Origin of the sequence: Enterobacter sp. 5-4, assembly GCF_000612205.1 — a bacterium.
GTDB lineage: Bacteria > Pseudomonadota > Gammaproteobacteria > Enterobacterales > Enterobacteriaceae > Enterobacter > Enterobacter roggenkampii.
Genome location: NZ_JFHW01000007.1, coordinates 55,477 through 113,147 on the forward strand (window position 1 = coordinate 55,477; position 57,671 = coordinate 113,147).

General features: G+C 57.1%; 50 protein-coding genes and 1 pseudogene (2 of these 51 only partly in view). 30 read left to right on the forward strand and 21 right to left on the reverse strand.

All coding sequences use genetic code 11. The features are described from left to right. From AA74_RS1000000123650 to AA74_RS0102885, 8 genes and pseudogenes are all read left to right on the forward strand, one after another. Positions 1–1,472 (forward strand): annotated as a pseudogene (locus tag AA74_RS1000000123650) (NtaA/DmoA family FMN-dependent monooxygenase) (it extends 792 nt beyond the left edge of the window). Between the two features lie 9 nt (positions 1,473–1,481). Then, positions 1,482–1,991, forward strand: coding sequence for a GNAT family N-acetyltransferase (locus AA74_RS0102855; protein WP_008501765.1), 510 nt, complete (start codon positions 1,482–1,484; stop codon positions 1,989–1,991). A 9-nt stretch (positions 1,992–2,000) separates the two neighbouring features. Next, positions 2,001–2,927: an amino acid ABC transporter permease gene (locus AA74_RS0102860; protein WP_025910906.1), complete on the forward strand. Its 927-nt coding sequence runs from the start codon at positions 2,001–2,003 to the stop codon at positions 2,925–2,927. After that, positions 2,911–3,684: an amino acid ABC transporter ATP-binding protein gene (locus AA74_RS0102865; protein ID WP_025910909.1), complete on the forward strand. Its 774-nt coding sequence runs from the start codon at positions 2,911–2,913 to the stop codon at positions 3,682–3,684. Before AA74_RS0102860 ends, AA74_RS0102865 begins: the two co-directional genes overlap by 17 nt. Before the next feature lie 9 nt (positions 3,685–3,693). Next, positions 3,694–4,581 (forward strand): ABC transporter substrate-binding protein, encoded by an 888-nt coding sequence (locus AA74_RS0102870; protein ID WP_025910911.1) that lies wholly within the window; start codon positions 3,694–3,696, stop codon positions 4,579–4,581. 41 nt (positions 4,582–4,622) lie between these two features. Further along, the gene (locus AA74_RS0102875) at positions 4,623–5,240 is read left to right on the forward strand and encodes a glutathione S-transferase family protein (protein ID WP_025910912.1); all 618 of its coding nucleotides are present in this window, start codon (positions 4,623–4,625) and stop codon (positions 5,238–5,240) included. Between the two features lie 37 nt (positions 5,241–5,277). After that, positions 5,278–5,508, forward strand: a complete 231-nt coding sequence (gene pptA, locus AA74_RS0102880; protein ID WP_008501760.1) for a tautomerase PptA — start codon at positions 5,278–5,280, stop codon at positions 5,506–5,508. 184 nt (positions 5,509–5,692) lie between these two features. Further along, positions 5,693–6,694, forward strand: a complete 1,002-nt coding sequence (locus tag AA74_RS0102885; protein ID WP_025910915.1) for a Kdo(2)-lipid IV(A) acyltransferase — start codon at positions 5,693–5,695, stop codon at positions 6,692–6,694. 44 nt (positions 6,695–6,738) lie between these two features. On the opposite strand, the gene AA74_RS0102890 is transcribed toward AA74_RS0102885, so the two are convergent. Then, a complete protein-coding gene (locus AA74_RS0102890) occupies positions 6,739–8,424 on the reverse strand; it encodes an NAD-dependent malic enzyme (RefSeq protein WP_023292315.1) in 1,686 nt (561 codons plus the stop codon). A 415-nt stretch (positions 8,425–8,839) separates the two neighbouring features. Here AA74_RS0102890 and AA74_RS0102895 point away from each other — a divergent pair, with 415 nt between their 5' ends. Together AA74_RS0102895 and AA74_RS0102900 are read left to right on the forward strand one after the other, a co-directional pair. After that, on the forward strand, positions 8,840–10,171 hold the full coding sequence (locus AA74_RS0102895) for a 2-hydroxycarboxylate transporter family protein (protein ID WP_023344225.1): 1,332 nt from the start codon (positions 8,840–8,842) through the stop codon (positions 10,169–10,171). A gap of 121 nt (positions 10,172–10,292) precedes the next feature. Continuing rightward, entirely contained in the window at positions 10,293–10,934 is a 642-nt protein-coding gene (locus AA74_RS0102900; RefSeq protein WP_025910919.1) for a helix-turn-helix domain-containing protein, read from the forward strand. Here the strand turns inward: AA74_RS0102900 and AA74_RS0102905 are convergent. After that, a complete protein-coding gene (locus AA74_RS0102905; RefSeq protein ID WP_008501755.1) occupies positions 10,927–11,226 on the reverse strand; it encodes a helix-turn-helix transcriptional regulator in 300 nt (99 codons plus the stop codon). The two genes, AA74_RS0102900 and AA74_RS0102905, sit on opposite strands and share 8 nt — an antisense overlap. Positions 11,227–11,386: 160 nt before the next feature. On the opposite strand from AA74_RS0102905, the gene fusA reads away from it, so the two are divergent. After that, entirely contained in the window at positions 11,387–13,486 is a 2,100-nt protein-coding gene (fusA, locus tag AA74_RS0102910; protein WP_025910922.1) for an elongation factor G, read from the forward strand. A 35-nt stretch (positions 13,487–13,521) separates the two neighbouring features. Here the strand turns inward: fusA and AA74_RS0102915 are convergent, their stop codons facing one another. Continuing rightward, positions 13,522–14,094: a flavin reductase family protein gene (locus AA74_RS0102915; RefSeq protein ID WP_008501752.1), complete on the reverse strand. Its 573-nt coding sequence runs from the start codon at positions 14,092–14,094 to the stop codon at positions 13,522–13,524. 108 nt (positions 14,095–14,202) lie between these two features. On the opposite strand from AA74_RS0102915, the gene nhoA reads away from it, so the two are divergent. Then, a complete protein-coding gene (gene nhoA, locus AA74_RS0102920; protein WP_025910924.1) occupies positions 14,203–15,048 on the forward strand; it encodes an N-hydroxyarylamine O-acetyltransferase in 846 nt (281 codons plus the stop codon). A 38-nt stretch (positions 15,049–15,086) separates the two neighbouring features. On the opposite strand, the gene AA74_RS0102925 is transcribed toward nhoA, so the two are convergent. Further along, a complete protein-coding gene (locus AA74_RS0102925; protein WP_025910926.1) occupies positions 15,087–16,016 on the reverse strand; it encodes a LysR family transcriptional regulator in 930 nt (309 codons plus the stop codon). A 153-nt stretch (positions 16,017–16,169) separates the two neighbouring features. Between AA74_RS0102925 and AA74_RS0102930 the strand changes: the two genes are divergently transcribed. From AA74_RS0102930 to AA74_RS0102985, 12 genes are all read left to right on the forward strand, one after another. Beyond that, entirely contained in the window at positions 16,170–17,258 is a 1,089-nt protein-coding gene (locus AA74_RS0102930) for a 4-oxalomesaconate tautomerase (protein ID WP_032667216.1), read from the forward strand. A 45-nt stretch (positions 17,259–17,303) separates the two neighbouring features. Continuing rightward, the gene (locus tag AA74_RS0102935) at positions 17,304–18,578 is read left to right on the forward strand and encodes an MFS transporter (protein WP_256378539.1); all 1,275 of its coding nucleotides are present in this window, start codon (positions 17,304–17,306) and stop codon (positions 18,576–18,578) included. A 71-nt stretch (positions 18,579–18,649) separates the two neighbouring features. Then, positions 18,650–19,513, forward strand: coding sequence for a fumarylacetoacetate hydrolase family protein (locus tag AA74_RS0102940; RefSeq protein WP_025910932.1), 864 nt, complete (start codon positions 18,650–18,652; stop codon positions 19,511–19,513). Between the two features lie 18 nt (positions 19,514–19,531). Beyond that, positions 19,532–20,599 carry a [citrate (pro-3S)-lyase] ligase gene (gene citC, locus AA74_RS0102945; protein ID WP_025910933.1) on the forward strand — a complete coding sequence of 356 codons (1,068 nt, stop codon included), beginning with the start codon at positions 19,532–19,534 and terminating at the stop codon, positions 20,597–20,599. 24 nt (positions 20,600–20,623) lie between these two features. Next, a complete protein-coding gene (citD, locus tag AA74_RS0102950; RefSeq protein WP_025910934.1) occupies positions 20,624–20,914 on the forward strand; it encodes a citrate lyase acyl carrier protein in 291 nt (96 codons plus the stop codon). Beyond that, on the forward strand, positions 20,914–21,789 hold the full coding sequence (gene citE, locus AA74_RS0102955; RefSeq protein WP_023616934.1) for a citrate (pro-3S)-lyase subunit beta: 876 nt from the start codon (positions 20,914–20,916) through the stop codon (positions 21,787–21,789). Before citD ends, citE begins: the two co-directional genes overlap by 1 nt. A gap of 31 nt (positions 21,790–21,820) precedes the next feature. Next, positions 21,821–23,341 carry a citrate lyase subunit alpha gene (gene citF / locus AA74_RS0102960; RefSeq protein ID WP_025910940.1) on the forward strand — a complete coding sequence of 507 codons (1,521 nt, stop codon included), beginning with the start codon at positions 21,821–21,823 and terminating at the stop codon, positions 23,339–23,341. 5 nt (positions 23,342–23,346) lie between these two features. Continuing rightward, positions 23,347–23,886 carry a citrate lyase holo-[acyl-carrier protein] synthase gene (gene citX, locus AA74_RS0102965; RefSeq protein ID WP_025910942.1) on the forward strand — a complete coding sequence of 180 codons (540 nt, stop codon included), beginning with the start codon at positions 23,347–23,349 and terminating at the stop codon, positions 23,884–23,886. Beyond that, positions 23,861–24,736: a triphosphoribosyl-dephospho-CoA synthase CitG gene (gene citG / locus AA74_RS0102970; RefSeq protein WP_025910943.1), complete on the forward strand. Its 876-nt coding sequence runs from the start codon at positions 23,861–23,863 to the stop codon at positions 24,734–24,736. The genes citX and citG overlap by 26 nt, the downstream gene beginning before the upstream one ends. A gap of 17 nt (positions 24,737–24,753) precedes the next feature. Further along, a complete protein-coding gene (locus tag AA74_RS0102975) occupies positions 24,754–25,302 on the forward strand; it encodes an alpha/beta hydrolase (RefSeq protein ID WP_025910944.1) in 549 nt (182 codons plus the stop codon). Between the two features lie 17 nt (positions 25,303–25,319). After that, positions 25,320–27,914: a bifunctional aconitate hydratase 2/2-methylisocitrate dehydratase gene (gene acnB, locus AA74_RS0102980; protein ID WP_025910945.1), complete on the forward strand. Its 2,595-nt coding sequence runs from the start codon at positions 25,320–25,322 to the stop codon at positions 27,912–27,914. A gap of 97 nt (positions 27,915–28,011) precedes the next feature. Continuing rightward, positions 28,012–29,451, forward strand: a complete 1,440-nt coding sequence (locus tag AA74_RS0102985; RefSeq protein ID WP_025910946.1) for an anion permease — start codon at positions 28,012–28,014, stop codon at positions 29,449–29,451. Positions 29,452–29,532: 81 nt separating this feature from the next. On the opposite strand, the gene narI is transcribed toward AA74_RS0102985, so the two are convergent. The 6 genes from narI to AA74_RS0103015 form a co-directional block, all read right to left on the reverse strand. Further along, positions 29,533–30,213: a respiratory nitrate reductase subunit gamma gene (gene narI, locus AA74_RS0102990; RefSeq protein WP_014883923.1), complete on the reverse strand. Its 681-nt coding sequence runs from the start codon at positions 30,211–30,213 to the stop codon at positions 29,533–29,535. Beyond that, on the reverse strand, positions 30,210–30,905 hold the full coding sequence (gene narW, locus AA74_RS0102995; RefSeq protein WP_025910954.1) for a nitrate reductase molybdenum cofactor assembly chaperone: 696 nt from the start codon (positions 30,903–30,905) through the stop codon (positions 30,210–30,212). Before narW ends, narI begins: the two co-directional genes overlap by 4 nt. After that, positions 30,905–32,449, reverse strand: coding sequence for a nitrate reductase subunit beta (gene narH, locus AA74_RS0103000; RefSeq protein WP_008501747.1), 1,545 nt, complete (start codon positions 32,447–32,449; stop codon positions 30,905–30,907). Before narH ends, narW begins: the two co-directional genes overlap by 1 nt. Continuing rightward, the gene (locus tag AA74_RS0103005) at positions 32,446–36,186 is read right to left on the reverse strand and encodes a nitrate reductase subunit alpha (RefSeq protein ID WP_025910956.1); all 3,741 of its coding nucleotides are present in this window, start codon (positions 36,184–36,186) and stop codon (positions 32,446–32,448) included. Before AA74_RS0103005 ends, narH begins: the two co-directional genes overlap by 4 nt. 27 nt (positions 36,187–36,213) lie before the next feature. Continuing rightward, positions 36,214–37,602: a NarK family nitrate/nitrite MFS transporter gene (locus tag AA74_RS0103010; RefSeq protein WP_025910957.1), complete on the reverse strand. Its 1,389-nt coding sequence runs from the start codon at positions 37,600–37,602 to the stop codon at positions 36,214–36,216. Positions 37,603–37,809: 207 nt separating this feature from the next. Further along, a complete protein-coding gene (locus tag AA74_RS0103015; RefSeq protein ID WP_021240211.1) occupies positions 37,810–38,385 on the reverse strand; it encodes a TetR family transcriptional regulator in 576 nt (191 codons plus the stop codon). A 117-nt stretch (positions 38,386–38,502) separates the two neighbouring features. Here AA74_RS0103015 and AA74_RS0103020 point away from each other — a divergent pair, with 117 nt between their 5' ends. After that, positions 38,503–39,990: an MFS transporter gene (locus AA74_RS0103020; protein WP_025910960.1), complete on the forward strand. Its 1,488-nt coding sequence runs from the start codon at positions 38,503–38,505 to the stop codon at positions 39,988–39,990. Positions 39,991–40,056: 66 nt separating this feature from the next. Here the strand turns inward: AA74_RS0103020 and AA74_RS0103025 are convergent, their stop codons facing one another. From AA74_RS0103025 to AA74_RS0103055, 7 genes are read right to left on the reverse strand one after another with little or no spacing between them, the layout of a single operon-like run. Next, positions 40,057–41,283 carry a Zn-dependent hydrolase gene (locus tag AA74_RS0103025; protein ID WP_025910962.1) on the reverse strand — a complete coding sequence of 409 codons (1,227 nt, stop codon included), beginning with the start codon at positions 41,281–41,283 and terminating at the stop codon, positions 40,057–40,059. After that, positions 41,280–41,762: an L-2-amino-thiazoline-4-carboxylic acid hydrolase gene (locus AA74_RS0103030; RefSeq protein ID WP_025910964.1), complete on the reverse strand. Its 483-nt coding sequence runs from the start codon at positions 41,760–41,762 to the stop codon at positions 41,280–41,282. Before AA74_RS0103030 ends, AA74_RS0103025 begins: the two co-directional genes overlap by 4 nt. A 17-nt stretch (positions 41,763–41,779) precedes the next feature. Then, entirely contained in the window at positions 41,780–42,937 is a 1,158-nt protein-coding gene (locus AA74_RS0103035) for a branched-chain amino acid ABC transporter substrate-binding protein (protein WP_023344215.1), read from the reverse strand. 28 nt (positions 42,938–42,965) lie between these two features. After that, complete coding sequence (locus AA74_RS0103040; protein WP_025910970.1) at positions 42,966–43,685, reverse strand: ABC transporter ATP-binding protein; 720 nt, start codon at positions 43,683–43,685, stop codon at positions 42,966–42,968. Next, complete coding sequence (locus AA74_RS0103045) at positions 43,678–44,445, reverse strand: ABC transporter ATP-binding protein (protein ID WP_025910972.1); 768 nt, start codon at positions 44,443–44,445, stop codon at positions 43,678–43,680. The genes AA74_RS0103040 and AA74_RS0103045 overlap by 8 nt, the downstream gene beginning before the upstream one ends. Next, the gene (locus AA74_RS0103050) at positions 44,442–45,548 is read right to left on the reverse strand and encodes a branched-chain amino acid ABC transporter permease (protein ID WP_023292331.1); all 1,107 of its coding nucleotides are present in this window, start codon (positions 45,546–45,548) and stop codon (positions 44,442–44,444) included. The genes AA74_RS0103045 and AA74_RS0103050 overlap by 4 nt, the downstream gene beginning before the upstream one ends. Positions 45,549–45,556: 8 nt before the next feature. Further along, positions 45,557–46,507, reverse strand: a complete 951-nt coding sequence (locus AA74_RS0103055; RefSeq protein WP_025910974.1) for a branched-chain amino acid ABC transporter permease — start codon at positions 46,505–46,507, stop codon at positions 45,557–45,559. A 170-nt stretch (positions 46,508–46,677) separates the two neighbouring features. Here AA74_RS0103055 and AA74_RS0103060 point away from each other — a divergent pair, with 170 nt between their 5' ends. Next, the gene (locus AA74_RS0103060; protein ID WP_008501734.1) at positions 46,678–47,622 is read left to right on the forward strand and encodes a LysR substrate-binding domain-containing protein; all 945 of its coding nucleotides are present in this window, start codon (positions 46,678–46,680) and stop codon (positions 47,620–47,622) included. 52 nt (positions 47,623–47,674) lie between these two features. Here AA74_RS0103060 and AA74_RS0103065 read toward each other — a convergent pair whose 3' ends face one another. Together AA74_RS0103065 and yddG are read right to left on the reverse strand one after the other, a co-directional pair. Continuing rightward, the gene (locus AA74_RS0103065) at positions 47,675–48,784 is read right to left on the reverse strand and encodes a porin OmpC (protein ID WP_025910978.1); all 1,110 of its coding nucleotides are present in this window, start codon (positions 48,782–48,784) and stop codon (positions 47,675–47,677) included. Positions 48,785–49,413: 629 nt separating this feature from the next. Further along, the gene (gene yddG / locus AA74_RS0103070; protein ID WP_025910980.1) at positions 49,414–50,292 is read right to left on the reverse strand and encodes an aromatic amino acid DMT transporter YddG; all 879 of its coding nucleotides are present in this window, start codon (positions 50,290–50,292) and stop codon (positions 49,414–49,416) included. A 220-nt stretch (positions 50,293–50,512) separates the two neighbouring features. On the opposite strand from yddG, the gene fdnG reads away from it, so the two are divergent. The 3 genes from fdnG to fdnI are packed head-to-tail and all read left to right on the forward strand — an operon-like array spanning position 50,513 to position 55,105. After that, positions 50,513–53,560 carry a formate dehydrogenase-N subunit alpha gene (gene fdnG, locus AA74_RS0103080; RefSeq protein WP_154827327.1) on the forward strand — a complete coding sequence of 1,016 codons (3,048 nt, stop codon included), beginning with the start codon at positions 50,513–50,515 and terminating at the stop codon, positions 53,558–53,560. An 11-nt stretch (positions 53,561–53,571) separates the two neighbouring features. Next, the gene (gene fdxH, locus AA74_RS0103085) at positions 53,572–54,456 is read left to right on the forward strand and encodes a formate dehydrogenase subunit beta (protein ID WP_023292337.1); all 885 of its coding nucleotides are present in this window, start codon (positions 53,572–53,574) and stop codon (positions 54,454–54,456) included. Next, entirely contained in the window at positions 54,449–55,105 is a 657-nt protein-coding gene (gene fdnI, locus AA74_RS0103090) for a formate dehydrogenase-N subunit gamma (RefSeq protein WP_025910984.1), read from the forward strand. Before fdxH ends, fdnI begins: the two co-directional genes overlap by 8 nt. A 58-nt stretch (positions 55,106–55,163) precedes the next feature. Here the strand turns inward: fdnI and ppk2 are convergent, their stop codons facing one another. After that, positions 55,164–55,982: a polyphosphate kinase 2 gene (gene ppk2, locus AA74_RS0103095; RefSeq protein WP_008501727.1), complete on the reverse strand. Its 819-nt coding sequence runs from the start codon at positions 55,980–55,982 to the stop codon at positions 55,164–55,166. Between the two features lie 165 nt (positions 55,983–56,147). Here ppk2 and araJ point away from each other — a divergent pair, with 165 nt between their 5' ends. Beyond that, positions 56,148–57,323: an MFS transporter AraJ gene (araJ, locus tag AA74_RS0103100; protein WP_023292340.1), complete on the forward strand. Its 1,176-nt coding sequence runs from the start codon at positions 56,148–56,150 to the stop codon at positions 57,321–57,323. Between the two features lie 6 nt (positions 57,324–57,329). On the opposite strand, the gene AA74_RS0103105 is transcribed toward araJ, so the two are convergent. Beyond that, positions 57,330–57,671: the 3' portion of an alkylhydroperoxidase domain protein gene (locus AA74_RS0103105; protein ID WP_025910985.1), read on the reverse strand. 750 nt of this gene lie beyond the right edge of the window; the window shows 342 of its 1,092 coding nt (coding positions 751–1,092); the start codon falls outside the window, past its right edge; the stop codon is at positions 57,330–57,332.

Genomic DNA, 57,671 nt, shown 5'->3' on the forward strand with positions numbered 1-57,671 from the left:
CTCCATATTTTCCAGGGCGTTAGCGTGATTGTGGGGAAAGATGCCGATGACGTGGAAAACCAGTACCAGACCACGGCGGCGCTGGTGTCGATTAATGACGCCCTCAATTACCTCGGGCGTTATTTCGAACATCACGATTTCAGCCAGTATCCGCTCGACGAGCCGTTCCCGGATATCGGCGACTTAGGCAAAAACAGCTTCCGCAGCACCACGGATGAAATCAAGCGTAACGCCCGCGAACGCAGCTTAACCCTGCGTCAGGTGGCGCTTGAAGCCGCTTCGCCGCGCCCGCGCTTTTCCGGCACCCCGGAGGAGGTGGCTGACGGTCTTCAGGCCTGGTTTGAAGGTTATGCCGCAGACGGCTTCATCATTCAGGGCGGTACGCCGGACACCTTCCCGCGCTTTGTTGACCAGGTGGTACCGATTCTGCAGTCTCGCGGCCTGTTCCGTACCGACTACCCGGGCACCACGCTGCGCGAAAGCCTTGGCTTAGATCAACCGAAAAACCAGTACACACAACAATAAAAGAGAACCCCGCTATGCAGAAATCATCGCTTGTTCTGGCGCTCGCGCTGGCCTTTACCCCTGCCGTCTGGGCAGAGAACGTCAATATTAACGGCACCGGCGTGAGCATCGAGGCCAATAAAACGCCGATTAACACCGCGAAAAATAGCGAGGCGGTGGCGCAGCTGCCGAAAGACTATCGCTTTGCCGTGCCGGGGAAATTTACCGTGGCGGTGGCGGGACTCAATCAGCCGCCGCTGACGGTCTTCTCCGACGACAACAAAACGCTGCTGGGAAGCGAAGTTGACGTCGCCCGTCTGGTGGCCGACAGCCTTGGGCTGGAGCTGAACGTGGTGCCCACCTCCTGGGAAGACTGGCCGCTGGGCGTCGCGTCCGGGAAATACGATGCCGCCATCAGCAACATCACCGTCACTAAGGAGCGCAAACAGAAGTTTGATTTCGCCACCTACCGTAAGGATTCCCTCGGTTTCTACGTGAAATCGACCAGCCCGATCAAATCGCTTCAGAAAGCGGAGGACATCGCCGGGCTGAAGATTATCGTGGGCTCCGGCACCAACCAGGAGGCCATCCTGCTGGCGTGGAATGCCGAAAACCTGAAGAAGGGACTGAAGCCCTTTACCCCGATCTACACCAAAGACGATGCGGCCCAAACCCTGGCGCTGCAGTCCGGGCGCGCGGATGCCTACTTTGGCCCGAACGTGATTGGCGCCTGGAAAGCGGCGCTGAACGGGAAAACCAAACTGGTGGGCAGCGTCGACGGCGGCTGGCCAAAGGCGGCGCACATTGCGGTGACGCTGAAAAAAGGCAGCGGGCTGGTTGAGCCGGTGCAGACCGCGCTGAACGGCGTCATCAAAAACGGCGATTACGACAAAGTGCTGAACCGCTGGGGTGAAGGTGTTGAGCGCATTCCGCAGTCCGAAGTGAACCCGGCTGGCCTGGGCGATTAAGGAGGCGTAATGAGCGAACGATTTCGTGATGTTTCACCGGAAGATGCCGAACTTCAGCCCATTATCGAGGGGCTGTTCGGTGAATATGCGGCCCGCTACGGGGACTACTTTTCTAAAGACGCGGAAGTGGAGCTCACCGAGTGGTATTTAGCGCCGCAGGGGCTGTTTATCGTCCTGGAGCGCGACGGGAAGATTATCGCCACCGGCGCGTACAAACCGTTCGACGAACGCACCGCGGAAATCAAACGCATCTGGACGGACAAAACCCTGCGTCAGCAGGGGCTTGCCGGGCGCGTGGTGCAGGAGCTGGAGCGCAGGGCGGTGCTGGCAGGGTACAGTCAGATCTACCTGACAACCGGCTTTCGTCAGCCGGAAGCGGTCAGGCTCTATCTCAGCCAGGGCTATCAGCCGCAGTTCGATCTGAACCGCGATCCGGAAGAGTATAGCCAGCCGCCGTTTGACGGTCGGCTGCGTTTCACCAAAACGCTGGTACGTGAAGCGTTCAGCAAAACCGCATGAGGAACGACGATGAGCAACGTTGAAACCATTAAGGTGGTCCCGGCGCGTTATCCGCTGCGGGCCGTCGGCGCCGCGGTGGCGCTGTTTGTCCTGGCGGTCGTGATTCAGTCAGTCGCCTTTAACCCGCGCTGGGAGTGGGCGGTGTTCGCCCGCTGGTTCTTCGACCCGGTGATCCTCGAAGGTGTCGGGCAGACCCTGCTGCTGACGCTGATCGGCACCGCGCTGAGCGTGGTGTTTGGCGGCATGCTGGCGCTGGCGAGACTCTCGTCATCCTGGCTGCTGAGCAGCCTGGCGTGGGCGTATATCTGGCTGTTTCGGTCGCTGCCGCTGATCGTCGTGCTGATCATCCTGTACAACTTTTCCTATCTCTACGACACGCTCTCGCTCGGCGTGCCGTTCACCGGCATCACCTGGGGCAGCTTTGAAACCATCAACGTGCTGGGGCAATTTTCTACCGCCGTGTTGGGGCTAACGCTGGTGCAGAGCGCCTATACCGCCGAGATCATTCGCGGTGGTTTCCTCGGGGTCGATCACGGGCAGTATGAGGCCGCCGCCGCGCTCGGCCTGCCGGCCTGGCGCCGCACGGTGCGCATCATTTTGCCTCAGGCGCTGCGCACCATCCTGCCGTCGGGGTTCAATGAAATCATCAGCCTCGCCAAGGGCACGGCGATGGTCTACGTCCTGGCGATGCCGGAGCTGTTCTATACCATTCAGATGATTTACAACCGCACGCAGGAGGTGATCCCGCTGCTGATGGTCGGTGCCGCCTGGTATCTGGCGATCACCACCGTCCTGTCCGCTATCCAGTACGGTGTTGAACGCGCACTCGCCCGCAGCGAACGCCGCTCTGCGGTTAATCAGAACCGTGCCGCCCGTCGCACCCGTTCCGTCACCACCACGCCAGCACAGGAGCCTATCCATGCAAGCCTCTCCTGAAGGACATATCTCAATCACCGGCGTCAGCAAGTATTTTGGTCGCCATAAGGCGCTCGACAACGTGTCGCTTGAGATCCCGCCGGGATCCGTGACGGTCATTCTTGGGCCCTCAGGCTCGGGCAAATCGACGCTGTTGCGCACCATAAACCACCTGGAGCGCGTCGACGAAGGTTTTATTCAGATCGACGGGGATTACATTGGCTACCGCCGTCAGGGCGACAAGCTCTACGAGCTTAAGGAGAAAGAGATCCTCAAACAGCGCGTCAACGTGGGCTATGTGTTCCAGAACTTTAATCTCTTTCCCCATCTCACGGTGCTGGAAAACCTGATTGAGGCGCCCATCGCGCATAAAAAGCTCAGCAAAAAAGAGGCGGTGGAAAGCGCGTACAGCCTGCTGGACGTGGTCGGGCTGCGGGATAAAGCCGACGCCTGGTCCCGCCATCTCTCCGGCGGCCAGCAGCAGCGCATTGCCATTGCCCGCGCGCTGGCGTTACGTCCCCGCGTGATGCTGTTTGATGAACCCACCTCGGCGCTGGATCCGGAGCTGGTAGGGGAAGTGCTGGACGTGATCAAAAAACTGGCCCGGTCAGGCACTACGCTGGTGGTAGTGACCCACGAGATCGGCTTTGCCCGCGAGGTGGCGGATCAGGTGGTGTTTATGGTCGACGGAAAAATCGTGGAGCAGGGCAGCAGCGACGCGGTGTTGAACCGTCCGTCGCACGCGCGAACGCGCCAGTTCCTGTCAAAAGTGCTGTAAGGAGCGCAGATGAAATATGGCCTTCTGGCAGGACTGCTTTTTACGACGGCGTGCCACGCCAGCATCGATCTGAAAGCCAACGAGCAGCCGCTGCAGGTGACGGTGGATCGGCAGGCCGTGGCGAAGATCCCCGCCGGCTATAAATTCGTTGAGCCAGGTACGCTGACGGTCGCCGTCTCGATGCTGAACTCCCCGCCGCTGGCGCTGCTGGCCAGCGATAACCGCACGCGGATCGGCAGCGACCCGGATATCGCCCGCCTGCTGGCGGGCAGCCTGGGGCTGAAGCTAAAGCTGGTGCCGACGGCGTGGGAAGACTGGCCGCTGGGGATCGCCTCCGGGCGCTACGACGTGGCGCTGGTGAACATTGCGGTGACCGAACAGCGTAAAGAGAAGTTTGATTTTGCGACCTACCGCGTCGATTCGCTGGCATTTTCGGTGAAATCCACCAGCGAGATTCAGTCAATCAAAAGCGCGGAAGATCTGGCCGGGAAAAAGGTGATTGTCGGCTCGGGTACCAATCAGGAGCGCATCCTGCTGGGCTGGAACGAAGAGAATAAAAAGGCGGGGCGGGCGCCTGCGCTGCCGGTCTATCTTCACGACGATGCCTCGGGCAATCTCTATATCCAGTCCGGCAGGGCGGATGTGTTCTTCGGCCCCCAGTCGGTTTCATCCTGGAAAGCGGCGCTCACCGGCAAAACCCGCGTGGTCGGTTTAGGGCCGAAGAAAGCTTATGTCGCCACCACGACCAAAAAAGGCAATCAACTGGTTTATGCCCTGCAGGCCGCGCTGAACGGTGCGATTGAGCGCGGAGAGTACCAGAAGGTGCTGGCGCGCTGGGGCGAGCAGGGCGAAGCGGTGACGCAATCGGAGGTCAACCCGCCTGGGATAACCTACTAATGGTGCTCTACACTTAGGATTTTCACTCCTGAGGGGGCAACATGATTAAACTTTATGGCGTACCCGGCTGGGGCTCGGCAATCAGTGAGGTGATGCTGACCCTGGCTGATATCCCTTATCAATTCATCAACGTGGACGGGTTTGACCAGCCCGGTCCGCAGCGTGAATTGCTGCACAAGCTCAATCCGCTGTGCCAGGTGCCGACGCTGGAGCTGGAAAATGGCGCCATCATGACCGAAACAGCGGCGATTGCCCTGATGGTGCTCGACCGGTGTCCCGATCTTGCTCCACCCGTGGGGCAGGCTGAACGTCAGCAGTTTCAGCGTTTGCTCATTTGGTTCGTAGCCAACGTCTATCCCACGTTTACCTATGCAGACTATCCCGAACGCTGGGTGCCGGATGCGCCGGAACAGCTGCAGAAAAACTGCATCGAATACCGGAAATCCCTCTATTTGTGGTTCGAAAGCCAGCTTAAGGCTGCCCCGTTTGCGCTGGGGGAAAGGCTGACGCTGCTGGATGTGTATATTGCGGTGGCGCGCACCTGGGGGCCCCGTCACGCCTGGTTTGCCGAAAATACCCCTAAATTCACGGCGATTGCGGACACCGTATGCCAGCGACCGGAACTGCACAAGGTGTTAAAGGCAAACAAAATTATCTGATAACGTGGAACCCACATTCACAACCGGAAGCCTGCACATGCCACACGTAGATATTAAATGTTTTCCCCGTGATTTAAACGACGAACAGAAAGCTGCCCTGGCGGCGGATATTGCCGACGTGATTATTCGCCATTTCAACAGCAAAGACAGTTCCGTGTCGGTGGCGCTGAAGCAGATCGCGCCTGAAGACTGGAAGGCGCAGGTCTGGGATACCGAAATTGGACCGAAGCTGGAGGAGCTTATTAAGAAGCCCGGGTATTCGATGTAAGATCTTCTGCCGGGGAGCGGATAAATCCTTCCCGGCTCGACTTCCCGTTTTTCGCAAAAATCGATAAAAATGCGTTTTGTCTTATCCGCTACAATTAACGTTTCTGACTGGCATATTATTCATCCTTAGGAAAGATCTCCAACAGAATCAATTAAGGACAGACACGTTAAAGGATAATTTTCTGATGACAAAATTACCCCGTTTTTCATTCGCCTTTCTTCATCCCCGTTACTGGCTAAGCTGGGCCGGCATTGCGGCTCTGTGGCTCATCATGCTGCTCCCTTATCCGCTTCTGTTCAGAATCGGTCATGGCCTGGGTCGACTGGCGATGCGCTTACTGCCTCGCCGCGTCGAGATTGCCCGCCGCAACCTGGAACTTTGTTTTCCGGAGATGAAAAAGGATGAACGCGAGTCATTGCTACAGCGTAATTTTGAATCGGTAGGAATGGGGGTAATCGAAACCGGAATGGCATGGTTCTGGCCTGCGTGGCGGGTAAAGAAATGCTTTACCGTGCAGGGTTATGAACACATGGAAAAGGCGAGGGCGCAGGGAAAAGGCGTGGTGCTGGTAGGGATACATTTTCTGACCCTTGAGCTGGGCGCGCGGATATTTGGCATGCTTAACCCCGGTATCGGGGTCTATCGTCCTAATAACAATGCTCTGCTGGACTGGCTTCAGACGCGCGGGCGCCTGCGCGCCAACAAAACCATGCTCGATCGCCATGATTTAAAGGGCATGATCCGCGCGCTGAAGCAGAATGAAATTTTGTGGTACGCCCCGGATCACGACTATGGCAAAACCAACAGCGTGTTTGTGCCGTTCTTTGCGGTGCCGGATGCCGCGACGACGGCGGGCAGCTATATGCTGGTCAAAAGCGCTAACCCTGCCGTTATCCCCTTTGTGCCGCGCCGCAGGGCGGATGGCACCGGTTACGAGCTGATTATTCTGGAGGATATCAGCGAGGCGCTGCAGGGCGGCGATAAAGAAGCCGTGGCGACGCAGATGAACAGGGCAATTGAGCAGGCCGTACGCATGGCCTCAGAGCAGTATATGTGGCTGCACCGTCGCTTCAAAACCCGTCCTGAAGGGGTACCTGACCGGTATGCCCGTCTGAAGCAGGCGGCAACTCGGGGTGATAGTCTCTCCGCCAGCGATTTTTCTGACCGCTCAGGTGTACAGCACTGACACCACAGCGATGCCCTCACCCTGCGGTGAGGGCATGACCGGCGCTACAGTGCGGATCGGCGGTACGGTGCATAGTCCGCCTGCCACCAGGTTTTCTCGATACGCGCCATCAGGGTTTCATCATCTAACGCTGGCGCCACGCCTTGTTCAATGGCGGCCCGGGCGACGGCAACGGCAATCTGGCGTGAGACCGTTTCAATCTGATCTACCGGCGGCAGCAATCCTCCTCTTTCCGTGGTCACGAGCGGAGACTGCGCGGCCAGGCTGCGGCTTGCTGCCATCAGCATCTCTTCCGTCACCCGGCGAGCGTTACAGGCCAGCACACCCAGCCCCAGGCCCGGGAAGATATAGGCGTTGTTGCACTGGGCAATCTCATAGTGCGCATTCTCCCAGAATACCGGCGCGAACGGGCTGCCGGTGGCCACCAGCGCGGCTCCCTGGGTCCAGGCGATAAGGTCCTGCGGCTGGGCTTCCGCCCGTGACGTCGGGTTCGAGAGCGGCATGATGATTGGGCGCGGACAGTGGCGATGCATCTCTTTGACGATCTCTTCGCTGAACAGCCCCGGCTGGCCTGAAACGCCGATCATCACCGTGGGATGCGCGTTCTTCACCACGTCCAGCAGGGAAATATTTTGCGAGTCTACCTGCCAGCGACTAACGGCGTCGCGCGCGGTAAGCAGGTTTTTCTGGAAATCGAGCAGGTTGGTCATGTCGTCGGTCAGCAGGCCGAAGCGATCGACCATAAAGATCCGGCTGCGGGCTTCCGACTCGCTCAGGCCGTCATCGACCATCAGCGCCACAATTTTTTCAGCAATCCCGCATCCGGCAGAGCCGCTGCCCAGGAACACCACGCGCTGGTCGCGAATGCGCGTCCCCGCCGCGTGCGCCGCCGCGATCAGCGTTCCTGCGGTGACGGCTGCCGTGCCCTGGATATCATCATTGAAGCAGCACAGCTGGTCGCGGTAGCGCTGCAGAAGTCGGGTGGCGTTTTTCTGCGCAAAGTCTTCAAACTGCAGGAGAACGTTGGGCCAGCGCGCCTTAACCGTGCTGATAAACATATCCATAAACTCAGCGTACTGGTCGTCGCTGATGCGCGGGTGACGCCAGCCCATGTACATCGGGTCGTCGAGGTGTTGCTGATTATTGGTGCCGACATCCAGCATAATCGGCAGGGTGGAGGCCGGATGGATCCCTCCGCAGGCGGTATACAGCGACAGCTTGCCAATCGGTATGCCCATACCGCCGATACCCTGGTCGCCGAGGCCTAAAATGCGTTCTCCGTCCGTTACCACAATCACCCGAACGTCGTTGCGCGAGAAACTTTGCAGCATCTCATCAATGCGGTGGCGGTTAGGCCATGAAATAAACAAGCCGCGCGCGCGGCGATAAATCGTGGAGAAATGCTCGCAGGCTTCACCCACCGTCGGGGTATAGATAATCGGTAACGTCTCTTTCAGATGCGAACGCAAGAGGTTGTAAAAGAGGGTTTCATTGGTGTCCTGAATATTGCGCAAATAAACATGGCGGGAAATGTCGCTTTTAAAATGGCAGAACTGCACCCAGGCACGCTCCGTTTGCTCCTCAATGGTTTCAACGTTATGCGGCAATAATCCATGCAGATTAAAATTATCTCGCTCTTCCTTAATAAAGGCGAGGCCTTTATTTAATAACGGGTTTTCCAGCAGTACGGCGCCATTATAAGGCGTGTACAGAACGTCTTTACGAGACATGGTTAACTCCTGAATATTTAAACGATACAGAAATAAGATGAGCAAAAACAGTGACTTTAAGGATGATAAAGACACGGAGTTTTCTGTGTTTTGTTGGGGAGCTAATTTAGCGCTTAGCTAACGGAGCAGGAGTGATAAGGGTCACATTATTTCTGGTTTTATTAATTTCAAAAGAATTGCATTGAATGCCATGAATAACTTTAGTTACATAATAATGAATTAAATTATTTAAAAGGAAAGGGCTGTTGTGTTCACATTTCTCTTCGAAAGCCCATGTTAATTTCACGCTGAGCCTGTTTTTGAGAAAAGGCCACCAAAGTCATTATTTTCTATTTAAGAACATTTATTCGAATCAGGAATAGTTTTCCGCTTATTCCTTTCTCTGTATATCCGAACACAAATTTCAGGTGATTATATGAAAGATAATCCTGTACCGACTTCCGCGCTGTCGACCTCGCGTTTTGCTTTTGGGCTTAACACGACCGAGGTGGGCGCGGTTCCGCTGATGCTGTTCGTCGGGATTGCCGCGATTGTGGCGACGTCCGCCTGGGCAGGGCTGCTGCCGAAAAATATGATAGGCGGACTGGCGGTCATCATGACCCTTGGTTTTGCGTTTGCCAAAGTGGGCCGTCAAATCCCCGTGCTGAAGGACATCGGCGGCCCGGCGATCCTGTGTCTGATGGTGCCTTCCGTGCTGGTCTATTTTGGCGCATTCGGGAAACAAACCCTTGATACGGTGCATCTGCTGATGAAGGAGGCGAATCTGCTCTATTTCGTCATCGCCTGCCTGGTGGTCGGCAGCATCCTGGGGATGAACCGGGTGCTGCTGATCCAGGGCATGATGCGCATGTTTGTTCCGCTGGTGGCGGGAACACTGATGGCCGTGCTGAGCGGGCTTATTGTGGGAACGCTGTTTGGGTATACGCCTTACCACACCTTCTTCTTTATCATTGTCCCTATCATTGGCGGCGGAATTGGCGAGGGGATTTTGCCCCTGTCTCTGGCCTATTCGGCAATCCTGGGGCAGACGCCGGACGTCTACGTGGCGCAGCTGGCTCCCGCTGCGGTCGTCGGAAATATCTTCGCCATTATTTGTGCCGGCTCGCTGGCGCGTCTCGGGACGAAACGTCCTTCGCTTTCGGGAAATGGCATGCTCACGCGGAGTAAAGACGACGCCAGCCTGTTCGCCGGGGCGCCTGGCGCTCAGCAGACGGATTTTCATCTGATGGGCGGCGGATTGCTGATGGTGTGCGCGTTTTTCATCGTCGGAGGCTTGTTTGAAAAACTGGTCCATATTCCCGGCCCGGTGCTGATGATCCTGATTGCCGTCCTGTGTAAATACTTCAGGGTGATCCCGGCCTCAATGGAGCAGGGGGCGCACAGCTGCTATAAATTCGTTTCGGCTGCGCTGGTCTGGCCGCTGATGATCGGCCTCGGGATGCTATACGTGCCGCTCGAAAGCGTGGTGTCGGTCTTCTCGGTGGGCTATGTAGTGGTATGCGGATCGGTGGTGATTGCGATGGCGCTGAGCGGCTACGTGATTGCGTCGCGTCTGAATATGTACCCGGTGGAAGCGGCGATTGTGACCTGCTGCCACAGTGGGCTGGGCGGTACGGGAGATGTGGCCATTCTATCCGCCTCCAACCGCATGTCGCTTATGCCGTTCGCGCAGATCGCGACGCGTATTGGCGGTGCCTCAACGGTGATTTTCGCCACGCTGCTGATGGGCTGGATTATGGCTCACTGATTCGAATCGTCAGGATACTGAATCGCAACGACATTTACAGCGTGTCGCTGCGGTTCAGTCCTTTATAAAACTCACCGCGCTGTATAGAATTACCGCAGCCACAGCGACGGGATACCACACGATGACCGGAAGAGTTGATTATCAGATTGAAAAATATCTCCTGACCGAAGCTGCCGAACCGGAGCGCCTGACGCGCCAGTGGGCAGAGGTTCTGGAGGAGTGTCGTGAGCAAAAGGCCGGTGCAGAGGAGCGGCTGCGCCTCGCGTTGCTTAATGTGGATTACGTCACCAGCTTCGAGCTGCCCTTCAGGCTGCTTCTCACCCGTGCGCCCCAGTTGATTGATGCCGTCAGGAAAGAGCTTCAGCTCAGTCAGAAAAATGTTCTTTTTAACGGCAAGCGCTTTGGCTGCGTCTACAGCCTTAAACGGGATCTGGACGGCATACCTGACGAGTTTACCTATCACCTGAAGACGCGGATCCAGCGCAGTGACGCCACGGGCGCGACGGAAGCGTCTTACCGGCAAATTGCCCAGCAGGTGAAAGCGCCAAAGGAACGCCTCAAACTGGCGCTGGACAACGGGCTGTCTGTAACCGCGCTTGACGGGCTTTTCTGGTTTGGCATTCAGCGCATCGCGGCTGATGTACAACGGTTACGCAAAACAGGGATGCGGATCGTGACGTCCAACGCCGAGGTGTTCGATACGCTTACCAAAACAACCCGGCAGGTCCCGGTCTATCGCCTGGAAGAGACTCAAATTACTTAACCTGCAGCAGGATCGCCATCAGCCCCGGAAAACGGGTATCCAGATCGTCTCGTCGCAATGAAATCATGTTTTCGCGTCCCTGCGGACGCTGCCAGATGACCCCGCTGTCGCGCAATACGCGCCAGTGATGGGTCATCGTGGACTTCACCACGTCCTCCGGGCGCAGCGCGTTACAGCTCAGTTCGCTGCCGTCGGCGAGCCGGCGAATAATCGATAGCCGGAGCGGGTTGCCGAGGGCAAACAGCACATTTTCCAGCAGTATTTGTTCAGTTTCAGGGTGGTTAGGGATCATCGTTTTCCTGCGTATGGCGTCAGATTGAGCTATATCAACAATAGGTCAACCCTTAAAAAATAGTTCGATAATACTCGTACAATAGGACTATTATAGCAAACGAACGAATGCTCGACCATCCTGGTCGTCACAAACACGTCATACTGACTAAGGAAATATCATGCCCCGACCCATCCCTCTCGAACGTTATCGCAACATCGGTATCTCCGCGCATATCGATGCCGGTAAAACTACCACCACCGAGCGCATCCTGTTTTATACCGGGATGAGCCACAAACTGGGTGAAGTACACGATGGCGCGGCAACCACTGACTGGATGGCGCAGGAGCAAGAGCGCGGGATCACCATTACGTCCGCGGCGGTTAGCTGCTTCTGGCCAGGCATGGACAGAGGCTATGAGCCGCACCGGATCAACATCATCGACACCCCGGGGCACGTGGACTTCACCATTGAGGTGGAGCGTTCCATGCGCGTACTCGACGGTGCCGTGATGGTGTATGACTCCGTGGGCGGCGTGCAGCCGCAGTCGGAAACCGTCTGGCGTCAGGCCAATAAATATCACGTTCCGCGTCTGGCCTTCGTCAACAAAATGGACCGTCCGGGTGCCGATTTCTTCCGCGTCGTGCGGATGATGCAGGAACGCCTGAAGGCCAATCCGGTGCCGATTGTCATCCCGGTGGGGGCCGAAGATCACTTCACCGGCGTGGTGGATCTGATCAAAATGCGCACCATTCTGTGGGACGATGCGACGCAGGGTATGGTGTTTACCTATGCCCCCGTGCCTGATGATTTAGCCAGTACCGCCCAGGAATGGCGGGAAAAAATGGTCTCTGCGGCGGCGGAAGCCAGCGATGAACTGATGGACAAGTACCTGGAAACCGGCGACCTGACGGAAGCGGAAATTATTAAAGGGCTGCGTATTCGCACTATCTCGGGCGAGATCCAGCCGATGCTCTGCGGCAGCGCGTTTAAAAACAAAGGGGTGCAGCGCATGCTCGATGCGGTGATCGAGCTGATGCCGTCGCCGCTGGACGTGCCGGCCATTGATGGCGTGGATGAAAAAGGGCAGCACGCGGAGCGTCACCCGAGCGATGATGAACCGTTCTCGGCGCTGGCGTTCAAGCTGATGAGCGATCCGTACGTCGGGCAGCTGACCTTTATCCGCGTCTACTCTGGCGTGCTGCGTAAAGGCGACGCGGTGTATAACCCGGTAAAAGGGAAGAAAGAGCGCATCGGGCGAATCGTACTGATGCATGCCAACGATCGCCACGAGGTGGATGAACTGCGCGCCGGGGATATCGCGGCCTGCGTGGGGCTGAAAGACGTGACCACCGGCGACACGCTCACCGATCCGAACGCCGTCATTACGCTTGAGCGCATGGAGTTCCCGGACCCGGTGATCTCGCTGGCGATTGAGCCGAAAACCAAAGGCGATCAGGAGAAAATGGGCATCGCGCTGCAGCGTCTGGCGGCGGAAGATCCGTCTTTCCGCCTGCACACTGACGAAGAGTCCGGTCAGACCATTATCTCCGGGATGGGTGAGCTACACCTTGAGATTATCGTCGACCGCATGAAGCGTGAGTTTGGCGTCGAGGCAAATATCGGTCGTCCGCAGGTGACCTACCGTGAAACCCTGCGTAAAACGGTGAAGGACATCGAAGGCAAATTTGTCCGACAGTCCGGCGGTAAAGGGCAGTACGGCCATGTGGTCCTGAGTCTGGAGCCGCTGGAGCCCGGAAGTGGTTTTAAATTTGAAGATGCCACCAAGGGCGGCGTGGTGCCGCGCGAGTTTATTCCGTCCGTTGAGAAAGGGCTGCGGGAAGCGATGAACAGCGGCGTGCTGGCGGGCTATCCGGTCGTCGATGTCAAAGCGACGCTGACGTTTGGCTCGTATCACGACGTCGACTCCTCGGAGATGGCGTTCCGCATGGCGGCGATCCTCGGCTTTAAAGAGGGCGCCCGCAGGGCGGATCCGGCGATCCTTGAGCCGATCATGCACGTGGAGGTGGAAACACCGGAAGAGTACGCCGGTAACATCATGGGCGATCTCTCTTCCCGCCGCGGCATGGTGCAGGGGATGGCAGAGCAGTACGGCAGCCAGATTATTCGCGCTGACGTGCCGCTGGCGGAGATGTTTGGTTATGCTACGACATTGCGCTCGATGTCCCAGGGACGCGCGACGTATACGATGGAGTTCCACCATTTTGCGGAAGCCCCGCGGAATGTTGCGGATGAGATTATTGCACGGCGTGCGAAGTAGTACGGTCACCCTCTCCCAATAGGGGGAGGGTTTTCTCAATCCAGCGCCTTCACCATCTTCCCGCTCGCCACAAACGTCCCGGCTCCAAGATGATGCAGGGTATTGAGCTTATCCCCGTCAAACTGCCAGCGTCCGGCAATAAAGGCCCGCTCATCCGCTGCCGCTGAAACCACTTCACCAAACAGCGTGTCGTATTTCTCTGCCGCGGAGGTCACGGGTAATAACCGGCATTCCATCCACGCCAGGCATTTCTCTTCAATGACCGGCAGGCCGAGCTCCGGGCCATTCACGACCGGGATCCCGTAACAGTTGAATTTGTCCTCGTCGCGCCCGCTGACGCTGCCCACCGCGTAAGTCCAGTTGGCCGCCGCCACGCCGGGAATGACGATGCCAAATTTCCCGCTGCGTTCGATCAGCTCGCGTGACCAGGTACTTTTATCCACGACTATCGCGATGCGCGGCGGTTCAAACTCAACGGGCATGGACCATGCGGCGGCCATAACGTTACGTCTGTCGAGCGTTTCATCACGACTGGTAATCAGTACGGTAGGACCGTGGTTCAGCAGACGGCTGGCATGACGTAATTCAACAGGGCGAAAGTGGCTCATAGGATCTCCTCATCTGTAACGATGAGTATGACGAAAAAGCACGTAAATCAAAGTGAGCGCGTAGAATTAGTTTATAAACACAGCATCACTATCAAAGGAAACTGATATATGTCCCCCTTTCTGACCGCCTATTTCGCCCGCATCGGCTGGAAGCAACCGGCTTCTGCTGATATAGACACCCTGCGCGCACTGCATTTACATCACAACTGCGCGATCCCGTTTGAGAATATCGATGTCGTCCTGCCGCGCGAAATTCATCTCGAAGACCAGTGTCTGGTCGACAAATTGCTGACCGCCCGTCGTGGGGGATACTGCTTTGAGCAAAACGGCCTGTTTGAGCGGGTATTGCGTGACGTCGGGTTTACCGTGCGCAGCGTATTGGGGCGCGTGGTATTAGCGAGCCCGCCGCAAATGCCGCCGCGCACGCACCGCCTGCTGCTGGTGGAGCTTAACGGTGAGCGCTGGATTGCGGACGTGGGGTTTGGCGGCCAGACGCTGACGGCGCCGATTCGTTTACTCGCTAACGAGGTGCAGGAAACGCCGCACGGTCTGTATCGTCTGCTGAGCGAGGGCAACGACTGGGTGCTGCAGTTCCGCCACCACGAGCACTGGCAGTCGATGTACCACTTTGACCTGACGACGCAGTATTTCAGCGATTACGTGATGGGGAATTTCTGGTCGGCGCACTGGCCGCAGTCGCATTTCCGCCATCATCTGCTGATGTGCCGCCATCTGCCGGACGGCGGCAAGCTGACGCTGACCAACTTCAACTTTACCTACTGGCAGAACGGTCATGTGGAGGAGCAGATCCATCTTTCCGATGCGGCAGCGCTTTACCAGCTGGTGCAGGAACGCTTTGGGCTGGGCGTTGACGATGCAAAACACGGTTTTTCACTTGCAGAATTGACGGCGGTGATGGCGGGCTTTGATACACATCCTCAGGCGGGAAAATAATGCGCAAAGGGGCCTTAGCCCCTTTGTCATGTCATGGCTTACAGCTGAGTAAACTTGCCAATCCACGGGCTGTTGTTTTCCGCTGACCATAGCTGTACAAGCAGCTCTCTGAATTTTTCCGCCGCCGGGCTGAGAGGGTTTTCCCGGCGTTGTACTAGCCCTAGCGTTCGCCGGATGACGGGTTCAATCAGCGGGCGACTGACAAGGACATGATGTTCATCGGTCGGCATCGCCAGACTCGGCACAACAGACACCCCGAGACCCGCCTCTACCATCCCCAGTGACGTTGACAGGTGACGCACTTCGTAAAACCAGTTCGGCTTCCAGTCCATCTTTTCAAAAGCCTGATCGATAAGCGAACGGTTCCCGCTGGAACGCCTGACTCCAATCAGCTTCATGCCTGCCAGATCGTCCCAGGTCACCAGCGGTTTTTTCGCCAGTTCATTGTCGCGGCGGCATGCCAGAACAAAGGGTTCGTTTACCAGCGGGGCAAAATCGATATTCGGATGTGTGATGTTTATCATATTTATGCCGAAATCTGCGTCGCCATTTAAAACCGCTTCGAGACAATCGCTGGCACTGTGCTCAAGGATGCGGATCCGGATGTTTGGATAGTCATTGTTATAATCTCGTATCACTGAAGGCAGAAAATAGAAGGCGGCAGTAGGGATACAGGAAACCGTAATAACCCCGGCCTGATGCGTCGCCATCTCTTTAATACTCAGGACTGAGCTTTCATAAAAATCGATTAAATTCTTTGCCTTAGGTAAAAATTCTCTTCCCACCGTCGTGAGCTTGACGCTGCGCGTTGAACGCTCAAATAGCGTGGTACCCAGACTTTCTTCCAGTTTTTGAATTCTTCGTGTTAACGCCGGTTGTGAAATATGAAGAAATTGCGACGCTTTTGTAAAACATCCGATTTCTGCAATTTTTACAAACGCTTGTATTCCCTGTAATTCATGTTGCATGTCTGCATCCCATTTTTGCTTTTCTTAAACCACGATAACGCAAGGGCTATTAATGTGCAAAACGTATTAATCCCGCTTTTTTTGACATTAGAGTTATCAACTGGAGTGTGAAAACCTTATTGCGTTCCTGATAAAACGAAATGAGAAAAACACATGTTAAAGATCCCTTGCGTATTAATGCGTGGCGGTACGTCAAAAGGCCCCGTTATTTTGGCCAGCGACCTGCCTGAGGAAACCGAAGCGCGCGACGCGGTGTTACTCAGCTTGATGGGCGCAGGTCATGAACTTGAAATTGATGGCATTGGCGGTGGAAGCCCGCAAACCAGTAAGGTGGCCATCGTCAGTCCTTCCGACAGCCCGGACGCTGATGTGGATTATTTATTCGCACAGGTGATGGTGAATGAACGTCGCGTCGATACCACGCCAAACTGCGGCAATATGCTCTGCGCGGTGGGGCCCTTTGCGATAGAAAAAGGGCTGGTGAAGGCACAAAGCCCGGTGACAACGGTGCGTATCCGCAATCTGAACACCGGAACACTGGTCGACGCCGAGGTGCAAACGCCGGATTATCGCGTTGTGTATGAAGGCGATACCCAGATTGACGGAGTTCCGGGTACTGCCGCGCCCATTGGTTTAACCTTCCTGAATTCAGCGGGTTCCAAAACAGGAAAATTGCTTCCGACCGACAGCGTTACAAACGTATTCGACGGTATTGACGTTACCTGTATTGATATGGCGATGCCGATGGTATTGATTGAGGCCTCGGCACTGGGGAAAACAGGAGGGGAGTCACCCGCGGAACTGGATGCCGATGCGGCGTTTAAAGCAAGGCTGGAGAGCCTGCGTCGTCAGGCGGGTGAGGCGATGGGCTTAGGGGATGTGTCAAACAAAGTGATCCCTAAACCGGTTCTCCTCAGCCGGGCGCGCAACGGCGGAACGCTTCAGGTGCGGTATTTCATGCCACACACCTGCCATAAATCCCTGGCCATTACCGGCTCGATTGGTATTTCGACCGCGACGCTTATAGAAGGCTCCGTCGCCGCTAAAATTGTCGCTGGTCGTCCAAAAGAGCGCTTTACCAATATTATTGATATTGAACACCCAAGTGGAAAAATATCCGTGTCATTGTTGAGGGACGGGAACAATATCGAAAATACCCGAGCTGCGGTAATTCGTACTTCCCGTAAGCTATTTGAAGGTGTCGTCTGCGTACCTGAAAAAATGCTCTCTGAAGTTGATTAGGTAAAAGCCAAACTAAGAAACATACCTGTCTTAAACAATTACATTCTGTACCTTAACTATAATACTGAGGTTATTATGGCGTTCACGCATGCTAACAATACCCTGAAAGCGCCCGATCCTGTAAAAGCCAGCGCGCATATTCGCGTAATTCTGGCACTCGCATTATCCGGGCTTGCAGAACTTGCTTCTCTGTTTTTTATTCAGCCACTGCTTCCAACGCTGGCCGTGGAATATAATGTTCCGGTCAGTCAGGTGAGTATTATCTTATCCGCAGAAACGGCCTTGCTGGCAATTGGGTTGCTGTTTACCGGGACGTTATCCGATCATTATGGCAGGAAGCGGTTAATTATCGTCTCCCTCCTGCTGGGCGGCATTCTGACGCTGCTCTGCCCGCTGGTGGAATCCTGGGCGATGCTGGTGGCGCTGCGTGCGGTGATTGGTCTGGCGCTGAGCGGCATCGCGGCGGCAGCAACCGCCTACATCAGTGAGGAGGTCGCACCGGTGGCAGCTGGCATCGTGACGGGCTATTTTGTCTTCGGTAACTCGATGGGCGGCATGTCCGGCCGTATTGTTGCCAGCCAGCTGATCGACCACGTTTCCATTAATGTCATCTTTTACGGCTTTGCCGTCAGCCTGATTGCGGTTGCTATTCTGGTGAAATTCCTGCTGCCAGATTCCAAAAATTTTACCCCTACCCAGAACCTGAACGTGATGCGAATGGTGAAAGGGGCAGCATCGCATTTCAAAAATAAAAATCTGGCGCTGGCGTTTGTCATCAGCTTTATTATCTTCGGCGCATTTACCTCACTGTATAACTATCTGGCCTTCTTCCTGAAAGGTGAACCGTTCCATATTTCACCGGCAAATGCAGGCCTGCTCTCCTTTAGCTTCGCCCTGAGTTTCTTTACGGCACCGCAGGCAGGCCGCTTATCGGCAAAATATGGCGCAATGAAAGTCCTGCGCGTGTTGTTCCTGATCATGGCGTTCGGCATGCTGCTGACGCTCACGTCGAACGTTGTCACCTTTATTGTTGGCGCAGTGATTTTTACCGGCTGTTTCTTCGGCTGCCATTCTATCGGCTTAAGCTGGGTCAGTAAAAATGCCACTCATGCAAGAGGTCAGGCCGTCGCGCTCTATTTATTCTTCTACTACATGGGCGGTTCGGTGATTGGTTTTATCAACGGTTTTGTCTTCCATTCAATGGGCTGGCAGGGAATGACCGGATTTATTCTGGCATTACTTGGCGTTGGCGTAGTCGTGGCTACGTATCTGGCATCTGGTAATAAGCAGGTTCTGGTTCCAGCGCAGTCAGCTAAGTAAGTAGCATGACAATGTGTTCACGCTTCGGTGCGTGAACACAGAATGAGCACGTATATTAATCAGGTATTATTATGAAACTAGCAAGTTATATTCATCAGGGCCGTAAAAGCTACGGAATGTATACTGAGTCGGGCTTTATCGACCTGGGTAATAAAATTGGCCATCAATATGCAACCCTGAAAGATCTCCTTCAATGGGATGCGATTGATGTCGCCAGACAATATCTCGATTGCCCGGTGGATATTAGGCCTGAAGACGTGACCTTTTTGCCCGTTATAGAAGCGCCCGGGAAAATTTTCTGCGTTGGCATGAATTACGCTGAAAAAAGAAAAGAGTTTGCCGAGACCAATAATGCCCCCACGCTGTTTATCCGTTTTCCTGATTCGCAAACCGGGCATGCGCGGCCGGTGATAAAACCGGTTCTCTCCAGCGAGTTCGATTATGAAGGCGAGCTGGCCGTTATTATCGGTAAACCCGGTAGCCAAATTGACGTCAGTAACGCGCTCAGCCACGTCGCGGGATACAGCTGCTACATGGACGGCTCCGTGCGCGACTGGCAGCACGCCTGGTTCACCGCCGGTAAAAACTGGACGCAAACCGGCGCCTTCGGCCCCTACATGACCACGGCGGACGAGATCCCCGATCCTCACGCCCTGACCATTCACACCTGGCTGAACGGCATGCTGGTTCAGAATGACTCCACAGGCAGCATGATCCACAAAGTGGCGGATCTTATCGCCTACATCAGCACGTTTACCTCTCTCAGCGCCGGCGACGTCATTATTACCGGTTCGCCAGGCGGCGTCGGCAAAAAGCGCAATCCACCTCTGTTTCTGCACGACGGCGATCGCGTTGAAGTGGAGATCGAAAACATTGGCCGGCTGGTCAATACCATTGTGGAAGCCCAGCCGCAGCCACAAGCGTTAGCTGTCTAAACGCTCAGGAGAGAGAAGATGTACACCGCCAGAACACCCGAGTTTGAGGTTATTAACGCCGGTAACGCCCAGTCCCGGGAAGAGGTTGTCCGCTTCCTGGCCCGCAACGGTTTAGGTATTGATGACGATATTGCGCAATTTATTGTTGCCCGCTATCAGCGCCATCTTGTCGCCTGCACCGGCATTGCGGGTAACACGTTGAAGTGCATCGCAGTGGATTCCGGGTGGCGGGGCACGTCGTTAATCCTGACGTTAATCCATGAGGCCGAACTTCAGGCGGCACAGAACGGTGAACATCAACTCTTTCTCTTTACCTGTCCGGATAACGTGAAGTCATTTCGCGGATGCGGGTTTTATCCGCTGGTGACGGTCGAGAACCGTGCGTCATTAATGGAGAATACGCCGGTGGGTATTCATCGTTATTGCAGCCAGCTGCGCCGCCATCATTTCGCGCCGGGGAAAAATATTGGCGCGATTGTGATGAACGCCAATCCGTTCACCCTCGGCCACCAATATCTTATCGAGCATGCGGCGAGCCTGTGCGACGCGTTACATGTTTTCGTGGTCCAGGAAGATGTCTCGGCATTTTCGTTTAAAGAACGGTTCGCGATGGTCAGGGACGGATCGCAGCACCTGCCGAATGTCACCGTTCATCCGGGGTCGGCGTATATTATTTCGCGCGGGACATTCCCGAGCTATTTCCTGAAAGATAAGCAGGTCATCGATAAAACCTACGCGGCAATTGACCTCATGCTGTTCAGAAATTACATCGCCCCCGCGTTGAATATTAACCATCGTTTCGTGGGTACCGAGCCGTTCTGTCCGTTAACCGCCGAATATAACCGGGCGATGCACCGCTGGCTGGAAGAAGAGACGAGCACAGCGGCCCGTATTAGCGTACACGAAATAGAAAGAAGAACGGACGGTAATAATGTGCCGGTATCGGCTTCAGCCGTTCGCCGTTTATTAAAAGAAAACAACATCGCTGCCGCCAGCCGCATGGTGCCTGCCACCACGCGCGCGTTTCTGAATAACGGAATACAGCATCAGCCCTGTTTATCCGAGCCGCTGACGGCAGCGGTTTAAGTGCATTATCACAGGAAAATGAATATGAAAATTGTGCAAGCCGCGATGGCGGGAACGCTGGAGTCCAGCGACCTCATGGTTAAGGTCAGCCCCGATGAGAGCGGGCTGGACGTGGTCATCCAGAGCGAAGTGTATAAGCAATTCGGCGACCGAATTGCAGAGGTGGTCCATGAAACCCTGGCTGCGTTCAACATCGAACAGGGGCAGATCATTATTGATGATAAAGGCGCGCTGGACTGCGTGATCCGCGCCCGCGTGCAGGCTGCACTGCTCAGAGGGACAGCCCGGGAAGACATTGCATGGGAAACGTTATAATGAAAAAGTTACGTCGCAGTATGTTATTTATTCCCGGTTCAAGTGCTGCCATGTTGTCGACGGCATTTATCTATAAACCAGACTCCATTATGTTTGACCTGGAAGATGCCGTTGCGCTGAAAGAAAAAGACAGCGCGCGTCTTCTGGTATTTCACGCGCTGCAACACCCGATGTACAACGATATTGAAACCGTTGTCAGAATTAACCCGCTTAATACCCCTTTTGGTTTAAAGGATCTGGAAGCCGCCGTCAGGGCAGGGGTGGATGTTATTCGTCTGCCGAAAACCGACACACCGGAAGATATTTATCAGCTCGAACGTGAAATCGTCCGCATTGAAGAAAGCTGCGGGCGTCCTGTTGGCTCAACGAAATTAATGGCGGCAATCGAATCCGCCGTCGGCGTCATTAATGCCGTTGCCATTGCGAAATCCTCCGACCGTTTAATGGGGATTGCGCTCGCCGCCTTTGACTACGTGATGGATATGCAAACCGAGCGGGGCGACGGAACAGAGCTGTTTTATGCGCGGTGCGCGGTATTACATGCCGCGCGCGGGGCAGGGATCGACGCTTTCGACGTGGTCTACGCCGATGTCAATGACGAGGCCGGTTTCCTGAAAGAAGTGGATCTCATCCGCCGGATGGGCTTCAACGGAAAATCGCTGATTAATCCGCGACAAATTGAAATTCTTCACAACGCCTACGCGCCCACGCAGGAAGAAGTGGATTACGCCCAGCGCGTGATTGCTGCCGCAGAAGAGGGCGAACGCAACGGACTCGGGGTGATCTCGCTGAACGGCAAAATGATCGACGCGCCGATTATCAACCATGCCCGGGTTGTTATCGAACGCAAAAATGCCTCTGGCATTCGTCAGTAATCACCTTTTTTCGCAAGCGACAGGATGAATAATGAAAAATCTCACAGAAACCCTGCACCACATTCCCGGCACGCGTCGTGAATACGTCGCCTTCAGCGGCGCTAACGCGACGACGCCGTATCTTTCTGATACACAGCAAAAATATCAGCGCAAACTTTTTGCCAGCGTGGACGAGGTGCTGGACCGTTGCGATTTGCATGACGGCATGACCGTCTCCTTCCATCACGCGTTCCGCGAAGGCGACAAGGTGATCAACTATGTGATGGATAAGCTGGCTCAGCGCGGTCTGAAAGGGATCACGCTCGCGTCCAGCTCGTTAATGTCGTGCAATGCCCCGCTTATTGAACATATTCGCAGTGGCGTGATTGGCAAAATCTACACCTCCGGCATGCGTGGCGAGCTGGCGGATGCGATTTCACACGGGCTGATGGATGAGCCGGTACAGATCCACTCCCACGGCGGGCGGGTGAACCTGATTCAGAAGGGTGAAATTGCCATTGATGTCGCCTTTCTGGCGGTGTCCTGCAGCGATGAATATGGCAATGCCAGCGGCAACGGCGGCACATCGCAGTGCGGCTCGCTCGGTTACGCTATGGTCGACGCGCAATATGCCAAAAAGGTGGTCTTGCTCACCGAAACCCTGAAGCCGTTCCCCAACCTGCCGGCCAGTATCGTTCAGGACCGGGTTGACTATGTGGTGCAGATTGAGAGCGTCGGCGACCCGGCAAAAATCAGCGTCGGCGCCGCCAGGGTGACCAGTAATCCACGTGAACTAATGATTGCCCGCTCTGCTGCCGACGTTATCGAACACTCTGGCTACTTCCGCAACGGCTTTTCCATTCAGACCGGTTCAGGTGCGGCATCCACCGCCTGTACGCGGTTTATGGAAGCCCGGATGCGCAAACACAATATTGTCGCCCGGTTCGCGCTCGGCGGGATCACTGGCAGCATTGTCGATCTGCATCAAAAGGGGCTCATTGAAAAGATCCTCGATACGCAAAGCTTTGACGGTGCTGCGGCCACTTCCATGACCGTCAATCCTGGCCATGTGGAAATCTCCACCAACGTCTATGCGAACCCGGCTGCAAAAGCCGCCTGCTGCGACAGGGTGGACGTGGTTATCCTCAGCGCGCTGGAGGTGGACACCCGGTTCAACGTCAACGTGCTGACCGGTTCCGACGGGGTGATGCGCGGCGCGTCGGGCGGGCATTGCGACGTCGCCGCGGCGGCAAATCTCACCATCGTGGTTGCCCCGCTGATCCGCAGCCGAATTCCTACCGTTGTCAGGCAGGTCACCACCCTGGTGACGCCGGGCGAAAGCATTGACGTTCTGGTTACCGATCACGGTATTGCCGTTAACCCGGCGCGCCCGGAGGTCCGCGAACGCTTGATTCACGCCGGGCTGCCCGTCGTCGACATTGAGGTGCTGTATCAGAAGGCGTTGCTCATCTCGGGTGAGCCTAAGCCGGTGGCGTTTACCGACCGGATCGTTGGCGTGGTGCGCTACCGCGACGGCAGCGTGATTGATGTGGTTCACCAGGTGAAGGAGTGATCCCCATGACGGATAACGCATCGAACGCCCCTGTTTCGCTGGAACAGGTTCTGACATCAAAAGAGCAGCGCGCACGCCGACAGCAGGCGTGGCTGTTTCAGTCGGATCATACCGTGGTATCCGTCACGCTGGTCTGGCCGGGGGCGGTGAAGGATACCGGTCTGGCCCGACGAGTGATGGCCGTTGCGAATGAGGCGCTCGGAGAGCTATTCCGCACGCATCAGTGGACGGTCTGTCGCCAGCAGACTCTGCAGCCGGTCACCGGGCCGGAAGCGCTCTGGTCGGTGGCGGCCCCGGCCTGGATGATCAAGCACGTCACCGCGCATCTCGAAGATAACCATCCGCTGGGGCGCTTATGGGATATCGACGTGCTGTGTCCGAAAACGGGACTGCTGAAAAGAAGTGCCATCCAGCAACCGATGCGCAGATGCTTTATCTGTCATGAACCTGCTCACGTTTGTTCCCGCATGCGACGTCATTCGCTGGCCGAGCTCACGCGCGTAATCGAGGCGTTAACCGATGACTACTTCGCTTGCCAGATGTAATGCGCCAGACGTTCAGCACCCCTTCGCGGAGCTGGCGGCCGAGGCCCTGTACCGTGAAATTCGCTTGACCCCGAAACCGGGTCTGGTAGATCGCGTCAACAGCGGGGCGCATCGCGATATGAATTACGCGCTGTTTATGGCCAGTATCGCGGCCATTGCCCCGTGGTTCACCGCGTTCTTTAACGTCGGCAGGGAGACGGCCCGTCTTGCCGGGCCGCAAACGCTGCGGGCAATAAGGCCGGTCGGTCTGGCCTGCGAACAGGCGATGTTCAACGCCACCGGCGGGGTGAACACCCATAAAGGCGGCATCTTCTCTCTGGGGCTGTTGTGTGCCGCGGCAGGGCGTCTGACGCAAAGGCAGGAAAGCCTCACGCAGCGCAGCCTGTGCGATGAGAGCAGGGCGATTTGCGCTGGCATCGTTGATCGGGAGCTGAAAAATCGCGGCGTGGCGAAAACGAAGGGCGAGCAGCAGTTCCAGGCATACGGTTTAACCGGTGCCCGAGGGGAAGCTGAAAGCGGTTTTGCCACCGTCCGCCACGCCGGACTACCTCACTTTGAAATGGCACTGCGCCAGGGAGCCTCTGAGGATGACGCGTTACTGAGAATGTTGCTCGGGCTGATGGCGGCGAATCCGGATACCAATCTTGTTTCACGGGGGGGAATAAAAGGGCTGAATTATGCCAGACGCTATTCCAGACGAATTTTAGCGGTGAAACATCTGACGCCGGAGAAACGCGTTAATGCCTTAACCAATATGGACGTTCAGTTTATTCGCCGGAATTTAAGCCCGGGCGGGAGCGCAGATCTTATCGCCGTCGGATGGTTATTGTCGCAGTTTCCGTGCGAATAATCGAAAAGGAAAACGTCATGATTGAACAACGCCTCAAGCAGCTCAGTAGCGTCTATACCGTGGTTCTTGTGCCGGGTCTGAGAGACAGCGATGAACATCACTGGCAAAGCTGCTGGGGCCGACGTTTTCCTTTCTGGAAGCGAATTCAGCAGAAAAACTGGTTCGAGCCCGATATTGAAAACTGGGTCTCCGCCATTACCCGCGAGCTGGCAGCGTGTCAGCTGCCCGCCATCCTCGTCGGCCATAGCTTTGGCGCGCTGGCGTCATGCCGGCTGCTGCAAACGCGGCGGGTAAACGTCGCCGGGGTGGTGATGGTCGCACCGGCAGAGCCCGCGTTTTTCGGACTTGAAGAGGCCATTCAGCCTGCGCCATTACCGGTTCCCTGCCTGATGTTTACCAGCAGAAACGATCCCCTGATGCGCTTCACCCGCGCGCAGTTCTGGGCTGCCTGTTGGAAGGGGCAGTTAATCGATATCGGCGAGGCCGGACATATTAATGCCGAATCTGGCCACGGTGAATGGCCTTACGGACTCGAACGGCTAACAGAATTTTGTGAACAACTTTAGCTTTAACAGGAGAACCTATGTTAGATGATTACACTCAGCACCGGAAAGCCCGCCAGGAGGCGGGTATTCCGGCGAAACCGTTAACAGCGGAACAGACAGCGGCGCTGATCCAGCGTTTACTTCACGATGCGCCGACACATCACCCGCAATTAATCGATTTATTAACCCACTGCGTCCCACCGGGTGTCGATCCTGCGGCAAAGTTAAAAGCTGAATTTTTATTTAAGGTGGCTTTGCAGGACTACCGTGTTAACGGCCTCTCTCCTGAAGCGGCCACCACGTTGCTGGGTACCATGCAGGGCGGCTATAATGTCCAGCCGTTGATTGCGCTTCTTGATCATCCGGATCTGGCACCGCTGGCCGCACAGCAGCTCTCTTCGACCATCCTCATTTTTGACAAATTCAGCCAGCTTGAAACCAAAGCGATGGCCGGTAACGTCCATGCGAAAGCGGTGCTTCACGCGTGGGCGAATGCCGAATGGTTTACCCGCCGCCCGGCGATGGCTGAAAAAATCACCCTGAAGGTGTTTAAGGTGCCCGGTGAGACCAATACTGACGATTTGTCTCCGGCGCCGGAAGCGTGGTCACGGCCGGATATTCCACTGCATGCGCTCTCCATGCTCAGTAACGCCCGGGAAGGGGTTGAGCCGGATGAGCCCGGCGCGCGCGGGCCGCTGCGCCAGCTGGCAGAATTAAAAGCGGCTGGCTGGCCGCTGGTCTATGTTGGTGACGTTGTGGGAACGGGATCGTCACGTAAATCCGCCACCAACTCCATTTTATGGCACATCGGGAACGATATTCCTTTCGTGCCGAATAAACGCAACGGCGGGTTTGTGTTTGGCGGCAAGATTGCCCCCATTTTCTTTAATACGCTCGAAGATTCCGGTGCCTTGCCGGTAGAGATGGATGTCTCCACGCTGACGACCGGGATGCTGATCGATCTTTATCCCTGGAAAGGCGAAATTCGTGAGACCGAAAGCCAGCGTCTGGTGACGACCTTTACGCTTAAAACCGAGGTGCTGCTGGATGAAGTGCGTGCCGGCGGGCGGATCCCGTTGATTATCGGACGCAGCCTGACGGCGAAAGCGCGGGAATCGCTGAAGCTCGCGCCTTCAGATGTCTTCCGTAAGCCTGCGGCGCCTGCGCCTTCCACCGCCGGTTTTACGCTGGCCCAGAAGATGGTTGGTAAAGCCTGCGGCGTCGCGGGGATCCGTCCCGGGCAGTATTGCGAGCCAAAGATTTCGACAGTCGGTTCACAGGATACCACCGGCGGGATGACGCGTGATGAGCTGACCGATCTGGCGTGCCTGACGTTTTCAGCCGATCTGGTGATGCAGTCTTTTTGCCACACCTCTGCGTATCCAAAGCCGGTGGATGTTCGGCTGCATGAAACGCTGCCGCAGTTTATCACCCGTCGTAACGGGGTCGCGCTGAAACCGGGGGACGGCATTATCCACTCCTGGCTTAACCGCATGCTGCTGCCGGATACGGTGGGCACCGGTGCCGACTCCCATACCCGCTTCCCGCTGGGGATCTCCTTCCCGGGCGGCTCCGGACTGGTGGCGTTCGCCGCGGCAACGGGCATTATGCCGCTGGATATGCCGGAATCGGTGCTGGTTCGCTTTACGGGCGAGATGCAGAAAGGGATCACCCTGCGCGACCTGGTTCACGCCATTCCGCTCTATGCCAGAAAGCAGGGCCTGTTGACGGTCGAGAAAAAGAATAAGCGCAATATTTTCTCGGGCCGGATCCTTGAAATTGAAGGGCTGGAAACACTGAGTGCAGAGCAGGCGTTTGAGCTGGCTGACGCCTCCGCTGAACGGTCTGCTGCCGCTTGCGTGATGCGCCTGTCGGAGGACAAGGTCGCACAATACCTGCGTTCCAACGCGGCCCTGCTGCGCTGGATGGTTAAGCAGGGATATGAGAACGCCGACACGCTTGAACGACGCATCGCTGAAATCGAGGCGTGGCTGGCTAACCCGTCGCTGCTTTCGGCCGATCCTGATGCGGAATATGCCGCAGTCATTGAGATTGATCTCAATGAAATCACCGAACCGGTGGTCTGCGCGCCAAACGATCCGGATGATGCTCGCTTACTTTCTGAGGTGGCCAACACGCCGATAGAGGAGGTCTTTATTGGCTCCTGCATGACCAACATCGGTCATTTCCGCGCTGCGGGTGAAATCCTGGCCGATGCCGGTGAAAGCCAGGCGCGGCTGTGGATCGCGCCTCCGACCAAAATGGATGCCCGGCAGCTTTCCCGTGAGGGCTATTTTAGCCAGTTTATAAAGTCGGGGGCGCGAATCGAGCCCGCGGGCTGCTCCCTCTGCATGGGGAACCAGGCGAGGGTGCGCGAAGGGAGCCACGTGGTATCGACGTCAACCCGAAATTTCCCGCATCGTCTGGGAACGAATGCCAGCGTTTTCCTTGCCTCGGCAGAATTAAGCAGCGTCGCGGCCATCCTGGGTAAAATGCCCACCGTTGACGAGTATTTTCGCTATACCGATAAACTTCACGGCGCGCATGAAAATATCTATCGTTATCTCAGTTTTGACACCCTGACCGAATATCAAATCACAGAAGGTGATAATATTCCGGTTGTTAGCGTGTAGTTTTTTATTATTTATTTAGCAAATGTATTTATCCGGCAGAGGCGTCTCTCAGGAGAATCCTCTGCCATTCAGGGACCCTTTTTCTCATGGGTGAGACATGCTTAAATCCAATGTTTTAAAAACAATCTTACTTGCCGTAATAATATTATTATCAATATTTATTCCTCCGCCTGATGGATTAACCAAAGAGGCGTGGATACTGGCAGGAATATATTTATCCGCTATCGTTGGCCTGGTCATTAAACCTTATCCCGAACCCATCATCATGCTCGTCGCGGTCGCGTTAACCTGTTTTACCGTGACAAAATTCCCGGATTCACCCGTCAAATCAATGGATGTGCTGAGCGGATACGCTTCCGGCACCACCTGGCTGGTGTTCAGCGCCTTTACGCTTAGCGCGGCGTTTGTCACCACCGGTCTGGGGAAACGGCTTGCCTACTGGTTTATCCTGAAATTTGGCAGCACGACGCTGAGGCTGGGCTATGTAACCGCCTTGCTGGATTTGGTTCTGGCACCTGCCACTCCCTCAAATACCGCGCGGGCAGGTGGGGTGGTTTTCCCTATTATTAACAGTATCGCGACCGTATTGGGGTCAACACCACAAGAGTCACCGCGCAAGGCCGGACGTTATTTAATGGTCAATGTCTATATGGTCACTAAAACGACCAGCTATATGTTTTTAACGGGCTTTGCCGGGAACGCGTTAGCGCTTCAGCTCATTTCAGATATTTTCCATATTCATATTAGCTGGATCGGCTGGATGCTGGCGGGCGCCCCGCTGGGGTTATTGATGCTGTGTATCATTCCCTATATTTGCTACCGGGTTGCTTCCCCGGAAATTAAACATATTGATAATGTCGCAATTGCGACCAACGGTCTGCAAAGCCTCGGGGCAATGAGCATCAAAGAGAAAGGGCTGGTGGTGATTTTTATCGCCGCGTTACTCGGTTGGATCTTCTCTCGTCACCTTGGGCTAAATGAATCCGCCGTCGCCATTATCGCGATGGGGGCAGCGCTGCTGTTTAATATTATCGGCTGGAGCGATGTTCAAAAAAATAAGGGCGGCTGGAATACCCTGATGTGGTACGGGGGCATCATCGGTCTGAGCGCCACCCTGAGCAAGGAGGGCTTTTTCCGCTGGCTGGCTGATTTCCTCTCTGCTCATCTGGATTTTCTCAGCGCCGGTAATATGACCATCGTGATTATCGTGTTTCTCAGCGTCCTGGTTCGCTATTTCTTTGCCTCCGGCGGGGCATACGTCGCGGCCATGGTGCCGGTGTTTGCCACCGTAGGTCTCGTCACCGGAACGGCGCCCGTCCTGCTGGCGCTTGCCATTCTGTTTTCCAACTCGTATGGCGGCTGTATCACGCACTATGGCGGCGCGGCAGGACCCATTATCTTCGCCTCGGGGTATAACGATATTAAGTCATGGTGGACGATTGGCACCGTCGTGGCGCTATGCACGTTTCTGATCCACATGTTCCTCGGCATTCCGTGGTGGGGTTTCCTGATGCAGCACGGTATGCTGCAGTATTAATCGCCCGGTGGCGTCTACACCTGACCGGGCCTACGTGCGTGTGAACGTAGGTCGGGTAAGGCGTAGCCGCCACCCGACAAATCAACGGCGCGATCTCACCACCTGATACCGCCGCGTAAAGTACTCAAACGGCGCGCTCCACACGTGCACCAGGCGGGTGAAGGGGAAGATGAGGAAGATCGTCATCCCCAGCACCAGATGCACGCGGAAGATCGGCGCCACGCCGCTCAGCATTTCTGATGAACCGCCCTTAAACGTCACGATCCCCTGCGCCCAGCCAACCAGCTTCATCATCTCGCTTCCGTCAGGATATTGCGCGGAGAAAGGAATGGTCGATAGCCCCAGAATGCACTGTATCAGCAGGATACTCATAATGATGATATCCGGTGTGGTGGAGGTGGCACGCACCCGCTGGTTGAACAAGCGGCGAATCAGCAGCATCGACCCGCCGATCAGCGTCAGCACGCCGCAAATTCCGCCCGCAATCATGGCCAGCTGCTGCTTAACCGCGACGGGTAAAAACCAGGCGTACATCCAGTGCGGGGTTAACATGCCGAACAGGTGCCCGAAGAAGATCCCCAGAATCCCGATATGAAACAGGTTAGAGGCCCAGTTCATCCCGCGTTTGCTGAGCATCTGGCTTGACGAGGCGCGCCAGGTGTACTGCCCATAGTCGTAGCGCAACCAGCTACCGAGGAAAAACACGGTGGCGCAGATGTACGGATAAATGTCATAGAAAAACACGTTCAGGTAGTGTGTCATTTTGGGCCTCCGGCGCTGACGTCCACGTACTGCGGCGCGACGTCCTGGCTAAAGCGTCGTTGATATTGCTGCATCGGCGAGCTGTCGCACGATGTGGCGTTGTCTTCGATAAACTTCACCTGTTCCTCTTCCCACACGGCGTCCAGCGCCTGACGGGTATCATCCCGTTTTTCACCGGACACCTGTTTCGCCACGCTGTCGCTGGAAAGCCGCGTTCCCGCCAGCGCCAGCAGGGCGTCAAACAGCTGATAGTGCGCCACGCCGCGCTGCTTCAGGCGGCCGCCGATCAGCGCCAGGATCGGTGCGACGTTTTGCAGTCCTTCACGCGCTTCGTCATCGGATACGATGCTCAGGTATTCCAGGTAGAGCGGCAGGTAGTCCGGCAGCTCGCGGCAGTCCAGCTCAAGACCCGCTTTCTCATACTGGCTCATCAGGTCGACCATCGCCTGGCCGCGATCGCGGGACTCGGCGTGAACGTGCTCGAACAGCAGCAGGGACGTTGCGCGACCGCGCTCAAACACCTCACACCATTCGGCCTGTTTATCCAGCAGCGGGGCGCTCAGGTGCTGGCGGGCAAACGGCAGCATCATGGGCGCGTCCTGCGCAATTAACGAAAGCGCCTCAGAGCGGTTTTCCCACAGCAGCTCATCGGGATACTCGATCAGCAGCGCGATGATTTTGAGGATCTGCATTACTCTCCCTCCCCGTGTTCGCGCACCTCGGTGATGTTGATCGCGTCGATGCGGCTGCTGTTGAAGAGGTTGAATTTCGTATCGGAGCCGTGGCAGCCGTCGCCGAAGGTGAAGCCGCAGCCGTTTTTCTCCGGGAAGGCGTCGCGCGCCATTTCGCGGTGGCTGGTCGGGATCACGAAGCGGTCTTCGTAGTTGGCAATCGCCAGATAGCGGTACATCTCCTCAACCTGCGCTTCGGTCAGGCCGACCTCTTCAATGGCGCGGGTATCGGTCACGCCTTCCACGGTCTGGGAACGCTTGTAGTGACGCATTGCCATCATGCGCTTCAGGGCGCGCAGCACCGGGCCGGTATCGCCCGCGCTGAGCATGTTCGCCAGATACTGCACCGGAATGCGCAGGCTTTCGACTGCGGGAAGAACGCCGTCGCTCTGCGGCAGGCCGCCGGCGTCCGCGTAGGACTGAATCGGTGACAGCGGCGGCACGTACCAGACCATCGGCAGGGTGCGGTATTCCGGGTGCAGCGGCAGAGCCAGCTTCCAGTCCATCGCCATTTTGTAGACCGGGGAACGCTGGGCGGCGTCAATCACGTTCTGCGGGATACCCTGCTTCAGCGCTTCCTCAATGACCGCCGGATCGTTCGGGTTGAGGAACACGTCGCACTGGCGCTCGTACAGATCGGTTTCATGCTCGGTGCTGGCCGCCTCTTCAATACGATCTGCGTCATACAGCAGCACCCCGAGATAGCGGATGCGCCCGACGCAGGTTTCCGAGCAGACGGTCGGCTGGCCGGACTCAATGCGCGGGTAGCAGAAGATGCACTTCTCTGACTTGCCGCTCTTCCAGTTGAAGTAGATTTTCTTGTAGGGACAGCCGCTGATGCACAGGCGCCAGCCGCGGCATTTGTCCTGGTCGATCAGCACAATGCCGTCCTCTTCGCGCTTGTAAATCGCGCCGCTCGGGCAGGTGGCGACGCAGCTCGGGTTGAGACAGTGCTCGCACAGGCGCGGCAGGTACATCATGAAGGTGTTTTCGAACTGGCCGTACATCTCCTTCTGGATCTTCTGGAAGTTGCGGTCGCGGGCGCGTTTTTCGAACTCGCCCCCCAGCAGCTCCTCCCAGTTGGGGCCCCAGACGATTTTGTCCATGCGCTTGCCGTCAATCAGCGAGCGCGGGCGGGCGGTAGGGAGGTGATCCCCCTCCGGGGCGCGGTGCAGATCCTGATAGTCAAAGGTGAAGGGTTCGTAATAATCGTCAATCTGCGGCAGGACGGGGTTAGCGAAAATCTTCGACAGCACGCCCATCTTGCCGCCGAGACGCGGCGTCAGCTTGCCGTGAATGCCGCGGATCCAGCCGCCTTGCCACTCCTCCTGATCTTCCCAGTTTTTCGGGTAGCCGATGCCCGGTTTGGTTTCGACGTTGTTAAACCACGCATATTCCATCCCTTCACGCCCGGTCCAGACGTTCTTACAGGTGACCGAGCAGGTGTGGCAGCCGATGCATTTATCGAGATTCAGAACCATGCCAACCTGTGAGCGTATTTTCATTTTTTCGCCTCCTGGACCTGATCCCGACCTTCGCCGTCCAGCCAGTTAATGTTTTTCATTTTGCGGATCATGATGAACTCGTCGCGGTTGGAGCCGACGGTGCCGTAATAGTTAAAGCTGTACGCCAGCTGCGCGTAGCCGCCGATCATATGCGTCGGTTTCGGGCAGACGCGGGTCACCGAGTTGTGGATCCCGCCGCGCCGTCCGGTCACCTCGGAACCCGGAATGTTCAGGATGCGCTCCTGAGCGTGGTACATCATGGTCATGCCCGGCGGCACGCGCTGGCTGACCACCGCGCGGGCGGTGAGGGCGCCGTTGGCGTTGAAGGCCTCGATCCAGTCGTTGTCCTCAATGCCCAGCTCGCGCGCGTCGGTTTCGCTGATCCAGACGATGGGCCCGCCGCGCGACAGGGTCTGCATCAGCAGGTTTTCGCTGTAGGTGGAGTGAATGCCCCATTTCTGGTGCGGCGTCAGGAAATTGAGCGCTTTTTCCGGGAAGCCGTTCGGCGGGATCTCGCGCATATGGGTGACGCTGCGGGTGTCAATCGGTGGACGATAGGCCACCAGACTTTCGCCGAAGGCGCGCATCCAGGGATGATCCTGATACAGCTGCTGGCGGCCAGACAGCGTGCGCCACGGGATCAGCTCGTGAACGTTGGTATAGCCCGCGTTATACGACACGTGCTCGCTCTCCAGGCCGGACCAGGTCGGGCTGGAGATGATTTTACGCGGCTGCGCCTGGATATCGCGGAAGCGGATCTTCTCATCTTCCTTGTTCAGCGCCAGATGGGTGTGATTGCGCCCGGTCAGCTCGCCAAGCGCTTCCCAGGCCTTCACCGCCACCTGGCCGTTGGTTTCCGGCGCAAGGGCGAGGATCACCTCTGAAGCGTCAATGGCAGTTTCAATGCGCGGGCGGCCTTTCGCCGGGCCGTCGAGCTTGACGTAGTTGAGCTTGCCGAGGAAATCGACCTCGCTCTGCGTGTTCCACGATATGCCTTTCCCGCCGTTGCCGAGCTTATCCATCAGCGGGCCGAGAGCGGTGAAGCGTTCGTAAGTTTCCGGGTAGTTCCGCTCGACGACCGCGATGTTCGGCGCCGTTTTACCGGGGATCAAATCGCATTCCCCTTTGCGCCAGTCCTGAATGTCAAACGGCTGCGACAGCTCCGCCGGGGAGTCATGCTGTAGCGGCTGTAACACCACGTCGGTTTCGGTGCCGAGATGCCCGACGCAGACCTCGGAGAAGACGTTGGCGATGCCCTTGTAGATCTCCCAGTCGCTGCGGGACTCCCACGCCGGGTCGACGGCGGCCGAGAGCGGGTGAATAAACGGATGCATGTCCGAGGTATTCATATCGTCTTTTTCATACCAGGTGGCGGTCGGCAGGACGATATCCGAGAACAGGCAGGTGCTGGACATGCGGAAGTCGAGCGTCACCAGCAGGTCGAGCTTGCCCTCAATGGCGGCGGTCTGCCACTCCACTTCCTCAGGCTTCACGTCGTCGGTTGAGCCCAAATCCTCGCCCTGAATCCCGCTCTCGGTGCCGAGCAGGTATTTTAGCATGTACTCGTGGCCTTTCCCGGACGAGCCGAGCAGGTTAGAGCGCCAGACGAACAGGTTGCGCGGGTGGTTCTTGCCGCTGTCCGGCTGCTCGCAGGCGAAGCGGATATCGCCCGATTTTAATGCCTGAACGGTGTACTCCTGCGGCGTGATGCCCGCCGCGTCCGCGCGGGTCTTGATGTGCAGCGGGTTGAGGTTGAGCTGCGGCGCCGACGGCAGCCAGCCCATGCGCTCGGCGCGGACGTTGAAATCAATCAGGTGGCCGGTGAACCTCGAGGCGTCCGCCAGCGGAGAGAGCAGCTCCTGCGCGGTCAGCTTCTCGTAGCGCCACTGGCTGGCGTGGTTGTAGAAGAAGGAGGTGCTGTTCATCTGGCGCGGCGGGCGGTTCCAGTCCAGCGCGAAGGCCAGCGGCAGCCAGCCGGTTTGCGGGCGCAGCTTCTCCTGGCCGACATAGTGCGACCAGCCGCCGCCGCTCTGCCCGACGCAGCCGCAGAAGACCAGCATGTTGATCATCCCGCGGTAGTTCATGTCCATGTGGTACCAGTGGTTCACCCCTGCACCGAGAATGATCATCGACCGGCCGTGGGTTTTGTGCGCCGTGTCGGCAAACTCGCGGGCGATTTTTTCAATCAGCCGGGCGGGCACGCCGGTGATCTGCTCGCCCCAGGCGGGGGTATAGGCTTTGACCTGGTCATAGCTCTCTGCGGCGTTGCTGTCCTCCAGACCGCGATCGAGACCGTAGTTCGCCAGCACCAGATCGTAAACGCTGACCACGCGCTTCTCGCTGCCGTCGGCAAGCGTCAGGGTTTTGCTCGGCACGCGGCGCGTCAGCACCGGATCCTGCTTCACGCTGCGGAAATGCGGGTTCTCGTTGCCGCCAAAGTAGGGGAAGGCGACATCGGCCACGCTGTCGTGGGTAATGAGCAGCGACAGCGTCAGTTCGGTGTCGTGGCCCGCAGCCTGTGGCTCCAGGTTCCATTTGCCTTTTTCTCCCCAGCGAAAGCCGATGGAGCCGTTTGGTACTACCAGATTTCCGGCAATATCAAAGGCGACGGTCTTCCACTCCGGGTTATTGGCTTCCCCCAGCCCGTCGACAAGGTCCGAGGCGCGCAGCATACGTCCCGGCACCACGCGACCGTCTTCCTGCTCGTCCAGCAGCACCAGCATCGGCATGTCGGTGTAGCGGCGGCAGTAGTTAAGGAAGTAGTCGCTTGGGTTATCGAGGTGAAATTCTTTGAGGATCACGTGGCCCATCGCCATGGCGAGGGCGCTGTCGGTGCCCTGTTTGGGGGACAGCCACTGGTCGCTCAGCTTCGCGACTTCCGAGAAGTCCGGCGTGATGGCGACGGTTTTGGTGCCCTTGTAGCGCACCTCGGTGAAGAAATGGGCGTCCGGGGTTCGGGTCTGCGGCACGTTCGAGCCCCAGGCGATGATATAGCTGGAGTTGTACCAGTCGGCGGACTCCGGCACGTCGGTCTGCTCGCCCCAGGTCATCGGCGACGCCGGAGGCAGGTCGCAGTACCAGTCGTAGAAGCTCAGGCAGGTACCGCCCAGCAGGGAAAGATAGCGCGTGCCGGCGGCGTAGGAGACCATCGACATCGCCGGAATAGGGGAAAAACCGGCCACGCGGTCCGGACCATAGTTTTTGATGGTCCAGACGTTGGCGGCGGCAATCAGCTGGTTCAGCTCTTTCCAGTTCGAGCGGATAAACCCGCCTTTACCCCGCGCCTTCCTGTAGCTTTGCGCCTTTTGCGGATCGCTCTGGATGGCGTCCCAGGCCAGCACCGGATCGGTATGCTGCGCCAGCGCCTCGCGCCAGAGCTCAATCAGCCTGCGGCGCACCAGCGGGTATTTAAGACGGTTGGCGCTATAGAGATACCACGAGTAGCTTGCGCCACGCGGGCAGCCGCGCGGTTCGTGGTTGGGCAGGTCAGGGCGGGTGCGCGGATAGTCGGTCTGCTGGGTTTCCCAGGTCACGAGGCCGTTTTTAACGTAAATCTTCCAGCTGCAGGAGCCGGTACAGTTCACGCCGTGGGTGGAGCGCACGATCTTGTCGAACTGCCAGCGCTGACGGTAGCCGTCCTCCCAGTCGCGGTTGGTGTTATATACCTGCCCGTGCCCGTTGGCGAAGCTGTCCCCCTTTGTTTTGAAATAACGAAAGCGATCCAACAGTTTGCTCATGACATTTCTCCTGCTTCGGACGTGTAGTTATTCTTGTTTTGCGGATTTGCGGCCATACACCAGCCAGGTAACGAGCACGCAGACGATGTAAAACACGAGGAACACCTTCATGGCGCCGACCGGCGATCCGGTCATCGCCAGCGAGGTGCCAAAGGCTTTGGGAATGAAGAACCCGCCAACGGCGCCGATAGCGGAGATAAAGCCCAGCGCGGCGGCGGTCTCTGTCACCGCTTCGTGCTGCGCCTGCTCGTCCGTGCCGCCCTGTTTTTTGACGCGGTCGAGCGTGATTTGGCGGAAGATAATCGCGATCATCTGGAAGGTCGATCCGCTGCCGAGCCCGGCGGTGAGGAACAGCCCCATAAAGACCAGATAGAACGCGACAAAGCTGCCGGAGCCAGAGCCGGGCAGCGTCAGGAAGATCAGGGCGCTGAAGAGGGCCATAAAAACGAAGTTAATCAGCGTGACCCGCACGCCGCCCAGTTTGTCAGAGATCATCCCGCCCGCCGAACGCGCCAGCGCACCGATTAGAGGGCCAAAGAAGGCGAGGTGCAGAATGTTGACGTCCGGAAACTGGGTTTTTGACAGCATGGCAAAGCCCGCCGAGAAGCCGATAAACGAGCCGAAGGTCGCCAGATAAAGCAGGCTCAGCAGCCAGAGATGAAAGCGCTTCAGCACCGGGAGCTGGCTGGCGATAGAGGCCTTGGAGCTGGCGATATCGTTCATTCCAAAGAAGGCCGCAAGGGTGGCCAGCAGCAGCAGCGGCGCCCATATCCAGGCCGCATTGGCCAGCCACAGGGTGGAACCGTCATCCTGCGGTACGCCCTCCACGCCCAGGAAGGTAAACATCGGCAGGAAGATCACCAGCGGCGCGACCAGCTGCATCACGCTGACGCCCAGGTTGCCGAGCCCGCCGTTAATACCGAGCGCGCTACCCTGTTTTGCCTTGGGGAAGAAGAAGCTGATGTTGCCCATGCTGGAGGCAAAGTTGGCGCCTGCAAAGCCGCAGAGCAGGGCAATCACGATAAAAATCCAGTAAGGCGTCGCGGTGTTCTGAATGGCCATCCCCAGCCAGACGCAGGGAATGATCAGGATGACGGTACTCAATACCGTCCAATATCGTCCGCCAAATATGGGCACCATAAACGAATAGGGGACGCGCAATATCGCGCCGGAGAGAGAAGGTAATGCCGTTAGCATAAAAAGTTGATCGGTGGTGAAATTAAATCCGACTTTATTCAGATTGACGGCAATGGCGCTAAATAACATCCAGACGCAAAACGCTAACAGCAAACAGGCGACAGAAATCCACAGGTTTCTTCGCGCGATATGTTTTCCTTTGTTTTCCCAAAATTGCACATTTTCCGGTTTCCAGTTACTTAACAGATGCGGATTACTCTTCTCACTTTGTTGTGACATATCACCCTCTTGCTCGCCAGAATGAAGAGAAAACAAATGAAAACAGTTAGATAGATGTGAGTGCGCTGGTTGGTTTATTGGATGTTTTTGGATACAACTGAAAGGACAGATAAAAAAGCGAACCCCTGAGATTCGAAAGGAAATATGGGTTCGCTTAATGTGTTACTAATTGTAAAACTCGCGGTAAATAATACTCCGTTGGGAGTATTAACCCAATTCGAGGGAGATAAGTTTATCGAGATGCTTATTAAACGCCGCATCGTCCATTTCGGGCATATTTAAAATCGTGATCCCATCAAGCCCACAAACCAGCCCGATCAATCGCCAGGCAATATTTTCCGCGCGATCGGTAAGCGTAAAGGCGTTGGCCTCCGCCCCGGCGCGGATAATCGCCACGGTCTCCTGATGCCACATCTCCATGGTCAGGGCGTAAGCCGCGTTGATTTCAGGATCCCGGCTGGCGAGAATTTGAGCTTCCCGCCAGAGGCGAATGTAAGGCTCAAGCCCGCCGTCGTCACTGCCGAGCATGCTGTGCAGCCGTTCCCGCCAGCTGGCGTTTTCACCCACCACGTCGGCATCCAGCAGCTCGCGGATCACGCGCACAAAGGCCAGCGATTTTAGCTCGCCGCCGGAGGCGAAGTGGTGGTGGACCTGTCCGGTCGCGACGCCCGCTTCAGCGGCAATTCGCCGTACCGTCATGGCTGCCAGCCCCTCGGCCAGCGCCACGCGCATCGCGGCCTGCAGGATCGCTTCCCGTCTCTCTTCCTTGCTCAAATATTGCATTTTTTCACTACTCTCAATAGGAATGAAACGAGTGTAACAAAAAGCTGGACACGCGTTCAACTTTACGTAGGATCGCAATCTGGACATGTGTCCAGGTTTGAGATGAAAAGGAAATTTATGTTTCGTCAGTGGTTAGCGTTAGTGATTATCGTGCTGGTGTATATCCCGGTGGCGATTGACGCGACGGTGCTGCACGTAGCGGCGCCGACATTGAGCATGACGCTGGGCGCCAGCGGCAATGAATTATTGTGGATCATCGATATTTACTCGCTGGTGATGGCGGGAATGGTGCTGCCGATGGGCGCCCTGGGTGACCGCATCGGTTTTAAACGGTTGTTGATGATCGGCAGCACGCTGTTTGGCCTGTCATCGCTGGCGGCAGCGTTTGCCCCCTCAGCAGGGTGGCTGATCGCGGCGCGCGCCTCGCTGGCGATCGGTGCGGCCATGATCATTCCTGCCACTCTGGCGGGGATCCGCACGCTCTTTACCGACGCGAAAGATCGCAACATCGCGCTCGGCGTCTGGGCGGCGGTCGGTTCCGGCGGGGCAGCGTTTGGCCCGCTGATTGGCGGTATGCTGCTCGAGCATTTTTACTGGGGATCGGTGTTTTTGATCAACGTACCGATTGTGCTGGTGGTGGTGTCGCTGGCCGCGCGTTTTGTCCCCCGTCAGCAGGGCCGACCGGAGCAGCCGCTGAATATCAGCCATGCCATCATGCTGATTGTGGCGATTTTGCTGCTGGTCTACAGCGCCAAAACCGCGCTTAAGGGCGCTCTGGCGCCGTGGCTGGTGGCGTGTACCCTGCTGACGGGTGCCGTGATGCTGTTTATTTTTGTGCGCATCCAGCTGCGCGCCCGCGTGCCGATGATCGACATGCGCCTGTTCTGTCACCGCATCATTTTAAGCGGCGTGGTAATGGCGATGACGGCGATGATCGCCCTGGTGGGCTTTGAATTGCTGATGGCGCAGGAACTGCAGTTTGTCCATGGCTTTACGCCGTTCGAGGCGGGCATGTTTATGCTCCCGGTAATGGTGGCCAGCGGGTTCAGCGGACCGATTGCCGGTGTGCTGGTGGGCCGTCTGGGGCTACGCATTGTCGCTGCGGGTGGCATGGGGCTGAGCGCGGTCAGCTTTATCGGCCTGTCGACGCTCGACTTCAGCACGCAGCAGTGGCAGGCGTGGGGGCTGATGGTGCTGCTCGGCTTCAGTGCCGCCAGCGCGCTGCTGGCCTCGACCTCGGCCATTATGGCGGCCGCGCCGAGAGAGAAGGCGGCTGCCGCCGGAGCCATTGAAACCATGTCCTATGAGCTGGGGGCCGGGCTGGGGATCGCCATTTTTGGTCTGCTGTTGACCCGCAGCTTCTCGGCGTCGATTGCGCTGCCGCAGGGGCTGAATGCCTCGCTCGTCGATAAAGCCTCGTCATCGATTGGTGAAGCGATGAAGGTGGCGCAGGAACTGACGCCGTCCCTCGCGGAGCCGGTGATTGAGGCGGCGAAAAGCGCCTTTATTACCTCTCACAGCGTGGCGCTGGGGAGTGCAGGCGGAATGCTGCTGTTGCTGGCAGTGGGGATCTGGTTCAGCCTGGCGAAGGTGCCGAAGGGGTAAAACACGCCCGGTGGCGCTGCGCTTACCGGGCCTACGGGCGCGGTTGTCCGAGCCGCGCCACCCGGTTTATTTTTCCTGGGCCGCGGCCAACACGCTGTGCAACAGCACGTTTGCCCCTTTCTCTGACCACTCCGGCAGGATCCTTTCCGCTTCGTTATGGCTGATGCCCTTCACGCAGGGGATAAAAATCATGCTGGCAGGGGCAATTTTGCTCACATAGCAGGCGTCGTGTCCCGCGCCGGAGACCATCGGTTTCGCCGAGTAGCCCAGTTCCGCCACGGCCTTCTCCGTGCGGGCCAGACATTCGGCATCAAACGCGATGGGCGCGTAGTCAAAGATGCGCTCAACGGCAGCCGCCACCCCGCGCAGGCTCAGGCTTTCAGCCACCTTATGCAGCGCTGCCTCCATGGCATCCAGCGCCGTCAGCGCCGGATGGCGAAACTCCACGCTGCAGACCACCCGAGACGGCACGACGTTGCGCGAGTTTGGCGTAACCTGCGCCATACCGATCGTCGCCCGTCCGTCCGGCGCATGCCGATAGCCAATCTCCTCCACCTTCAGCGCCAGCTCCGCGAAGGCGGTCAGCGCGTCGCGGCGGCTGTGCATCGGCGTGGTGCCCGCGTGGGCGGCAAACCCGTCCAGCGTCAGGGTGAACCAGCGCTGGCCCATTGCCGCGCGGACGAGCCCGATATCCAGACCTTCGTCTTCCAGAATCGGGCCCTGCTCGATGTGCAGCTCGTAGCAGGCGTGAACCGGAAACGCGCGGGCAGGGGCTTCACCCCGGTAGCCGATGTTATCCAGGGCTTCACCCACGGTGATGCCATCGTGATCGGCGCGGGCATGGGCGTACGCTTCGCTAAATTGCCCCGTCCAGACCCCAGAAGAGAGCATGGCTGGCGCGAAGCGCGCGCCTTCTTCGTTGGTCCAGTTGACCAGCACAACGTCACGTTCCGTCTCAATGTGAAGGTCGTTGAGCGTTCGCAGCAGCTCCAGCCCGGCCAGCACGCCGTAAACCCCGTCGTAGTTCCCCCCCAGCGGCTGCGTATCCACGTGCGAACCGGTCAAGACCGGGGCAAGCTGCGGATTTTTCCCCGCACGACGGATAAACATATTGCCCATGCTGTCGACGTCACAGGTAAAACCGGCGTCCAGCGCCCAGTCGCGAAGCAGATTACGCGCAACGCGATCTTCCTCGCTCAGTGCCAGACGGGTGACGCCACCGGCGGGCGTGCCGCCGATCTGCGCCATCATCTCAAGCGTTGACCACAGCCGTTCGGCGTTGACGCGGATCATGGCTTGTCCTTACTGCTGCGGTAACGGAAATCACAGCACGCGCCGCCCTGCATAATGGTGGTGGTGCGGGTTAGCTCTACGTCGGGCGCATAGCCCACGATGAATTTTTCATCGCGCGCGCAGGAGAGCAGGTGACCAATTTCGCCCAGCCCCATCTCGTGGTACATCTCCGCGTAGCGACAGCGGGTCACGTTGTAGTTGTACTGCTGGTCGTCGGCGTCAATCACCTTCACGTCCAGGGCGTTATCTTTCTCCCACAGATACTGCAGGGCGATAAAGCTTTTGATGTTCGCGCCGTTGGGTTCTTTGCTGGCAAACCCTTTGCCAGCGTCAATCGCGGCCTGCTCAATGGCCTCACCAATCACCGCCTGGGCGCGGGCTTTCCCTATCTCGCGCACCAGGATTTCATAAATTGGCTTAATAATTTCAGCTTCAATTTTGCGGCGGGCGAGAATGCCCAGCTCGTTATTATCACTCATCACATTGCCTCGCTGCGTTACTTCGCTTTTGCGCCGCCCAGCACGGTCTGCGGCTGCCATTTGCCGTCGACAACCTTATAGACCGTGAACGACGGCGATTTCAGGTTGCCCTCTTTATCAAACGCGATCTGTCCGGTGACGCCGGAGTAGCTGATGGCGCGCAGGGCGGGCAGATAGTCGGACGGCTCAACGGAGTCTGCTTTTTCCATCGCCGCCACCAGAACGCGGGTGGCGTCATAGGCGAACGGGGCGTGCAGTTCGATATGGGTGTGGTAGCGGGACTGGTACGCCTGCTCGAACGCTTTACCACCCGGCATCTGGTCAACGGGCAGACCCGGCTCCAGCGCCACAACGCCTTCGCCTTCTTTCTGCGCCAGCTTGAGGAACGTCTGGCTGACGAATCCGCCTGCGCCCATCAGCGTGGCGTTCATGCCCAGCTGTTTAATGCGGCGAGCCAGCGGTGCGGCCTGGCTGTCGACGCCGCCGAAGAAGATCAGATCGGCGTTTTTACTGCGGATGGCGGTCAGTACGGCGCTGAAATCGACCGTTTTGTCATCCACGTACTGACGATCGACAATTTTCACGCCCTGGGCTTCCAGCGATTTAATAAACTGGTCTGCAAGCCCCTGACCAAATGCGGTACGGTCGTCGATCACCGCAATGCGTTTGGCTTTCAGGGTGTTAACCGCGTACTGACCGGCGAGCTGGCCGCCGTCATCGTCGTGGCCCATCACGCGGAAGCTGGTGTCAAAACCCTGCTGGGTATAGGCATGACCGGTTGCGACCGGCGCCACCTGGGCAATACCCGCATCGTGATAAATGCGGGCCGCCGGAATGCTGGTGCCGGTATTCCAGTGACCGACCACGCCTGCCACGCCGCTATCCACCAGACGCTGCGCGACGGCTACGGCGGTGCGCGGGTCGGACTGATCGTCTTCGGACTGCAGCTTGAAGGTCACCGCTTTGCCGCCGATGGTCGGGTGCTGCTTGTTGATGTCATCGATAGCCAGCTGCGCGCCGTTCTCCAGATCTTTCCCGATACGGGCAGACGGGCCGGTCAGCGGGCCTGCCAGACCGATGACCACGGTTTCACCGTCAGCGGCCCACGCGGACGTTGAGGCAAAGCTGCCGAGCAGAATAGCGGCGCTGAGCGCACTGATTTTTACTGTTTTCATTGTATTTCCCTGATGTTGGCTGGTGTGGTTAAACGGGCATTTCGCCCAAATAAATCTGTGCAATCTGGTCGTCGTTGAGCAGCGCTTTCGATTCGCCATGATGAACAATGCTGCCGCTGTCCATGACCCACGCGCTGTCGGTGACTTCCAGCGCGAGACGAGCGTTTTGTTCGATAAGCAGCAGGGCGACGCCGCGCTCGCGCAGCCCGGCAATAACGGCAAATATGTTCTCGACCATCTTCGGGGCAAGGCCCATTGACGGCTCGTCGAGGATCAGCAGGCGCGGGCGGCTGAGGAGGGCGCGGTTAAGGGCAAGCAGCTGTTGCTCACCGCCGGACAGCAGCCCGGCAAGCTGATGCTGGCGTTCGCCCAGACGCGGGAAGCGCTCGAAAATTTCGTTCATCTCGCGCCTGACGGTGACAGTGTCACGCCTGAGCCAGGCGCCCATCTGCAGGTTTTCCAGCACCGTCATGCGGGAGAAGATCCCGCGGCCCTCCGGGACCATCACCAGCCCGTCGCGAAGCAGGGTCTCTGGGCTCTGTTTGCGTACCGCTTTACCGCTGAAATCAATGCTGCCGCTAAAGCTTTCCAGCCCGGTAATAGCGCGCACGGTGGAACTTTTCCCCGCGCCGTTAGCGCCGATCAGCGTAGCCTGTTCGCCCTCGCGCAGGGTAAAGGAGACATCGCGTACGGCCTGAATGCCGCCGTAATGCACGTCCAGACGTTCCACCTTCAGTAATTCAGACATGAGCGTTACCTCCAAGCCAGGCGGCGACCACTGCCGGGTCGCGCCGCACGCTTTCCGGCGTGCCGGTGGCGAGCGTTTTGCCGTAATCAAGGACCGTCAGGCGGTCGCAGATGCCCATCACCAGCTTGACGTCATGCTCAATCATCAGCAGGGTTTTGCCGTCATCGCGGATACGGGTAAGTAGTTCGCCGAGCGCCACTTTTTCCGCCGCGTTCATCCCGGCGGCGGGTTCGTCCAGCGCCAGCAGCAGCGGATCCGTTGCCAGCGCGCGGGCGATTTCAAGCCGACGCTGATGACCATAGGCCAGATCGCAGGCGCGATAGTGGGCGAACTGCGCAATGCCGGTATAGTCCAGCCAGTGCCAGGCCAGCTCGCGGGTCTGCTTCTCTTCCTCGCGGGCGCGTTTGTGGCGGCTCAGCGCGGCCCACAGGCCGTTACGGGTGCGCACGTGGCGGCCCACCATCACGTTTTCCAGCACCGACATCTCGTTGAAGAGGCGCACGTTCTGGAAGGTGCGGGCAATCCCGGCGGCGGTCACTTTCTCTATCTGCTTCGGGAAGTAGGGCTTATCGGCAATCGAAAACTCGCCGCTGTCCGCCGGATAAAGCCCGGTGATCAGGTTAAAGCAGGTGGTTTTTCCCGCGCCGTTGGGGCCGATCAGCCCGTAGATCTCGCCTCTGTTCACGGTAATCGAAACGTCATCCACGGCAGTCAGCCCGCCGAAGCGTTTTGTCATGTTGCGTACGGTTAACAGACTCATGCCTTCACCTCCTTGTGGCGTACCGGCCAGATGCCGGACGGGCGCACCAGCATCACCAGCACCAGTGCCAGACCGTAAAACAGCTGGCGCAGCACTTCCGGGTCAATCAGCACCGTACCGAACAGCGCCTGCTGCACCGGCGCTGCCTGGCTGCGCAGCAGTTCCGGCAGGGCGGTAAGCAGTACCGCGCCGAGGATCACGCCCGGAATGTGCCCCATACCGCCCAGCACCACCATCGCCAGTACGGCAATCGATTCCTGTAACGTGAAGGATTCCGGGGAGACAAAGCCCTGAAACGCGCCGAAAAGCGCACCCGCCACGCCGCCAAAGGAGGCGCCCATCGCAAAGGCGAGCAGCTTATAGTTACGCACGTTGATGCCCATCGCACGGGCCACATCTTCATCCTCGCGGATGGCGTGCCAGGCGCGGCCGATACGGGAATGCTGCAGGCGCAGGCAGACGAAGACGATCGTGATAATCACCAGCATCAGCAGGTAGTACCACAGCCACAGCGCGGGTACTTTGAAACCAAACCAGTGGTATACGCCGCTGAACTTCAGGCCGAACAGGTTCAGCGTATCCACCCCGGTAATGCCCTTTGCGCCGTTGGTAATGTTTACCGGACGGTCGAGGTTACGCATCAGGATGCGGATAATTTCGCCAAAGCCGAGGGTCACTATCGCCAGGTAGTCCCCGCGCAGCTTCAGCGTGGGCGCACCGAGTAAAATCCCGCAGACGGCCGCCACGAGGGCGGCCAGCGGGATAATGAGCAGATACGAGGTGTGCAGCCCGTCCGGGAACCAGACGCCGAGGATCGGAAACACCTCCAGCAGGTGCGGGGAAGCCATCAGTGCCGCGAGGTAGGCGCCGACCGCGTAAAAGGCGATAAAGCCCATGTCCAGCAGGCCGGTATAGCCGACCACAATATTAAGCCCCAGCGCCAGCATGATGTAGAGCAGGGCGAAGTCGATGACGCGCACCCAGTAGTTGCCGCCAAGCTGCGTGGCCACCACGGGCGCAATCAGCAGCGCGAGGCAGAACAGGCTCATGCCTGACCAGAATTTGCGCGTCGTCGCCGGGGTCTGGAGTTGAAGTGTTGTCATGGTATTCCTTACGCCCTGTTCGCCACGCGCTCGCCCAGCAGGCCAGCCGGACGGAAGACCAGCACCAGGATCAGCACCATAAAGGCAAAGACATCCTGATAGTTGCTGCCAAATACGCCGTGGGTCAGTTCACCCAGGTAGCCTGCGCCCAGCGCTTCGATAATGCCGAGCAGGATGCCGCCAATCATGGCGCCACGAATGTTACCAATGCCCCCCAGCACGGCGGCGGTAAAGGCCTTGATCCCGGGTAAAAAGCCCATCGAGAAGCTGGCGTTACCGTAGTTGCTGGCCATCATCACGCCTGCCAGCGCGGCAAATACGCCGCCAATGGCAAACGTCAGGGTAATAATGGCGTTTGGGTTAACCCCCATCAGCGTGGCCACGCGCGGGTTTTCCGCCACGGCGCGCATGCCGCGCCCCAGACGGGTATATTCCACCAGCAGCCAGAGCCCGGTCATCACCGCCAGCGCCAGGACAACGGTGACGATACCGGTGACGGTGACGATGGCAGGAGGATGCGCTTCGCTGCCGGACGTGACGGCGATAGGGTCCATCGGCAGGATCTGCGGGAACATCAGCGGGTTGCGCGTCCAGATAATCATCGCCACGGTTTGCAGCAGGACCGAAACGCCGATACCCGAGATCAGCGGCGCGAGGCGCGGCGCGTTGCGCAGTCGACGGTAGGCAAAGCGTTCCACGGCCATCGCCAGCAGGGCGCAGACGGCCATGGCAATCATCAGGGCAACGCCGAGCTGCAACAGCTGCGGCATATGCGGGAAGGTGGTATTCAGGGCGTTAATGGCGGAGAGCGTGGTGAGCGCGCCGACCATCAGAATATCGCCGTGAGCAAAGTTAATAATGCGCAAAATGCCATACACCATGGTATAGCCCAGCGCGATCAGCGCGTAGATGCTTCCCAGCATCACACCGTTGATAAGTTGTTGTATGAGTGTATCCAACGTCTGTACCCGCAAAGTGCTCGTTCTGCGGCTACCATCCAATAAATGAATAAAATTGTAAAATACGCATCTATTATTTCTTATGATAAATAGATATTGTTCTATCTTTATGATTTATATAAATATAATGAAGGCCTTTTTTTTGGTGAAAAGCCTAAAGAAATCAACATATGAATAAAACAGAACAATTGGTTGGCCTGCCTGCGTATGCAGAAAGTCGCCTTGCAAACGATCCGCCGCTTCGGGCTGTGCGTGCCTTTGAGGCCATCGCCCGGCTGGGCAGCGTCACGCTGGCCGCGCAGGAGCTGGACATTTCTCCGTCGGCCGTCAGCCATCAGCTCAGGGTGCTTGAAGGGTACCTGCAAATGCCGCTGACGGAGCGTCAGGGGCGCAGGCTGGTGCTGAGCCAGCACGGGCGTGAATACTACCGCTCGATCCGTGCGGCGTTTAACGTGCTGCGCCAGGCGACGGAGCACCTGGCGGAGCAGGCGCAAACGCGTCAGGTCACCATCAGCCTGATCCCGCTTTTTGGTATGGGGTGGTTTATCCCGCGCTTGCCTGCGTTTATGCGCGCCAATCCCCAAACCGAGATCAACGTGGTGTATGCCAACCATCGTAACTATCTGAGCGACGCGTCGGATATGTCGATTCGTTTTGGCAACGGTCAGTGGGCGGGCTATCAGAGTGAAAAGCTGATTTCCGGACAGATGGTGCCGGTGTGCAGCCGCGCGTTTTTGCGCATTCACGGCCATATCGACACGCCTGAGCAACTGCTGCAGATGCCGCTGCTGCACGATGAGGAGCGCACTACGTGGGCGCAGTGGTTTGTACAGCAGGGGGTGAAGCGTCCCGTTCGCCGAAGCGGTCCAATGTTTGAGGACGGTCTGCTGACGCTGGCGGGCGTACAGGCGGGTCTGGGGTGTGCGCTGATGCGGGAGCCGCTGATTGCGCCGTATCTTGAGAGCGGTGAGCTGGTGAAGATCTTTGACCTACCGATTGATGACGGACGCGACTATTACCTCTGCGTGCGCTCAGATTCAGAGATGACCGAGGACGGCAAGCTGCTGCAAAACTGGCTGCGACGGGCAGCGGGCGGGGAGTCGTCTGGCGGGTAAAAGAGGGCGATAAAAAAGCCAGCTGTTCAGCTGGCTTTTGGAGAGACAAGATTTAGAACTGGTAGGTCAGACCCAGCGCTACGATGTTGTCGGTACCGATGCCTGCCTGGCGAGTGAACTTGTTGTCATCGAGCAGGTTGATTTTGTAATCCACGTAGGTGGACATGTTTTTGTTAAAATAATAGGCCGTGCCAACATCGATGTATTTCACCAGATCCTGGTCGCCGAAGTTTTCGATGTCTTTGCCTTTAGACTGCAGGTAAGCGATAGACGGACGCAGGCCAAAGTCGAACTGATACTGGGCCACAACTTCGAAGTTTTGCGCCTTATTTGCAAAGCCGTAAATGTCGGTACGCTTGTTGTTAGAGGTACCGAAACGGGTTGCATTGTAGGTCTGAGAGTATTGCGCCGCGAGGTAAATGTTGTTCGCGTCGTATTTCACACCACCGCTGTATACTTCTGCGCGGTCGCCTTCACCGTATACGCCAGCCGCATTCTGGTCAGCGGTACGACGGGAGGAGGACATTGCACCACCTACGCTGAAGCCTTCGCCCAGATCGTAAGTCAGGGATGCGCCATAGCCGTCACCGTTCTGGTTCAGCAGGCTGCGACCGCTGGTGTTTTCACCACTTACGCTGCCGTTTTTACCCTGATACTGCAGAGCAAAGTTCAGGCCGTCAACCAGACCAAAGAAGTCCTGATTACGGTAGGTTGCCACGCCGTTAGCACGAGACTGCAGGAAGTTGTCGGCACCATAGGTGTCACCGCCGAATTCTGGCAGAACGTCAGTCCAGGAGGTCACGTCGTAAATCACGCCGTAGTTACGACCATAATCGAATGAACCTGCTTCCGCGAACTTCAGACCTGCAAACGCCACACGAGTCCAGGACTGGTTGTCGCCTTCGTCTTTGTTGCCCTGAATCTGGTATTCCCACTGGCCGTAACCGGACAGCTGATCGTTAACCTGGGTTTCACCCTTGAAGCCGATACGCATGTAGGTTTTATCGCCATCTGCGCCAGCATCATCAGAGAAATAGTGCAGACCTGTCACTTTACCGTACAGATCCAGCTTGTTACCGTCTTTGTTGTAAATTTCGGCAGCGTTAACAACGCCTGCTGCCAGCATGGAAGTGACTGCCACTGCAACTAATTTAAGTTTCATCTTAAATGTTCCTTATAATTTTTTTCGGTATTTCCTGAACCACTTTGAACGATTTCTAAACGAGGCTGTTCGTCAATGGCATGCTATTCTTAAAAATCTCGTAGTCTTATTTCAATAATAAGTTTCAAAATATTAGAGATAATTTCAATTAGTGTGATCTCGATCGTGTGAGATGGCGATCATTCAAACAACATGGTCGGAATTTATACGATTAATAGTTATTTAGTCAGTGGGATTATTGCTTTTACTATAATTTCTGATGGTTTTGATTTATTGCGTTAAATTTCGCTAATTCCGAGGGTTTAATGAGGGTGGTATTGCTGCTTTTCTTTAAAAACAATGGGTTGTTTTAATTTTTCAGCGTCTATTCCGCATATTATCATAAAGCTGTCAGAGCTGAATTATTGCACGCCATGCTATCCTGAGCGTTAATATTCATTACTCACTAATTTCATTGGGGTGTCAGTTTGTGTCAACTCGCTTCAGGTGGCTTTACAGAAGGCGTTCAATATAAACCGAACTTAAACAGATACTCTATTATCATGATAAATATTCTGATGTCTGATCACATTTTAAATTTATGTTAATTATGTTGCCGGGTTGAAATTCCCCCGGCCAGTCGAGCAGCGTTATTTTCGTGTGGCGTACCAGCAGAGCAACGACCCGGCGCAGACCATCAGCGCGCCTTGCCAGAACGAGAATGATAGGGGGGAGCTTAGCACCGCGGCGGCAAGCGCGGCAGAAAGCACGGGGGTAAAATAGGATACGGCAGCCAGAACCGTGACGTTACCGTGCAGGATGCCAATATTCCATGCGGCGTAACCAAACCCAAGCGCGATACCGCACATAACCAGCTTCACGACTACCGGAAGCGTGAACACCATGTCGGGCTGATCGCTCAGGGCATATTTCACCCACAGACTCAGCGCGGTCAGCAAAACAAACAGGGTGATGCCGTTTTGCCCTTTCGCAAATTTGCTGGTGACGGTGCAATAGGCGGCCCAGATAAAGGCCCCGGCAAACGCCAGCGCATAGCTCAGAGGGCTGGAAACGACATTCCGGGTTATTTCCTCAAGGTGTAATCCTTCTTCGCCGCCCAATACCCAGCACACGCCCAGCAGCGAAATGAGCAAGCCGGGGATCACCCACAGGGTAGACTTTTGCCCGTTGAACAAAATCGCAAATACGATCGTCAGGCTCGGCCAAAGGTAATTGACCATACCGACTTCAATCGCCTGAGCGCGCGTGGCGGCATAGCCCAGCGACAGCGCCAGACATATTTCGTAGCTGACAAATAAAACGCTGCCGGCAATAAGATAGCGGGGAGAAAACCGTCGGATATCAGGAAATCCTACCGTCACCAGACACAGTAATCCGCTGAGGGTGTAAATCATCGCGGCACCGCCAACAGGCCCTAATCCCTCACTCACGCTGCGAATAAGGCCGACCATGGTGCTCCATAACAGTATTGCCGCCAGCCCAATAAGCGTTGCTCTCTTTCTGTCCATTACTCGCCATCACAATAAAAATTAAAGGAAAAATGTAGCGCATTACGCCTGTCGCTGTCGTGAATTATTCTCTTAAGCCGTTAATCAAAAAGGGGTAATGAAACGTTGCGGAGGTGACTATTAAGGGGGGGAAGGCTGATGACCTTGATTTGACGCAAAAAAATCAGGGGCTTTGCTGTTAGTTTGCGGCGCGAAGTCTTTTCAGATAACGAGGACAGCAATGGACGTCAGCCGCAGACAATTTTTTAAAATCTGCGCGGGCGGTATGGCCGGAACAACAGCCGCAATGCTGGGATTTGCTCCCAAAATGGCGCTGGCTCAGGCGCGCAACTATAAACTGCTGCGCGCCAAAGAGATCCGTAACACCTGCACATACTGCTCCGTGGGTTGTGGGCTTTTAATGTATAGCCTGGGCGATGGCGCGAAGAACGCCAGAGAAGCGATTTATCACATTGAAGGGGATCCGGATCATCCGGTGAGTCGCGGGGCGTTATGCCCGAAAGGGGCGGGGCTGCTGGACTACGTCCACAGCGAAAACCGCCTGCGCTACCCCGAATACCGCGCGCCGGGCTCCGACAAATGGCAGCGTATCTCCTGGGATGAGGCCTTCTCCCGTATTGCGAAATTGATGAAAGCCGACCGCGACGCCAACTTTATTGAAAAGAATGCGCAGGGCGTGACGGTCAACCGCTGGCTTTCCACCGGCATGCTATGCGCCTCGGCGGCCAGTAATGAAACCGGCATGCTGACGCAAAAATTTGTGCGCTCGCTCGGCATGCTGGCGGTAGACAACCAGGCGCGCGTCTGACACGGACCAACGGTAGCAAGTCTTGCTCCAACATTTGGTCGCGGTGCGATGACCAACCACTGGGTTGATATCAAAAACGCGAACGTCGTGGTGGTGATGGGCGGTAACGCCGCTGAAGCCCATCCGGTGGGGTTCCGCTGGGCGATGGAAGCGAAAAACAACAACGATGCGACGCTTATCGTCGTCGATCCGCGCTTTACGCGTACGGCATCGGTGGCCGATATCTATGCGCCGATCCGCTCCGGTACGGACATTACGTTCCTGTCCGGCGTGCTGCTGTACCTGATCGAAAACAACAAAATTAACGCGGAATACGTTAAGCACTACACCAACGCGAACCTGCTGGTGCGGGATGATTTTGCCTTCGAAGACGGGCTGTTTAGCGGCTATGACGCCGAAAAACGCCAGTACGATAAAACGTCCTGGAACTATCAGTTCGATGAAAACGGCTATGCGATGCGCGATGAAACGCTCACGCATCCGCGCTGCGTGTGGAACCTGCTGAAGCAGCACGTCTCCCGCTATACGCCGGACGTCGTGGAGAACATCTGCGGCACGCCGAAAGCGGACTTCCTGAAGGTGTGTGAAGTGCTGGCTTCCACCAGCGCCGCCGACAGAACCACCACGTTCCTGTACGCGCTGGGCTGGACGCAGCACACCGTGGGCGCGCAGAACATCCGTACCATGGCGATGATCCAGCTGCTGCTCGGCAACATGGGCATGGCGGGGGGCGGCGTGAACGCGCTGCGCGGCCACTCAAACATTCAGGGCCTGACCGATCTCGGTCTGCTCTCCACCAGCCTGCCGGGCTACCTGACGCTGCCGTCTGAAAAGCAGGCCGATCTGCAAGCATATCTTGAGGCCAATACGCCAAAAGCGACGCTGCCGGATCAGGTGAACTACTGGAGCAACTATCCGAAGTTCTACGTCAGCCTGATGAAATCCTTCTACGGCGATGCGGCGCAGAAAGAGAACGACTGGGGCTTTGAGTGGCTGCCGAAGTGGGATCAGGCTTATGACGTCATCAAGTATTTCAACATGATGGATAAGGGCGACGTCACGGGGTATATCTGCCAGGGCTTCAACCCGGTGGCCTCCTTCCCGGACAAAAACAAAGTCGTTCGCAGCCTGAGCAAGCTGAAGTACATGGTGGTTATCGATCCGCTGGTGACCGAGACCTCCACCTTCTGGCAGAACCACGGGGAATCGAACGATGTCGATCCGGCCTCGATTCAGACCGAAGTGTTCCGCCTGCCGTCCACCTGCTTTGCGGAAGAGGACGGCTCTATTGCCAACTCCGGCCGCTGGCTGCAGTGGCACTGGAAAGGCCAGGACGCCCCGGGCGAAGCGCGAAACGACGGCGAAATCCTGGCCGGGATTTACCACCGCCTGCGCGAAATGTACCGCACTGAAGGCGGCAAAGGCGCTGAGCCGCTGCTGAAGATGAGCTGGCACTACAAGCAGCCGGATCGTCCTGAATCCGAAGAGGTCGCGAAAGAGAACAACGGCGTGGCGCTGGCGGATCTCTACGACGCAAACGGCAATCTGGTGGCGAAGAAAGGCCAGCTGCTGAACAGCTTCGCGCTGCTGCGTGACGACGGTACCACGGCATCGTCCTGCTGGATCTACACCGGCAGCTGGACGGAGCAGGGTAACCAGATGGCCAACCGCGACAACGCTGACCCGTCAGGCCTGGGCAACACGCTGGGCTGGGCTTGGGCATGGCCGCTGAACCGTCGCGTGCTGTACAACCGTGCGTCCGCCGACGTGAACGGCAAGCCGTGGGATCCGAAGCGCATGCTGATCCAGTGGAACGGGGCGAAATGGACGGGGAACGACATCCCGGACTACAGCACCGCCGCGCCGGGCAGCAACACCGGGCCGTTTATCATGCAGCCGGAAGGGCTGGGGCGCCTGTTCGCCCTCAACAAGCTGGCGGAAGGGCCGTTCCCGGAACACTACGAGCCGATGGAAACGCCGCTCGGCACCAACCCGCTGCACCCGAACGTGGTCTCCAGCCCGGTGGTGCGGATCTACGAAGACGACGTGCTGCGCCTGGGCAAAAAGGACAAGTTCCCGTACGTAGGGACGACCTACCGCCTGACCGAGCATTTCCACACCTGGACCAAGCACGCGCGGCTTAACGCAATCGCGCAGCCGGAACAGTTTGTGGAGATAAGCGAAACGCTGGCGAAAGCCAAAGGCATCGCCAACGGCGACCGCGTGAAGGTGAGCAGCAAGCGCGGCTTTATCCGCGCGGTGGCGGTGGTCACCCGCCGCCTGCAGTCGCTGAACGTGCACGGCCAGCAGGTGGAAACCGTCGGTATCCCGCTGCACTGGGGCTTTGAAGGGGTGGCGCAGAAAGGCTACATCGCCAATACCCTGACGCCAAACGTCGGCGATTCCAACTCGCAAACGCCGGAGTATAAAGCGTTTCTGGTCAACATCGAGAAAGCGTAAGGAGCGATTAAATGGCGATGGAAACACAAGACATTATTAAACGCTCCGCGACCAACCCGATAACGCCCGCGCCCCGCGCGCGGGACTACAAGGCAGAGGTCGCCAAGCTTATCGACGTCTCCTCCTGCGTGGGCTGTAAGGCCTGTCAGGTGGCCTGTTCGGAGTGGAACGATATTCGCGACGAGGTAGGGCACTGCGTTGGGGTGTACGACAATCCGGCGGATCTGAGCGCCAAATCCTGGACGGTGATGCGCTTTAGCGAAACCGACCAGAACGGCAAGCTGGAGTGGCTGATCCGCAAAGACGGCTGCATGCACTGTGAAGATCCGGGCTGCCTGAAGGCGTGCCCGTCTGCCGGGGCAATTATTCAGTATGCCAACGGGATCGTCGATTTCCAGCAGGACAACTGCATCGGCTGCGGGTACTGCATCGCGGGCTGCCCGTTTAATATCCCGCGCCTCAATAAAGAGGATAACCGGGTATACAAATGCACCCTGTGCGTGGACCGCGTCAGTGTCGGGCAGGAGCCTGCCTGCGTGAAGACCTGTCCAACCGGCGCCATTCACTTCGGCACCAAAAAAGAGATGCTGGACGTGGCGCAGGAACGCGTCGATAAGCTCAAAGCGCGGGGCTACGACAAAGCGGGCGTTTACAACCCGCAAGGCGTGGGCGGCACGCACGTGATGTATGTGCTGCATCATAGCGACCAGCCGGAGCTGTACCACAACCTGCCGAAGGATCCGGCGATCGATACTTCCATCAACCTGTGGAAAGGGGCGCTCAAGCCGCTCTCCGCGGCGGGCTTTATCGCTACCTTTGCCGGGCTGATTTATCACTACATCGGCATCGGGCCAAACAAAGAGGTGGATGACGACGAGGAGGAGCATCATGAGTAAGTCGAAAATGATAGTGCGCACCAAATTTGTCGATCGCGCCTGTCACTGGACGGTGGTGATCTGCTTCTTCCTGGTGGCGGTATCGGGAATTTCGTTCTTCTTCCCGACGCTGCAGTGGCTGACCGAAACCTTCGGTACGCCGCAGATGGGGCGCATTCTGCACCCGTTCTTCGGCGTGCTGATTTTCGTGGTGCTGATGTTTATGTTCGTGCGCTTCGTCCATCACAATATTCCCGACAAGCAGGATATCCCGTGGGTGAAAGGGATCGTTGAAGTCCTGAAAGGTAACGAGCACAAAGTCGCGAAGGTGGGGAAATACAACGCCGGGCAGAAGATGATGTTCTGGACCATCATGAGCATGATTTTTGTGCTGCTGGTGACCGGCGTGATGATCTGGCGTCCGTATTTTGCGCATTATTTCCCGATTCAGGTGGTGCGATACGCGCTGCTGATCCACGCGACGTCGGCCATCATCCTGATTCACGCCATCCTGATCCATATGTATATGGCGTTCTGGGTGAAAGGATCGATTAAAGGCATGATTGAAGGGAAGGTGAGCCGCCGCTGGGCGCAGAAACACCACCCGCGCTGGTATCGTGACGTGGAACGGCTGGAAGCGAAACAGGAAAGTACGGAAGGGATGAAGTAAGACCTGCGCCGTCGGCTTTGCCCGGCGGCGCTGCGCTTGCGCGGGCCTACTCTTCAAATCAGAACCGCTCTTCCACATACCGGAACGGATATTTTGTGGGTTTGACTTTGCCGATTTTGCGCTTCGGTAAATCCACCTTGTCGACGTGAATTTCTTTATACGGGATCTGCGAAAGCAGATGCGAAATAATATTCAGGCGCACGCGTTTTTTATCCTCTGAACGCGCCACAAACCACGGCGCCCAGGCGGTATCGGTGGCTTCAAACATGGCGTCGCGCGCAAGGGTATACTCATCCCACAGGTTAAAAGACTTAATATCCATCGGCGACAGCTTCCAGATCTTACGCCCATCGTTAATACGGTCGCGCAGGCGGCGCTCCTGCTCTTTCGGCGTCACCTCCAGCCAGTACTTCAGCAGGATAATCCCGGCATCGACCATCGCTTTTTCCATAACCGGCGCGCCGTCCAAAAATTTCTCTGCCTGTTCTTCCGTGCAGAACCCCATCACCCGTTCCACGCCCGCGCGGTTATACCAGCTGCGATCGAAGATCACGATTTCGCCCGCCGAAGGCAGATGGGGCACATAGCGCTGGAAGTAAAGCTGGCTTTTTTCTTTTTCCGTTGGGGCAGGGAGCGCAACAACGCGAAACACGCGCGGGCTGACGCGCTCGGTGATCGCTTTAATGGTGCCGCCTTTGCCGGCGCCATCACGTCCTTCAAAAACAATACATACTTTTAACCCTTTGGCGACGACCCACTGCTGGAGCTTAACCAGTTCGACGTGCAGGCGGCGGAGCTCTTTTTCATACTCTTTGGTCTTAAGCGGTGCATTCGATACGACATCAACAGCGACAGGGGTTTTCTTTTTGCTTCCCATGATTGTCATCCTCAGGTTGTCCGGTGCGGAAAAAGCGAGGCCGCACTATGAAGTGTAATCCACCTGAATTAATGGATTAACCTGTCAGCCATCTGATTTGAACTGGCTCACCATACAAGATTATTCAATAATGCCCGCTGCGAGTGATTAACCCGTGGTTGAGGTATGAAAAAGACAATATTTTCGTTGGCGCTTGGCACATTTGGCCTGGGCATGGCTGAATTTGGCATCATGGGCGTGTTAACCGAGCTGGCGCATGACACCGGTATTTCGATTCCCTCCGCCGGGAATATGATCTCGTTTTATGCCTTCGGCGTGGTGATTGGTGCCCCGATTGTGGCGCTCTTCTCAGGCAAGTTCTCGTTAAAAACCACGCTGCTGTTTCTGGTGGCGATGTGCGCTGTTGGCAACGCCCTGTTTACGTTTTCTACGTCATATTTCTGGCTGGCGCTGGGGCGGCTGATTTCCGGTTTTCCGCACGGCGCGATTTTCGGCGTCGGGGCGATTATTCTGTCTAAAATTGCGCCGCCGGGGAAGGTGACGGTCGCGGTGGCCGGGATGATCGCCGGAATGACCGTCGCCAACCTGGTGGGTGTGCCGCTCGGCACCTGGCTGGGGCACCAGTTCAGCTGGCGTTATACCTTTTTCCTGATAGCCCTGTTCGATGCGCTGGTGATCCTCTCGGTGCTGATCTGGGTGCCGGACATTCATGACAAATCAGAAATTAAACTGACCGAGCAGTTCCAGTTCCTGAAGAAACCGGAGCCCTGGCTGATTTTTGCCGCCACCATGTTTGGTAACGCCGGTGTATTCGCGTGGTTCAGCTTCGTCAAACCGTTTATGGTCAACGTTTCTGGCTTCTCCGAAGGCATGATGACGATCATCATGATGCTGATGGGCCTTGGCATGGTGTTGGGCAATCTGTTGAGCGGCAAGCTCTCGGGACGCTTTAGCCCGCTGCGCATTGCGGCGACTACCGACATGGTGATTGTCGCCTCGCTGCTGCTGCTTTTTGCCTGCGGTGAACTGAAAACGGCCTCGCTGGTGATGGGCTTTATCTGCTGTGCCGGGCTGTTCGCGCTCTCTGCGCCGCTGCAAATTTTGCTTCTGCAAAATGCGAAGGGCGGCGAGATGCTGGGGGCGGCCGGAGGGCAGATGGCGTTTAATCTCGGCAGTGCGATCGGGGCGTACTTTGGCGGGATGATGATTACCCTCGGCTTTAGCTGGCGCTACGTCACGCTGCCTGCGGCGTTACTCTCGTTCTCGGCCATGAGTGCATTACTGATCTACGGTTACCTGCGTGCCAGGCAGGCTCAGGCTAACGCGCGTGCGCTAGCCTGATTGAAGTCAGGCAAGCCAGGGCTCGCCCAGGGTCAGCATCAGGCGGTTGGCCCAGGCGAAGAACGCCGCGGACTGCACCAGATCAAGCTGGGCTAAGGTGTCCAGCCCCTCTTTTTCCAGCGCGGCAAGGTGCAGCGGCGTGGCGGCCGGCGGGGTAACCGACAGCGCTGCCGCAAAATTAATCTCCGCCTGCCAGCGCGCAGACTGCCCCTCGCTCAGGGACTGTCCCGGACGCACGGCCAGCAGGGCCTCTACCGCCGCGTCATCCTTAGACAGCTGGCTGGCTTTCCGCGCATGGACAGATGCGCAGTAAATGCAGCCGTTGATTTTACTGGCGACCGTTGCCGC

Bases quoted from the DNA above. Each gene is read 5' to 3' on its own strand.
- AA74_RS0102895 (WP_023344225.1), top strand. From the start codon at position 8,840: ATGAAAGATAATCCTGTACCGACTTCCGCGCTGTCGACCTCGCGTTTT.
- AA74_RS0103030 (WP_025910964.1), bottom strand. From the start codon at position 41,762: ATGAGTGATAATAACGAGCTGGGCATTCTCGCCCGCCGCAAAATTGAA.
- AA74_RS0103010 (WP_025910957.1), bottom strand. From the start codon at position 37,602: ATGTCACAACAAAGTGAGAAGAGTAATCCGCATCTGTTAAGTAACTGG.
- AA74_RS0102885 (WP_025910915.1), top strand. From the start codon at position 5,693: ATGACAAAATTACCCCGTTTTTCATTCGCCTTTCTTCATCCCCGTTAC.
- AA74_RS0102855 (WP_008501765.1), top strand. From the start codon at position 1,482: ATGAGCGAACGATTTCGTGATGTTTCACCGGAAGATGCCGAACTTCAG.
- AA74_RS0102900 (WP_025910919.1), top strand. From the start codon at position 10,293: ATGACCGGAAGAGTTGATTATCAGATTGAAAAATATCTCCTGACCGAA.
- AA74_RS0102890 (WP_023292315.1), bottom strand. From the start codon at position 8,424: ATGTCTCGTAAAGACGTTCTGTACACGCCTTATAATGGCGCCGTACTG.
- AA74_RS0103015 (WP_021240211.1), bottom strand. From the start codon at position 38,385: ATGCAATATTTGAGCAAGGAAGAGAGACGGGAAGCGATCCTGCAGGCC.
- AA74_RS0102860 (WP_025910906.1), top strand. From the start codon at position 2,001: ATGAGCAACGTTGAAACCATTAAGGTGGTCCCGGCGCGTTATCCGCTG.
- citG (WP_025910943.1), top strand. From the start codon at position 23,861: ATGACTACTTCGCTTGCCAGATGTAATGCGCCAGACGTTCAGCACCCC.
- narH (WP_008501747.1), bottom strand. From the start codon at position 32,449: ATGAAAATACGCTCACAGGTTGGCATGGTTCTGAATCTCGATAAATGC.
- AA74_RS0103045 (WP_025910972.1), bottom strand. From the start codon at position 44,445: ATGAGTCTGTTAACCGTACGCAACATGACAAAACGCTTCGGCGGGCTG.
- AA74_RS0102930 (WP_032667216.1), top strand. From the start codon at position 16,170: ATGTTAAAGATCCCTTGCGTATTAATGCGTGGCGGTACGTCAAAAGGC.
- nhoA (WP_025910924.1), top strand. From the start codon at position 14,203: ATGTCCCCCTTTCTGACCGCCTATTTCGCCCGCATCGGCTGGAAGCAA.
- AA74_RS0102875 (WP_025910912.1), top strand. From the start codon at position 4,623: ATGATTAAACTTTATGGCGTACCCGGCTGGGGCTCGGCAATCAGTGAG.
- narI (WP_014883923.1), bottom strand. From the start codon at position 30,213: ATGACACACTACCTGAACGTGTTTTTCTATGACATTTATCCGTACATC.
- AA74_RS0102975 (WP_025910944.1), top strand. From the start codon at position 24,754: ATGATTGAACAACGCCTCAAGCAGCTCAGTAGCGTCTATACCGTGGTT.
- AA74_RS0102925 (WP_025910926.1), bottom strand. From the start codon at position 16,016: ATGCAACATGAATTACAGGGAATACAAGCGTTTGTAAAAATTGCAGAA.
- AA74_RS0102865 (WP_025910909.1), top strand. From the start codon at position 2,911: ATGCAAGCCTCTCCTGAAGGACATATCTCAATCACCGGCGTCAGCAAG.
- AA74_RS0103050 (WP_023292331.1), bottom strand. From the start codon at position 45,548: ATGACAACACTTCAACTCCAGACCCCGGCGACGACGCGCAAATTCTGG.
- AA74_RS0103020 (WP_025910960.1), top strand. From the start codon at position 38,503: ATGTTTCGTCAGTGGTTAGCGTTAGTGATTATCGTGCTGGTGTATATC.
- ppk2 (WP_008501727.1), bottom strand. From the start codon at position 55,982: ATGGGAAGCAAAAAGAAAACCCCTGTCGCTGTTGATGTCGTATCGAAT.
- fdxH (WP_023292337.1), top strand. From the start codon at position 53,572: ATGGCGATGGAAACACAAGACATTATTAAACGCTCCGCGACCAACCCG.
- citE (WP_023616934.1), top strand. From the start codon at position 20,914: ATGAAAAAGTTACGTCGCAGTATGTTATTTATTCCCGGTTCAAGTGCT.
- citD (WP_025910934.1), top strand. From the start codon at position 20,624: ATGAAAATTGTGCAAGCCGCGATGGCGGGAACGCTGGAGTCCAGCGAC.
- AA74_RS0103060 (WP_008501734.1), top strand. From the start codon at position 46,678: ATGAATAAAACAGAACAATTGGTTGGCCTGCCTGCGTATGCAGAAAGT.
- AA74_RS0102870 (WP_025910911.1), top strand. From the start codon at position 3,694: ATGAAATATGGCCTTCTGGCAGGACTGCTTTTTACGACGGCGTGCCAC.
- narW (WP_025910954.1), bottom strand. From the start codon at position 30,905: ATGCAGATCCTCAAAATCATCGCGCTGCTGATCGAGTATCCCGATGAG.
- acnB (WP_025910945.1), top strand. From the start codon at position 25,320: ATGTTAGATGATTACACTCAGCACCGGAAAGCCCGCCAGGAGGCGGGT.
- citF (WP_025910940.1), top strand. From the start codon at position 21,821: ATGAAAAATCTCACAGAAACCCTGCACCACATTCCCGGCACGCGTCGT.
- AA74_RS0102905 (WP_008501755.1), bottom strand. From the start codon at position 11,226: ATGATCCCTAACCACCCTGAAACTGAACAAATACTGCTGGAAAATGTG.
- AA74_RS0103035 (WP_023344215.1), bottom strand. From the start codon at position 42,937: ATGAAAACAGTAAAAATCAGTGCGCTCAGCGCCGCTATTCTGCTCGGC.
- AA74_RS0102985 (WP_025910946.1), top strand. From the start codon at position 28,012: ATGCTTAAATCCAATGTTTTAAAAACAATCTTACTTGCCGTAATAATA.
- AA74_RS0102940 (WP_025910932.1), top strand. From the start codon at position 18,650: ATGAAACTAGCAAGTTATATTCATCAGGGCCGTAAAAGCTACGGAATG.
- araJ (WP_023292340.1), top strand. From the start codon at position 56,148: ATGAAAAAGACAATATTTTCGTTGGCGCTTGGCACATTTGGCCTGGGC.
- AA74_RS0103025 (WP_025910962.1), bottom strand. From the start codon at position 41,283: ATGATCCGCGTCAACGCCGAACGGCTGTGGTCAACGCTTGAGATGATG.
- AA74_RS0103040 (WP_025910970.1), bottom strand. From the start codon at position 43,685: ATGTCTGAATTACTGAAGGTGGAACGTCTGGACGTGCATTACGGCGGC.
- yddG (WP_025910980.1), bottom strand. From the start codon at position 50,292: ATGGACAGAAAGAGAGCAACGCTTATTGGGCTGGCGGCAATACTGTTA.
- citX (WP_025910942.1), top strand. From the start codon at position 23,347: ATGACGGATAACGCATCGAACGCCCCTGTTTCGCTGGAACAGGTTCTG.
- pptA (WP_008501760.1), top strand. From the start codon at position 5,278: ATGCCACACGTAGATATTAAATGTTTTCCCCGTGATTTAAACGACGAA.
- fdnI (WP_025910984.1), top strand. From the start codon at position 54,449: ATGAGTAAGTCGAAAATGATAGTGCGCACCAAATTTGTCGATCGCGCC.
- AA74_RS0102915 (WP_008501752.1), bottom strand. From the start codon at position 14,094: ATGAGCCACTTTCGCCCTGTTGAATTACGTCATGCCAGCCGTCTGCTG.
- AA74_RS0103005 (WP_025910956.1), bottom strand. From the start codon at position 36,186: ATGAGCAAACTGTTGGATCGCTTTCGTTATTTCAAAACAAAGGGGGAC.
- AA74_RS0103065 (WP_025910978.1), bottom strand. From the start codon at position 48,784: ATGAAACTTAAATTAGTTGCAGTGGCAGTCACTTCCATGCTGGCAGCA.
- citC (WP_025910933.1), top strand. From the start codon at position 19,532: ATGTACACCGCCAGAACACCCGAGTTTGAGGTTATTAACGCCGGTAAC.
- fusA (WP_025910922.1), top strand. From the start codon at position 11,387: ATGCCCCGACCCATCCCTCTCGAACGTTATCGCAACATCGGTATCTCC.